The 57671-nt window shown below is 35.2% G+C and carries 39 protein-coding genes and 4 tRNA genes (2 of these 43 running past the window's edge); 39 read left to right on the top strand and 4 right to left on the bottom strand.

The window, feature by feature from the left end:
* Positions 1-828, top strand: partial view of a PepSY domain-containing protein gene (locus tag LJY17_RS08875; RefSeq protein WP_264543475.1) — the 3' portion only. Its footprint begins 741 nt before the window's first position; the window shows 828 of its 1569 coding nt (coding positions 742-1569); its start codon lies off the left edge, out of view; it ends in the stop codon at positions 826-828.
* A gap of 51 nt (positions 829-879) precedes the next feature.
* Here LJY17_RS08875 and lysS read toward each other — a convergent pair whose 3' ends face one another.
* Positions 880-2571: a lysine--tRNA ligase gene (gene lysS, locus LJY17_RS08870; RefSeq protein WP_264543474.1), complete on the bottom strand. Its 1692-nt coding sequence runs from the start codon at positions 2569-2571 to the stop codon at positions 880-882.
* Between the two features lie 152 nt (positions 2572-2723).
* Here lysS and LJY17_RS08865 point away from each other — a divergent pair, with 152 nt between their 5' ends.
* Together LJY17_RS08865 and lipB are read left to right on the top strand one after the other, a co-directional pair.
* On the top strand, positions 2724-3458 hold the full coding sequence (locus LJY17_RS08865) for a lipoprotein (RefSeq protein ID WP_264543473.1): 735 nt from the start codon (positions 2724-2726) through the stop codon (positions 3456-3458).
* Positions 3459-3631: 173 nt separating this feature from the next.
* Positions 3632-4324 carry a lipoyl(octanoyl) transferase LipB gene (lipB, locus tag LJY17_RS08860; RefSeq protein WP_264543472.1) on the top strand — a complete coding sequence of 231 codons (693 nt, stop codon included), beginning with the start codon at positions 3632-3634 and terminating at the stop codon, positions 4322-4324.
* A 33-nt stretch (positions 4325-4357) separates the two neighbouring features.
* On the opposite strand, the gene LJY17_RS08855 is transcribed toward lipB, so the two are convergent.
* A complete protein-coding gene (locus LJY17_RS08855; RefSeq protein ID WP_264543471.1) occupies positions 4358-5017 on the bottom strand; it encodes a ribonuclease HII in 660 nt (219 codons plus the stop codon).
* A 199-nt stretch (positions 5018-5216) separates the two neighbouring features.
* Here LJY17_RS08855 and LJY17_RS08850 point away from each other — a divergent pair, with 199 nt between their 5' ends.
* The 11 genes from LJY17_RS08850 (at position 5217) to LJY17_RS08800 (ending at position 19765) form a co-directional block, all read left to right on the top strand.
* On the top strand, positions 5217-8324 hold the full coding sequence (locus tag LJY17_RS08850) for a SusC/RagA family TonB-linked outer membrane protein (RefSeq protein WP_264543470.1): 3108 nt from the start codon (positions 5217-5219) through the stop codon (positions 8322-8324).
* A 7-nt stretch (positions 8325-8331) separates the two neighbouring features.
* Positions 8332-9873: a SusD/RagB family nutrient-binding outer membrane lipoprotein gene (locus LJY17_RS08845; protein WP_264543469.1), complete on the top strand. Its 1542-nt coding sequence runs from the start codon at positions 8332-8334 to the stop codon at positions 9871-9873.
* Positions 9874-9897: 24 nt separating this feature from the next.
* A complete protein-coding gene (locus LJY17_RS08840; RefSeq protein WP_264543468.1) occupies positions 9898-10707 on the top strand; it encodes a hypothetical protein in 810 nt (269 codons plus the stop codon).
* A gap of 6 nt (positions 10708-10713) precedes the next feature.
* On the top strand, positions 10714-11694 hold the full coding sequence (locus LJY17_RS08835) for a hypothetical protein (RefSeq protein WP_264543467.1): 981 nt from the start codon (positions 10714-10716) through the stop codon (positions 11692-11694).
* Between the two features lie 96 nt (positions 11695-11790).
* Positions 11791-13710, top strand: coding sequence for a putative porin (locus LJY17_RS08830; RefSeq protein ID WP_264543466.1), 1920 nt, complete (start codon positions 11791-11793; stop codon positions 13708-13710).
* Between the two features lie 136 nt (positions 13711-13846).
* Positions 13847-15208, top strand: coding sequence for a pyridoxal-phosphate dependent enzyme (locus LJY17_RS08825; protein ID WP_264543465.1), 1362 nt, complete (start codon positions 13847-13849; stop codon positions 15206-15208).
* 75 nt (positions 15209-15283) lie between these two features.
* Entirely contained in the window at positions 15284-16552 is a 1269-nt protein-coding gene (locus tag LJY17_RS08820; RefSeq protein WP_264543464.1) for a DUF2851 family protein, read from the top strand.
* A 38-nt stretch (positions 16553-16590) separates the two neighbouring features.
* Positions 16591-16818, top strand: a complete 228-nt coding sequence (locus LJY17_RS08815) for a PspC domain-containing protein (RefSeq protein WP_264543463.1) — start codon at positions 16591-16593, stop codon at positions 16816-16818.
* Between the two features lie 5 nt (positions 16819-16823).
* Positions 16824-17717, top strand: coding sequence for a ComEA family DNA-binding protein (locus LJY17_RS08810; RefSeq protein ID WP_264543462.1), 894 nt, complete (start codon positions 16824-16826; stop codon positions 17715-17717).
* A 29-nt stretch (positions 17718-17746) separates the two neighbouring features.
* A complete protein-coding gene (locus tag LJY17_RS08805) occupies positions 17747-18919 on the top strand; it encodes an acyl-CoA dehydrogenase family protein (protein ID WP_264543461.1) in 1173 nt (390 codons plus the stop codon).
* Positions 18920-19120: 201 nt separating this feature from the next.
* Positions 19121-19765 (top strand): hypothetical protein, encoded by a 645-nt coding sequence (locus LJY17_RS08800; RefSeq protein ID WP_264543460.1) that lies wholly within the window; start codon positions 19121-19123, stop codon positions 19763-19765.
* A 291-nt stretch (positions 19766-20056) separates the two neighbouring features.
* Here the strand turns inward: LJY17_RS08800 and LJY17_RS08795 are convergent, their stop codons facing one another.
* On the bottom strand, positions 20057-20725 hold the full coding sequence (locus LJY17_RS08795; RefSeq protein ID WP_264543459.1) for an FAD-binding oxidoreductase: 669 nt from the start codon (positions 20723-20725) through the stop codon (positions 20057-20059).
* 133 nt (positions 20726-20858) lie between these two features.
* Between LJY17_RS08795 and LJY17_RS08790 the strand changes: the two genes are divergently transcribed.
* The 18 genes from LJY17_RS08790 (at position 20859) to LJY17_RS08705 (ending at position 37224) form a co-directional block, all read left to right on the top strand.
* Positions 20859-21779 carry a hypothetical protein gene (locus LJY17_RS08790; protein ID WP_264543458.1) on the top strand — a complete coding sequence of 307 codons (921 nt, stop codon included), beginning with the start codon at positions 20859-20861 and terminating at the stop codon, positions 21777-21779.
* 62 nt (positions 21780-21841) lie between these two features.
* Positions 21842-22036: a 30S ribosomal protein S21 gene (rpsU, locus tag LJY17_RS08785; RefSeq protein ID WP_264543457.1), complete on the top strand. Its 195-nt coding sequence runs from the start codon at positions 21842-21844 to the stop codon at positions 22034-22036.
* A gap of 71 nt (positions 22037-22107) precedes the next feature.
* Complete coding sequence (locus LJY17_RS08780) at positions 22108-23004, top strand: tyrosine-type recombinase/integrase (RefSeq protein ID WP_264543456.1); 897 nt, start codon at positions 22108-22110, stop codon at positions 23002-23004.
* Positions 23005-23039: 35 nt separating this feature from the next.
* Positions 23040-23342 carry a ribosome hibernation-promoting factor, HPF/YfiA family gene (hpf, locus tag LJY17_RS08775; RefSeq protein WP_264543455.1) on the top strand — a complete coding sequence of 101 codons (303 nt, stop codon included), beginning with the start codon at positions 23040-23042 and terminating at the stop codon, positions 23340-23342.
* 88 nt (positions 23343-23430) lie between these two features.
* Positions 23431-23504 (top strand) — tRNA-Thr (locus LJY17_RS08770).
* Positions 23505-23568: 64 nt separating this feature from the next.
* Positions 23569-23649: transfer RNA gene (locus LJY17_RS08765), tRNA-Tyr, on the top strand.
* A gap of 177 nt (positions 23650-23826) precedes the next feature.
* Positions 23827-23898, top strand: a tRNA-Thr gene (locus tag LJY17_RS08760).
* 55 nt (positions 23899-23953) lie between these two features.
* A complete protein-coding gene (gene tuf, locus LJY17_RS08755; RefSeq protein WP_264543454.1) occupies positions 23954-25141 on the top strand; it encodes an elongation factor Tu in 1188 nt (395 codons plus the stop codon).
* 57 nt (positions 25142-25198) lie between these two features.
* Positions 25199-25269 (top strand) — tRNA-Trp (locus LJY17_RS08750).
* A gap of 15 nt (positions 25270-25284) precedes the next feature.
* Positions 25285-25482, top strand: a complete 198-nt coding sequence (gene secE, locus LJY17_RS08745) for a preprotein translocase subunit SecE (protein WP_264543453.1) — start codon at positions 25285-25287, stop codon at positions 25480-25482.
* A gap of 9 nt (positions 25483-25491) precedes the next feature.
* The gene (nusG, locus tag LJY17_RS08740; protein WP_073309954.1) at positions 25492-26043 is read left to right on the top strand and encodes a transcription termination/antitermination protein NusG; all 552 of its coding nucleotides are present in this window, start codon (positions 25492-25494) and stop codon (positions 26041-26043) included.
* A gap of 65 nt (positions 26044-26108) precedes the next feature.
* Positions 26109-26549 (top strand): 50S ribosomal protein L11, encoded by a 441-nt coding sequence (gene rplK / locus LJY17_RS08735; RefSeq protein ID WP_264543452.1) that lies wholly within the window; start codon positions 26109-26111, stop codon positions 26547-26549.
* A gap of 6 nt (positions 26550-26555) precedes the next feature.
* Positions 26556-27245 carry a 50S ribosomal protein L1 gene (rplA, locus tag LJY17_RS08730; protein ID WP_073309950.1) on the top strand — a complete coding sequence of 230 codons (690 nt, stop codon included), beginning with the start codon at positions 26556-26558 and terminating at the stop codon, positions 27243-27245.
* A gap of 22 nt (positions 27246-27267) precedes the next feature.
* Positions 27268-27768 (top strand): 50S ribosomal protein L10, encoded by a 501-nt coding sequence (rplJ, locus tag LJY17_RS08725; protein ID WP_264543451.1) that lies wholly within the window; start codon positions 27268-27270, stop codon positions 27766-27768.
* Positions 27769-27821: 53 nt separating this feature from the next.
* On the top strand, positions 27822-28190 hold the full coding sequence (rplL, locus tag LJY17_RS08720) for a 50S ribosomal protein L7/L12 (RefSeq protein WP_073309946.1): 369 nt from the start codon (positions 27822-27824) through the stop codon (positions 28188-28190).
* A 265-nt stretch (positions 28191-28455) separates the two neighbouring features.
* Positions 28456-32268, top strand: a complete 3813-nt coding sequence (rpoB, locus tag LJY17_RS08715; protein WP_264544894.1) for a DNA-directed RNA polymerase subunit beta — start codon at positions 28456-28458, stop codon at positions 32266-32268.
* Between the two features lie 226 nt (positions 32269-32494).
* A complete protein-coding gene (rpoC, locus tag LJY17_RS08710) occupies positions 32495-36796 on the top strand; it encodes a DNA-directed RNA polymerase subunit beta' (RefSeq protein WP_264544893.1) in 4302 nt (1433 codons plus the stop codon).
* 113 nt (positions 36797-36909) lie between these two features.
* The gene (locus tag LJY17_RS08705; RefSeq protein ID WP_264543450.1) at positions 36910-37224 is read left to right on the top strand and encodes a DUF3467 domain-containing protein; all 315 of its coding nucleotides are present in this window, start codon (positions 36910-36912) and stop codon (positions 37222-37224) included.
* Between the two features lie 90 nt (positions 37225-37314).
* Here LJY17_RS08705 and LJY17_RS08700 read toward each other — a convergent pair whose 3' ends face one another.
* The gene (locus LJY17_RS08700) at positions 37315-38904 is read right to left on the bottom strand and encodes a peptide chain release factor 3 (protein WP_264543449.1); all 1590 of its coding nucleotides are present in this window, start codon (positions 38902-38904) and stop codon (positions 37315-37317) included.
* Between the two features lie 589 nt (positions 38905-39493).
* Between LJY17_RS08700 and LJY17_RS08695 the strand changes: the two genes are divergently transcribed.
* The 7 genes from LJY17_RS08695 to LJY17_RS08665 all read left to right on the top strand — a co-directional run.
* On the top strand, positions 39494-40195 hold the full coding sequence (locus tag LJY17_RS08695) for a hypothetical protein (protein WP_264543448.1): 702 nt from the start codon (positions 39494-39496) through the stop codon (positions 40193-40195).
* Positions 40196-40206: 11 nt separating this feature from the next.
* On the top strand, positions 40207-51009 hold the full coding sequence (locus LJY17_RS08690) for a gliding motility-associated C-terminal domain-containing protein (RefSeq protein ID WP_264543447.1): 10803 nt from the start codon (positions 40207-40209) through the stop codon (positions 51007-51009).
* Between the two features lie 34 nt (positions 51010-51043).
* Complete coding sequence (locus tag LJY17_RS08685) at positions 51044-51961, top strand: PorP/SprF family type IX secretion system membrane protein (RefSeq protein ID WP_264543446.1); 918 nt, start codon at positions 51044-51046, stop codon at positions 51959-51961.
* Between the two features lie 11 nt (positions 51962-51972).
* Positions 51973-53910: an OmpA family protein gene (locus LJY17_RS08680; protein ID WP_264543445.1), complete on the top strand. Its 1938-nt coding sequence runs from the start codon at positions 51973-51975 to the stop codon at positions 53908-53910.
* Between the two features lie 166 nt (positions 53911-54076).
* Complete coding sequence (locus LJY17_RS08675) at positions 54077-56053, top strand: peptidylprolyl isomerase (RefSeq protein ID WP_264543444.1); 1977 nt, start codon at positions 54077-54079, stop codon at positions 56051-56053.
* Between the two features lie 20 nt (positions 56054-56073).
* Positions 56074-57432: a peptidylprolyl isomerase gene (locus tag LJY17_RS08670; RefSeq protein ID WP_264543443.1), complete on the top strand. Its 1359-nt coding sequence runs from the start codon at positions 56074-56076 to the stop codon at positions 57430-57432.
* A gap of 77 nt (positions 57433-57509) precedes the next feature.
* A protein-coding gene (locus tag LJY17_RS08665) for an AAA family ATPase (RefSeq protein WP_264543442.1) crosses the window boundary here: on the top strand, positions 57510-57671 show its 5' end (the start). It continues 792 nt past the right edge of the window; 162 of the gene's 954 nt are visible here — the first part of the coding sequence; the start codon lies at positions 57510-57512; its stop codon lies off the right edge, out of view.

Below are 57671 nucleotides of genomic sequence, written 5' to 3'. Positions count from 1 at the left end.
CAATTTAAAAAAATACAACCGAATCATACAAACAACAAAAGAATAAGTCACCGTAAATATGGCTTGGCTTTTTCAATCTTTTGTATTGGTTTTGCTTTTAGTGGAGTCTATCATTTAACCAAAAAATGGAATCCTGTACCGCTTCAGGAAATGGTCTATCAACCGGATTTAAAAATGGATAAAATTAAATTGTCCAATCAAAATATAGCGGTTGACCAAAAGAAACTCTTAAATATAAGTTTGATTCAATTTCAGGATTCCGTGTATTATCGATGTGAATTGAAGGCCGATGAAACAGAACATGCTCCTTTAGCAGAAGAGAAATGGAAAAAGAAAGTGGCTCCAGTTGCGGATGTTGTGTATATAAATGCTGCAACAAATGTTTTGGACAAAGAGATGGATTTTAAGTATGCCAAATTTTTAGCCAATTATTTTGATGGAGGTAATTCTACTGCTTCATGCTGTGAATCTGATTCATTTTCAGAAGAAAAAAAATGTAGTATCAAAGCAGCTCCATTGCTCGAAACAAAAGTATTGACTGAGTTTGATAATCGGGAATACGGTTTTGTCAATAAACGTTTACCGGTTGTTAAATTAGCGTATGATACTCCTGAAGAAACAACTTATTTTGTAGCGACAGATGCTTCACGAATTGCGGCTGTTGTGAAAAACTCAGATAGAGCAGAAGGGTATAGCTTTGCCTTTTTTCATAAATTTTTGTGGATGGATTGGGCAGGAAAAACCATTAGAGATTTAGTCATGACTTTAGCAGCTATCGGATTGTTTATATCCGCGATATTGGGTATGCGATTGTTATTTAAGAAATAAAAAAAGGAACTCGATAGAGTTCCTTTTTTTATATTATGATTTGAGGGATTGTTAATTCAAAACCACTGTTTTATTATCACCATCCACAACCACTTTTGTTAAGCCATGTTTGCTTAATCCTTTCATGGCTGCATCCCATTTTTTACCACTTAAAGCTGATTTTTCTTTTAGTGTAGCAAGGGATTGATTGTTCTCAGCTTTTAACAAATCGATAATAAATTTTTCATCTTCGGTTAATTCTGGTCCTTTTTTCTCCGGACGCATTTGCGGGAAGAATAATACTTCTTGAATAGAAGCATTGTTGGTTAAAAACATGATTAATCTGTCCATTCCAATTCCTAAACCTGAGGTTGGAGGCATACCATATTCTAAAGCACGTAAGAAATCTTCGTCAATAATTCCGTTAGCTTCGTCATCTCCTTTAGCTGCTAAAGCCATCTGTGCTTCAAAACGTTCTCTTTGATCTATTGGATCATTTAATTCTGAATAAGCATTGGCAATTTCTTTTCCACAAACCATCAATTCAAAACGTTCTGTTAATTCTGGGTTGTCACGGTGTGATTTACACAATGGAGACATTTCTTTTGGATAATCGGTAATGAAGGTTGGCTGGATGAAGTTTCCTTCACATTTCTCACCAAAAATTTCATCAATCAATTTTCCTTTACCCATGGTTTCGTTAACCTCAATTCCCATTGATTTTGCCGCTTCAAATAATTCTGCTTCGGTTTTTCCAGTAATATCAAAACCTGTGAATTGTTTGATAGCGTCAGTCATAGTTACACGAGCATATGGTGCTTTAAAGTCAACTTTGTGTTCTCCAAAAGTAGCTTCAGTAGTACCATTAACCTGTAATGCACAATATTCTAGTAAATTTTCGGTCATAGTCATCATCCAGTTGTAGTCTTTGTAGGCTACATAAATTTCCATAGCGGTAAATTCTGGATTGTGGGTTCTGTCCATTCCTTCGTTACGGAAATTTTTCGAAAATTCGTAAACTCCGTCAAAACCACCTACGATTAATCTTTTTAGATATAATTCGTTCGCGATTCTCATGTACAATGGAATGTCTAAGCTATTATGATGCGTGATAAACGGGCGAGCCGCTGCACCACCTGGAATCGATTGTAAAACCGGAGTTTCTACCTCCATATAACCTGCTTCGTTAAAAAACGTACGCATAGCGGTGAACAATTTGGTTCTCTTCATGAAAACTTCTTTCACCTGAGGATTTACCACTAAATCTACGTAACGCATACGGTAACGTAGCTCTGGATCCACGAAAGCATCAAATACTTTACCTTCTTCATCAGTTTTTGGTAAAGGTAATGGACGTAATGTTTTGCTTAAAAAAGTAAAATTTGATACACGTACACATTTTGCTCCTACTTGAGTAGTGAATAATTCGCCTTCAACACCTATGAAGTCCCCAAGGTCTGTTAGTTTTCTAAAAACCTGATTGTATAATGTTTTGTCATCGCCTGGACAGATAACATCTCTATTTAAGTATAACTGAATTCTTCCTTCACTATCTTGCAATTCGGCAAAACAAGCTTTCCCTTGATCGCGCATACTCATGATACGTCCAGCTACAACCACCTTCTTGCCTTCTTCGAAGTTTTCCTTCGCCTTTTTTGATGTATGGTCAACAGGATATAAGTTGGCAGGATAAGGGTTAATGCCCAGTTCACGCAAAGCGTTCAGCTTGTCTCTTCTAATGATTTCTTGTTCCGAAAGTTGCATAGCAATTATTTTTAAGGGTGCAAAGATAATTTATTTTGCTTCAAGTTCAAAAGTTTAGGTTTAACGTTATGGCTTAATCTTGTGAAATATTTAGATTTTGATTTTTGTGATTTGGGGTGCAGAATGCTTATCTTTGACAAAACTAAATTTACATGAAAAAAATACTCTTATTATTCTCCTTATTAATTGTTTTAACCAGTTGTACTTTTACTGAAGAAATAACTATAAATCCTGATGGAACCGGAAAATACAATCTTGATATGGATGGTTCAAGTATTATGGCTATGATGCCAAAAGATTCTTTGAAGCAAGAAAAGAATATAGATTCTGTGTTTTCATTTAAAGAAATATTTGCTGCTCAAAAAGATAGTATAGCAAAACTTCCCAAAGAAGAACAAGCTAAAATTAAAAGTCTTGAAAAGTTCAATATGCGCATGAAGATGAATTTTGATACAAAACAATTTTTGTTTGCCATGAATACCGATTTTAAATCGGTTGCAGAATTGCAGGAAGTAATGTCAAGTATGTCGGAACTTCAAAAAATGAATAAAGGTCAGGCAAAAGGAAACCCAATGGGGGATATGGGTGGATTTGGTTCCAGTGCGGCAAAAATAAATTATACTTACAACGGTAAAAAGTTTTCTCGTAAAGCGACTGTTGATAAAGAAGCTTTGAGAAAACTAGAAAACGATTCGGCTGCGGCTTCTTATAAAATGATTTATGAATCGTCTAAGTACATAATAAAGTATCATTTCCCTAAACCGGTAAAAAAAGTATCGAATACTTCAGCTATGTTTTCTGAAGATAGAAAAACTGTTACTATTGAATATCCTTTTAATGAATATATAAAAGAACCTGAGAAATTAAATTTAGAGGTTGTTTTTTAATAATAAATAAATTTGCAACCCGAATTGTCTCATTCGTAGTTGTTTTTAGTTGGTATTCGACTAATCTCATTCTTCGATTCGAGTGGAGCTCTTTTAAAATTGTTTACTTCGAGATCTTCAACGAACAATTTTAAAAAGCGGGAACGGAAGGCGGAAAAGTTGCCCAAAATAAAATGAATAAAAAAGTTAAACTTCAAGACTTAGGTCAAAAAGATTATAAAGATACTTGGGACTATCAAGAAGAATTATTTGCTGGGATTGTAAATCAGAAAATTCAAAAAAGAGAAAACCCGTCAGTTGAAACAGATAATTTTTTTCTATTTGTTGAGCATCCTCATGTGTATACATTAGGAAAAAGTGGTGATATGTCTAATTTATTGCTTTCGGAAAAACAATTGGAAGCAAAAGGAGCTACTTTCTACAAAATTAATAGAGGAGGAGATATAACGTATCACGGTCCTGGTCAAATTGTGGGTTATCCAATCTTGGATTTAGAAAATTTCTTTACTGATATTCATAAGTATTTGCGTTTATTAGAAGAGGCTATTATTTTGACTTTAGAAGAATACGGAATAGCATCTGAAAGAAGTGAAGGGGAGACTGGAGTTTGGTTGGGGGTTGGAACGCCTTTTGCACGAAAAATATGTGCGATGGGTGTCCGTGCTTCTCGTTGGGTAACCATGCATGGTTTTGCATTGAATGTAAATGCTGATTTGGGTTATTTTGATAATATTATTCCTTGTGGGATAAAAGGGAAAGCGGTTACATCACTTCATGTTGAATTGGGAAGAGAAGTCGATGAAAAGGAAGTGAAGCAAAAAATAGTAAAACATTTTGTAAGTTTGTTTGAAGCGCAAATGACATAAATTAAAAAGAGGTTCAATTTTGAACCTCTTTTTTTATAATTCTAATTTTAATTGTTCTGGTAATAATCTAAATGACATTCGATGGTATTTAGTTGTACCATATTTTGCGATTGCTTCACGATGGTCTTTTGTGGGATAGCCTTTGTTTTTATTCCAGCCATACATAGGAAACTCTTCGTGAATTTTGTTCATATACTCATCTCGGTATGTTTTTGCTAAAACTGATGCGGCAGCTATACTTAGGTATTTGCTGTCTCCTTTAATAATGCTTTGATTCGGGATTGACTTCAAATGCTCAATTTCTAAGTCGGTGAAATTATATCCAGATGTTGTTTTTATACCTAGTTTGTTAAAAATGGGTCTATTTCCGTCAACAATTATAAATTCAGGTTTAGAATTTAGTTTGATGATGCTTTCTTGCATGGCTTTCATCGAAGCGTTAAGGATGTTTATTTCGTCTATTTCTTTGTTGTGTATGTGTGTATAGGCGAAAGTTAGAGCCTTGTCTTCAATTATGGGTTTTAGTTGGTCTCTAATTTTTTCGGATAGTTGTTTTGAATCGTTAAGTTTTTCAATGTAAAAATCTTCGGGAAGTATTATGGCTGCTGCTGTCACAGGTCCTGCAAGGCAGCCACGACCAGCTTCATCTGTTCCGGCTTCAAAAATAACATCTGAAAAAGAGTTCTTTAACATAAATTTAGTTTTGTCAAAAATATAAATTTAAGCTAAAATAAATATATTATTTCTTACAAAGGATCGAAGTATTTGATGATTTTATTTTATTTCATGGTAAATTTTAACGTAAATAAAATCGTAATATTTCACTGTATTATTTGGTTATTTAAGAAATTATTATGAAGTTTGCGAAATAACTAACTCAAATAAAATTAATATGAGATCAAAGTTCAAATGGATTTTTACGCTATTAATGGCGTTAACAATGCAGTTTTCTTTTGCTCAAGAGAAAACTATTACTGGTACGGTTTCCGATGCTAGCGGTCCGCTTCCAGGGGTGAATGTTGTTGTACAAGGTACAACGCGTGGTGTTCAAACAAATTTTGATGGAAGCTATTCTATCAAAGCAAAAGAAGGAGAAAAATTAGTATACTCATTTATGGGAATGGGTACTGTTACTAAGGTTGTAGGTGCTTCTTCTGTTATGAATGCTACTATGCAAGATGATGCTGCTACACAATTAAAAGAAGTTGTTGTTACTGCTGTAGGTATTAAAAAACGTCAAGACGCGATTACATCAGAGAATCAGGTTGTAAAGGCGAAAGAGATTACTCAGGCGGCTAACCCTAACGTTGTTCAGTCGTTGACAGGTAAGGTTTCTGGATTACAAATTAACACTACTAGTTCTGGAGTTGCAGCTACTACAAAAGTGGTTTTAAGAGGAGCGCGCTCTATTTCAAGTAGTAATGAAGCTTTGGTTGTTATTGATGGTGCGATTTCTAATATTGCAACATTGCAACAAATTGCTCCAGAGTTAATTGATAACGTAAACGTATTAAAAGGAGCTCAAGGTGCTGCTTTATATGGATCTGATGGTGTTAATGGAGTTATTATTGTTAATACTAAAAAAGGAAGTAAAGGAGATAAATTATCTGTTAATGTAAATTCTGCTGTTGATTTTAGTTCAATTGCTTACATGCCTCAATCTCAGTTAAGATACGGTCAAGGTTGGGATGGTACTTTTTCAAGTTTTGAGAATGGGTCTTGGGGTCCGGAGTTTGATGGTTCAATGCAGCCAGTAGGTTTGCCTCAGCCAGATGGTACTTATTTTATGGCGCCTTATTCTCCAATCAAAGATCATATGAAGAATTTCTTTAAAAATGGAACTATTTATCAAAATGGTATTTCATTGTCTGGAGGAGATATCAATTCTGGGTATTTCAATTTTGGAGCTAATAGAACTCAAAATGATTTCGTTGTAGAGGGTGATGAGTTAAAGCAAAACTCTTTCTTGTTTAGAGCTGGAAAAAAAATTGGAAAGTGGTCACTTGAAGGTAATGTTAACTACATTACTCAAGATATTAAACAAGTTGGTCAAGGTACTATTAATGCTTCTTTATATGATGATTTGTTAAATACAGCTTCTAATATTCCTGTTGAATTGTTCTCTGCTGGTATCAATTCAAGTCACTGGAATGTGTACTACTTAAGTCCTTATTGGAGAATTAAAAATCAAAGAGAATTTAGAGAAACTAATAGATTCACTGCTGGTGTAACTTTAGGGTATGAAATCAATAAAAATATTGATGTAAGTTATTTAGCTAATCTTAGGTTAAATAATTTTGCAAACATGAATTATGATAATGGTTTTGTTGATACTTATTCTGCTACTTATGGGGCAAGAGGTAAAGGTTTTGTTTCTCAATATTTTAAAGGAAATCAGTCTGATAGAATTTATTATGGTGATTTATTAGTTAACTTCAATTATAACTTGACTGATAATATTTCTTTAAAAGCCAATCTTGGTAACAATTTACAAGATACTAGACAAGAATTTGTAAACCAAGGGGGGACTAATTTAGAAGTTCCTGGTATTTACAATATGAGTAATGTTTTGAATCCGGCTCAACCATCTACTTTAGATAATAGAACTGTTCAAAAGAGAAAAATAGGTGTTTTTGCTAACATTGATTTAGGTTACAAAGATTATTTATTCTTAAACCTTACAGGTAGAAATGATTGGTCTTCGGTTTTTGCTAAAAATAATAACAGTTATTTTTATCCAAGTGCTGGTGTTTCTTTTGTTCCTACAAAAGCTTTTGGTTTAGAAGATAGTTTCCTTAACTATGCTAAAGTAACGGCTAACTATACTAGAGTTGGAAATGATAATGGTGTTCAGCCATATGATATTAATAAAGTAGTAGCTTTAGGTGATGGTTTCCCATTTGCTAACAACTCTTATGTTTTAGATAGAACTCTTACAAATCCTGGGATTACTCCTGAGTTTGTAACTACAAAAGAAGTATCGGCTAAATTAGGATTCTTAAAAGATAGAATTACTTTAAGTGGTTCGTATTATGTTACTGATACTGATGATTTGATAACTGATGTTTCAACTTCTTCTACTACAGGAGCTTTTTCATTGTTGGATAATGTTGGAAGTATGCAAACAAAAGGTAATGAAATTGAGTTAGGTGTAACTCCTTTTAGAAGTGAAGAACCAAGAGGGTTTACTTGGGACGCTAGATTAAGTTATACGCACTATAAATCAATAATTACAAAAGTTTCTGCAGATGCTAATGCTGTAGAATTAAGAAACGCTGGTATTGTTGGTATTTTTGCTGAAGTTGGCGAAGAATATCCTTTAATTAAAGGTACTTCTTATTTGAGAGATGATTATGGAAGAGTTATTGTTGATGATAATGGTTTGCCAACAATTGATAACAATTTCAAAAAATTAGGTTCTGCTACTCCAGATTATATTTTAGGATTTAACTCGGCTATTTCTTACAAAGGTTTTAGATTATCTACTACTATTGATTACAGAACTGGTCACAAATTCTATTCAAATACTAAGTCTACTATGGCTTTCAATGGTAAGTTAATTGAAACTGCTGAAAACAGAACAGGATTTATTATGCCTAACTCATCTTATGATTATAATGGAGATGGATCGATAGGTGCTGATGAGGCAAATGGTTCAATAGTTACTGCTGCTGGTGGTACGCCAAGTTATATTAACTATGTTAACAATTTCTATACAGGTGCTGCGGAGAATTTTGTTTTAGATGCATCTGCTCTTAAAATTAGAGAATTGTCTTTGGGTTATACTTTAGATCCTAAATTTACAAGCAAATTAGGATTAGAGGCGTTAAGTTTTTCTGTTAATGCTCGTAATTTCTATACTTGGTTACCTAAACAAAATAAAGGATACAATGACCCAGAAACTGCTGAAGGAACAGGAAACCTTACATCAGGTTTAGCGTTCAATAACAGATATCCTAATCAGAAAACTATAGGTTTTGCGTTAAACTTAAAATTCTAAAATGACGATGAAAAATAAATTTTTTAAAATGATGGCTGTGGTGGCAATTTTTACCACAGTTTCATGTGAGAGTTGGTTAGATGTGAACGACAGTCCTAACAGTGTTGTTAGTGAAAAAGTTCCACCAAAATTATTATTAGCAGCAGCTCAAGCTCAAACATATAAGGCTATAAGTGGAGATACTGAAAATAGTTCTGTTGATATTTCTACTTCAAATATGAACCAGTTAGGTAATATTTGGATGGGAACTTGGGCTGGTAACTCAAATAATACAACAGGAGCTAATGCAAATGAATATGGTGTTATTTTAAATGCTACTTTCTATAACAACATTTGGGATTATACTTACATGAATATTGCTAACTTACATAATATAGCAACATATAATAGTAATGATTGGGACAATCATAAAGCAATCGCTATGATTCTTAAGAGTTACTACATGCAGTATATTGTTGACTTGTATGGTGACTGTCCTTATTCTGAAGCTTTTTTAGGAACAGGGAATGCTTATCCAAAATATGATGATGATAAAGCAATTTACAGAGCTTTGGTAGATCAAATTGATGCTGCCATTGCCATGATCGATCCTAATGATAATCCAGTTCTAGATGAGGATATCATGTTTAAGGGTGATATGACTCAATGGAAAAAATTTGGATATACTGTTAAGTTAAGATTGTTAATGAGACAATCAGGTTTAACGGATGCAGATACTCAAAATTATATAGATGATGAGTTAGATCAAATGGAAGCTGATGGTGCTACTTTTTTAACTACTGACGCTACTTTAAACCCTGGATATGATAACAGTGTTCAAGATCACCAGAATCCTTTCTACGCATCATACGGTTATAATATCGCCGGTTCTGCAACTACTTTAAGAAGTTATGTTACTGCTACTAAATTTGCTGCAGACGCTTTAAATGGAGCAGTTACTGGTGTTGTTGATCCAAGAAGAAACAGATTGTTTACATTGTCTGGAGGTCAAGTTGTAGGTATCGTTCAAGGAGAAGATGCTGCATCAGCACCAGATAATCCATCTTTTATAGGTCCTGCAATCGTTCCTACTAATACTGTAGTTGGATCAGCATTAGATAGCTATGTTATTACATTAAGTGAGACTAAATTCTTATTGGCTGAAGCTGCTTATAGATTTCCAGCTCACGCTGCTTTATTCCCTGATGGTGCTCAAACTTATTTTGAAGCTGGTATTACCGCTTCTTTCGATAGATTGGGTGCTGGTTCATCAGCTGGTTACATTGGTGCTATTGATAGTGTTGCTGGGTATGGATGGACTGGAAGTTCTGATAAAGTTCAAGCTATCATGACTCAAAAATGGATTGCTTTAATGCACGTAAATGGTATTGAAAGTTGGATTGATAGAGTACGTACAGGTTTCCCTTCAGTTCCACTACCTTTAACAAATACTACTGGTTTGCCAAAACGTTTAATGTATCCAACTTCTGAATATACGTCTAATTCTGCAAACGTACCTGCTCAAACTGCGGCTAATTGTTTCGCAACAGGACCATTCTGGAAGTCGTAATTTTAACCTTTTAAATTGAAAATTATGAAAAAAATTGTATTATTATTCTTATCAGCACTTGCCTTTGTTGCATGTGATGAAGGGGATTTATTAGAAAATGATAGAGTAGCAGAAGGGCCGAAAATTGTTGGTTTTCAGTCTACACTACAGAATGTTTCTTACTTTGTTGATGAAGGAACTGTTGAGCGCAGTTTTCCTGTGAAATTAGTAGGATATGGGGATGGACAATTGCCAACATCGGATATCAATTTAGAGTATGAGGTTGATCTTGTGAACTCGACTGCTACTGAGGGTACAGAATTTGATTTCCCTTCTAGCAAAACAGTAACTATTCCTGCAGGATCAGATTTTGGTAACTTGAATTTAGACGTTCATACGGGTCAATTAAATCCAACTCAAAAAACTCAATTAATACTTAAGTTAAAACCTGCTTCAGGTGTTGCAGTGAGTGAGAGCCAAAAAACAATTACAATTGTATTTGTTGGGTGTAGTTCACAAATTTTAACTGGGAATTATACTTATACGAGTGTAGGAGGTACAAGTACTAGCTCTGGAACTACTCTTATGTCTGAAATTGAGCCGAATACTTTTTCAGTTGCTTCGGGTCTTTCTGCTGGTGGTACACCACTTTATATGCAGTTTACAGATATTTGTGGTGAGTTAACTCTTGTTGGTTGGGACTATAGCGCAACATACTTAATTGATTGTAGTTCTGTGACTTTTAATCCTACTACTAATAAAGTTATTTTTACAAATTTAGTGGTGCATAACGGATTAAGTGCTACTAGTCCTGCATTGTTTAATTTTGGAACTAGAACTTATACAAAAATATAATCTACTATGAAAAAAACAAATATATTAATGCTTGCTTTATTGGCATCTGCATCTACTTTTTTCTACTCTTGTGATGATGACCAATTAGAGGATAAAAGAAATCCTAAGCCAACATTATCTGTCGACAAAAAATCAGTACTAGCTACAGAAGGTGATGTAATTACTTTTACGGTTACTATTGACAAACCTTTGGCAAAAGATGTTGATTTTAAAATCGAACTAGAAAGTGGAAGTGGAAACTTCCGTGACTTTACTTGTTCAGGTGAAGAAACTACAATTGATGAAGGTGGTTTTGGACAAGGTAAAATTGGCTATAAATTAGTTTTGCCTGCTTTAGAAACATCTGCAACTTTTACAATAACTCCTAATAAAGATTTATTTGTTGAAGGTTCTGAAACTTTAAAGCTTAAGTTAAAATCTTCTGGAAACATGCTAGCGATGGTTTCTCCAGATTCAGAATTTATTGACATAGGAGTTAATGATTTTGTTAGCAACAATGTTGGAGTTGACCTTGTTTGGGGTAAAGTTACTAATTCGCATGGTACAATTTCTGATTTAGAATTTGAGGACGGTGATGGAAATAATGCATCAACACACGATACTGATTTTGATTTATTTATCTTAAACAGTGCAGGTACAGCAATCAACAACACTGGTGCAACTTCAGCTAATCCTGAGTTCACTCAGTTACTTGCTACTGCACCTAATGGGGTTTACTATGTTTATGCTGAATTGTATGACTTTGGTAGTACACCTCCTGTTAAGCCACTTTCTTATGATTTAACTTTCCAGATTTCTAAATATGGAACTTGGGCTACTACAGTTAAAGTTCCTACAACATCTGATGAAAGTTTCGCAGATGTAGTAGCTGTAATTATAAAAACAGGTAACAACTATGTAGTTGAAGATATAGATGGTAATACTCTTGCTTCAGGTAAATACAAAAGTATAGTTGAGAATTTTAAAAAATCAAAAAGAAGTAAATAATCTTTTTAAATTTAGGCCCCGCTTTTTGCGGGGCTTTTTTTTTGTTTAATAGAAATAATAATTTCAAATGTGTATTTTTGCAATTCACTATTGTATATGAAATACTTTTTAATAACATTATTTCTTTTCGTATTTTCTATTAGTTATTCGCAAGATGATGAATTAGTAAAACAAGATTCTACAAAAAGAAAATCACTTCGTGAAGGGCCTAAGGAAGCTCCAAAGGCAAAATATGATCAGTACAAAATCATTTCCTTGTTAAAGGATACAGTCTTTGTCGATACCTCTTTAACAATAAAAAAAGAATACGCTTTTAATTATCTTAGAAGAGATAATTTTGGCTTATTACCTTTTGCCAATGATGGTCATACCTATAATGTTTTAGATTATGGACTTATTTCTTCTTCAAGTCCATTGCCTGGATTTGGTTTTAAAGGAAAACATTTTAATTATTTGGGTGTTAATGATATTAAATATTATTCGGTTGCAACTCCTCTAACTGAATTGTATTTCAAAACAGTTTTGGAACAAGGGCAAAGCTTAGATGCTTTTGTTACTCTAAATACTTCTCCTAATCTTAATTTTTCAATAGCCTATAAAGGATTACGTTCTTTAGGGAAGTACATTAATAATCTTTCTAGTAACGGTAATTTTAGATTTACAACTAGTTATTTCACTAAAAATAGGCGTTATGTTGCCAATTTGCATTATGCAGGGCAAGATTTAATGAACAAAGAAAATGATGGAATTGCAGACATAGATAATTTCGAATCTGGAAATTCTGAATTTACGGATCGTTCAAGATTAGAAGTGAATTTGGCAGATGCTTCAACAATGCTTAAAGGTAAAAGGTACTTTATTGATCATACTTTTAGAATCAATAAAAATGATAATACCAACAACATATTAATAGATCATCAGTTTAGTTACGAAACAAAATATTTTGAATTTAAAATGCCAACTAAAACTGAACGTTTTGGTACAAGTTATGTGAATTCAAATTATAATGATTTAACTAAGAATAATGTAATGTACAATAGGCTTGGTGGTACATTCAGTAATTCACTAGTTGGGAAGTTTAATTTCTTTGTTGAGAATTTCAAGTACAATTACTTTTATGATCGTTACGTGGTTACAGGAAGTCAAATATCAATTCCTAACACAAATAACAATAATCTAAATGCTGTAGGAGGAAAGTATTTTTATAATAAAAATAAAATTAATGGATATGTTTTGTTTTCTAAAGCTATTTCAAAACAGACATTTTCTACTTTAGATATTTCTTTGAAGTATAAATTCAATGAAAAGAATCATTTTTCAGCTCAATATTTGAATTTGAGTAAGGTTCCAGATATGAATTATACTTTGTATCAAAGCGACTTTGTTAATTACAACTGGAAAAATAGTTTCGACAACGAAAAAATAAACACTTTAAAAGTTGATGCTACAACACAATGGGGTTCTGCTCAAGCACAGATATCAACTTTGACTGATCATTTATATTTTAGTGATGATTCTAACACTTCAGGTGTAATTTTGCTTTCGCCAAAACAATATAATGGTACAATTGGTTACTTATCGATTAGAGTAGGAAAGGAATTTAAAGTGGGCAAATTTGCTTTAGACAACACAGTTTTGTATCAACAAGTAAGTCAAGATGATCCTATTTTAAATGTACCAAAAATTACAACTCGTAATAGTTTATATTATTCTGATTTTTTGTTTAAAAAAGCAATGTTTTTGCAAACAGGTTTTACATTCCAATATTTTACAGAATATTATGCAAACGCATACAATCCTTTAATTGCCGAATTTTATACACAAAATACAACTAAAATTGGGGATTATCCTCTCATTGATTTCTTTGTAAATGCACGCGTTCAGCAATGTCGTATTTTCTTAAAAGCTGAGCATTTTAATGCAAGCTTTACAGGACGTGATTATTATGCAGCACCAAACAATCCTTATAAGGATTTTGTTATTCGCTTTGGATTAGTGTGGAATTTCTTTCAATAATTATGGCGTGACCCTGCCTGTGGCACGGTCGGGCTGTTCGCAGTACATGGTACTTGCTGCCATCCCTCACGCAATCATCTAGATTTCAAAAATCAATTACATTTTTTTACCTTTGTAACAACAAAAAACAATTATAATGCAATACGCAAAAAACATATTAGAAACTATTGGAAACACTCCTTTAGTTAAGTTAAATAAAGTTACAGCTGAAGTTGATGCTTTAGTATTGGCTAAAGTTGAAACCTTTAACCCAGGTAATTCAGTAAAAGACAGAATGGCTGTAAAAATGATTGAAGACGCAGAAGCCGATGGAAGATTAAAACCAGGAGGAACCATTATCGAAGGGACATCTGGTAACACCGGAATGGGATTAGCGCTTGGTGCTATTGTAAAAGGGTACAAATTAATTTGTGTAATCTCTGATAAACAATCAAAAGAAAAATGTGATATTCTTAGAGCAGTAGGAGCTAAGGTTGTTGTTTGTCCTACAGACGTTGAACCAACAGATCCTCGTTCGTACTATTCAGTTTCAAAACGATTATCAGAAGAGACTCCAAACTCTTGGTATGTGAATCAGTACGATAATCCAAGTAATGCTATAGCGCATTACGAACAAACAGGTCCAGAAATCTGGGAGCAAACAGAAGGGAAAATTACGCACTTTGTAGTGGGTGTTGGTACTGGAGGAACTATTTCAGGTGTAGCGAAATATTTAAAAGAGAAAAATCCAAACATTAAAATATGGGGAATTGATACGTATGGTTCAGTATTCAAAAAATATCACGAAACTGGAATTTTTGACGAGAATGAAATTTATACCTATATCACAGAAGGTATTGGTGAAGATATTTTACCTAAAAACGTTGATTTCTCATTGATTGATGGATTCACTAAAGTAACTGATAAAGATGCTGCAGTTTATACTCGTAAAATTGCTTTAGAAGAAGGGATTTTTGTTGGAAACTCTGCAGGAGCTGCTGTAAAAGGTTTACTTCAATTGAAAGAACATTTTACAAAAGACGACGTGGTAGTGGTTTTATTCCACGATTCCGGAAGTCGTTACGTAGGAAAAATGTTCAATGACGATTGGATGCGTGAACGAGGATTTTTAGAAGAAGAAGTTACAAAAGCGGAAGATCTTATCAAAGAACATATCGATAAACCATTAGTAACTGTAAGAACAGAAGAGTTGGTATCTCATGCAATCGAAAGAATGCGTAAATATAAAATTTCACAAATTCCAGTTGTAGATGTAAATGGTTTTGTAGGTTCTGTTGATGAATCAGATTTGTTCCAAAGCTATATCACTGATAAAAATGTTGCTGACAAACCAATCAGAGAAGTTATGGGCAATCCATTTCCAGTGGTTTCTTTAGGAACAGCAGTAGAAGAAGTCTCTAAATTAATAAATAAAGACAATCAGGCTGTTTTAGTCGATTTAGGAAAAGGTAAGTTTCATATTATTACAAAACATGATATTATTAATTCGATAAAGTAAAGCTTTAAGATATTTAATTTTAAATCCTACAAAATTTTGTAGGATTTTTTTTATATTTACATTTCGTTATACGCCATGCAAGAAGAATTTTTACACCACATTTGGCAATTCCAAAGACTGGATATTTGCTCTCTCAGGACTACTCAAGGTGATGAACTTCAGATTGTAAAACCTGGTTCGTACTTAAAATCGAGTGGTCCTGATTTTTTTAATGCTCAACTCATTATTGGTAATCAAAAATGGGCAGGAAATATTGAGGTGCATACCAAATCTTCAGATTGGTATTTGCACAATCATCAAGAAGATGACAATTACAATAATGTTATCCTACATGTAGTTTGGGAAAATGATGTTGATGTTTTTAGAAAAGATAATTCAATAATCCCTGTTTTAGAGCTTTCACAGTTTATCTCAAAAGAATTATTGTTCAAGTATAGTAAGCTAAAGCAACAAAAATCATGGATTAGTTGTGAGAATGATATCCAAAACATTTCTGAGTTTGTTTTAAAGAACTGGCAAGAGAGATTGTATTTTGAACGATTAGAGAAAAAGTCAGAAGGAATCCAGCAAATGTTAGAGTTTGCTAAAAACGATTGGGAAGCTGTTTTCTTTTGTTTTCTAGCAAAAAATTTTGGATTGAATATAAATGGCGATGTGTTTTTTCAAATGGCAAAATCAATTCCTTTTGAAATCATTAGAAAAGAAGGTTTTAATTCAGAAAATTTGGAAGCTCTGTTTTATGGTTCGCTAAATATGCTGACTTCAAATCATGAAGACACTTATTGTAAAGATTTATATTTTCATTGGGAATACATAAAACAAAAGTATAATTTAGAAATAGCTATTCATAGACAAGTTGAATTTTTTAAACTCCGCCCTGATAATTTTCCTACCATAAGGTTGGCTCAGTTGGCTAGACTTTATTCTTTGTATCAAAACTTATTTTCAAAAGTAATAGAAGCTTCTACAATTGACGAATTGTATGGTCTGTTTGCTGTTTCGGTTAATAATTATTGGGAATATCATTATCAGTTTGATAAACTAAGTCCAAAGAAAAAAAAGACGCTTTCTAAATCTTTTATTGATCTTATAATAATAAACACAATTGTGCCATTTAAATTTTTATATGATAGAACTCTAGGTAAAGATACTTTTGAAGATTGTATTGAAATTATCGAAGAAATCAAACCAGAAAAAAATGTAGTAATCGAAAAGTTTAAAGCTGTTGGAGTAAAATCTGAAAATGCTTTTCAAACGCAGTCTTTACTGCATTTAAAGAAAGTGTATTGTAATTTAGGAAAATGTTTAAACTGCTCTATAGGAATTGAACTTTTGAAGAATTAGAAAATAATTGTAAGTTTACTTCATAAAAATCAAACAAAGTGTCATTTGTACTTAAACTGAAATATTTTTTTGAAAAGCAAGGGTTTCACATTGCATCTCGACTAGCTGATAGATTAGGAATGCGTGCCAATAGTGTCCGATTGTTTTTTATTTATATTTCTTTCGTTACAGCAGGTTTGTGGTTTGGAGTCTATCTTACATTGGGTTTTATTATTAAACTAAAGGATTTAGTGAGAACCAAAAGAACATCTGTATTCGATTTATAAATGATATGATTTTTAAAAAATTTCTACTTTTTAATAAAGAGCAACGTATTGGTTTAGCTCTTTTAGTTTTTATAATAGTTTTACTTCAAGCTTTTTATTTCTTTATCAGTTTTTCTTCAGTAAAAAATGAGGAAATTACTGAAGAAGAAAAACAATGGCTGGCAATGCAAGTCGAAATTGATTCTCTTAAAAATAATACTGATAAAGATGAAGGCTATAAAATGTATCCGTTTAACCCAAACTTTATAACCGATTTTAAAGGATATAAGTTAGGAATGAGCGTAGCTGAAATTGATCGGTTACTTCAATTTCGTAAAACTGGGAAATTTGTAAACTCCGCCGAAGATTTTCAACAAGTTACCAAAATTTCCGATTCATTATTGGCTAAAATTTCTCCCTATTTTAAATTTCCAGAATGGGTAAAAAATAAAAATAATGCCTATACGACCTATTCAAAACTCAATTATAAACCTTTTGAGAAAACGGTAAAAAAGACCGTTGTACAAGATATTAATATGGCCACAAAAGAAGATTTGATGAAAATTTTCGGAATTGGGGATGCTATTTCTGAGCGAATAATCAAAGAAAGAACTATATTGGGTGGTTTTGTTTCTATGGAACAATTGCAAGGTGTTTGGGGAGTTTCGCCAGAAGTGATTTATGAATTGAATAAAAATTTTAAAATAGGGACAGTGCCTGTCATTGCTAAAATTGACATCAATAACGCTTCCACTAAAGAATTGATGAAATTGCCTTATTTTAGATATCCCTTAGCTCGTGAAATTGTAACGTATCGCAGTATGAATGGCGGGATAAGATCAATTGAGGATTTAACAAAAATTAAGGGCTTTCCTGTTGAAAAAGTTAAAATTATTGCTCTATATTTGGACTTTAAATAAAAAACTAAAAAAGAGTACAATACAACCTTATGAATTCAATTTATTTTACTGAAGATCATCAATTATTTAGAGAGAGTTTTCGCGATTTTTTACAAAAAGAAGTAGCGCCTCACATTGAAAAATGGGAAAAAACAGGTCAGATAGAACGCTTCATTTGGAAGAAATTTGGAGAGATGGGCTTTTTTGGAGTAAATTATCCTGAAGCGTACGGAGGTTCAAATTTGGATTTATTTTATACGGTTATATTTTTAGAAGAATTACAAAAAGTAAAATCTTCTGGTTTTGCAGCTGCAATGTGGGCACATGCTTATTTAGCAATGACACATTTAAATGCAGAAGGTGATGAACGTATTAAACAAGAGTATTTAGCTACTAGTATTGCTGGTGAAAAAATTGGTGCTCTTTGTATAACAGAACCTTTTGGAGGTAGTGATGTGGCAGGAATGAGAACCACAGCTGAAAAGAAAGGTGATAAATACATCCTAAACGGTTCAAAAACTTTTATTACTAATGGTGTTTATGCGGACTACTATGTGGTTGCAGCGAAAACAAATCCAGAGTTGGGTAATAAAGGAATTACAATGTTTTTAGTTGATGCTAATTTAAAAGGTGTTTCAGCTACAAAACTGGATAAATTAGGCTGGAGAGCTTCAGATACTGCAGAGATTGCATTTGATAATGTTGAAATACCTGCTGAAAACTTAATGGGAGAGGAAGGAAAAGGTTTCCCTTATATAATGCAACATTTTGCATTAGAGCGATTGATTATGGCTATCAATGCACATGCTAGAGCTGAATATGCAATAGATTATACTCTTGAATATATGTCACAACGCGAGGCGTTCGGGACAAAAATTAATAAATTCCAAGCGTTACGTCACACTATGGTTGAGCATGCAACTGAGGTTGAGCACTGTAAAGTGTTTAACTATGCTGCTGTAGCAAGATTAAATGCAGGAGAATATGTGGTAAAAGAGGCTACTATGGCCAAATTAAAATCAACTAAAGTGGCAGACCAAGCCATTTATGATTGCTTACAAATGTTAGGAGGTTATGGTTACATGGAAGAATACCCATTGGCACGTTTGTTCCGTGATAGCCGTTTAGGCCCAATTGGTGGAGGAACTTCAGAAATTTTAAAAGAGATTTTATCTAAAATGATAATTGACAATAAAGATTATCAACCAGCAGTTAAGAAATAATAATTTTTTTTATAACACATAATTAGTTTAAAATTAACAAGTTAAAGCCAAGAAAAATCTTAGCTTTTTTGTTTTTACGGTTTTTCCGTAATAAAAGTTAAAATTTAAGTTTTTACGTATTAATTAGTTTTTTTTTTTGTTTTGCAATGATTTCAAAATGGCCATAAGAGATTAAAATAAATAATTTAAAAAATTAATAAAATGAGAAAAATTAATCCAGTTTATTTGGCATCTCTCTTTTTGGTATCTGCTATAATGTTTATTGCATGTGAGAAAGATGAAAATAGCAAAAATGAAAATAAATCTTTGAATGTTAGTAAAATTGGGGATAAACAAACTATTCAAAAATTGCAAAATTATATCGATGCAAAATCGATTGATAATAACGAAAATAAAGTATCAAATGATCAGTATGATTTTGAAAATGCTGAAATTGTATTAAATGAAGAAACTGGTTTAGGGCTGATTGTGGTAAAATCAATTTCTCCAGTATTAAGCGCAGATAGTGAGTCTCTTATGGTTGGTTTTGATGGGGATTTGATTTATGGAGAGCCGTTGCTATTAGAAATTAATAACGAAACTAATAGCTCTTTAGTTAAAGTTTTTGATATTGATAAAGAATTAATATCTACCTTTAGTTTTGATTATCTAAATAATAGTGTTGTTTCTACACCTAATACTGCTTACAGTAGAAATAAGCCGTGCGATCAAGCAACAATGGACTGTATATCAGATGCTTATTCAAATCATGGTTGGACTTCAGTAGGTCTTGGAATGGTTTCTGCGTTTATTCCAGAGACTTTTGGTGTCATGGCTATTGCATGTTACGATAGGGTTTGTAGGTAATTTATAAATAAAGAATCATGAAAAATTTATTGATATTTTATACTATTATTTTATTGCCTTTGCCAGTATTAGCTTGGTTAGCAATAAATGATTTAAGTTTGTACTTTGTCATAGGGGCAATTTTGTATATAATATATAGGAATTTTACAGATGGTTATAGATTGTATCTCTTAGGTTTAATTTCTAAGAATGATATACTTAAATTTAAGCCCATCTTTTTAAGAGCGAAATATTTTCCAAAATTATATTTTGGAAAATAAATAAAAAAGCCAGTTGTTAAACTGGCTTTTTTTATTCTTCAATTACTAAAGCATCAGAAGTTACACCAAGTTCAATTAAATGTCCAGTAATGCTCTTTACGAAATCTTTTGGTCCACATACATAAAAATGTTGCCCAAAATCGGCAATGTTTTCAATTAGAAAGTTACGGTCGATGCGTTTGCCAGTAAATCCAATTACGTGCTCTCTGGTATATACTTTCAAGTAATCGTTTTTTAATAGCTTTTTTAGTTCGGCATCCATGATAACATCGTCAGATGTTTTGTTTGTATAAATGAGCTTATTGCCGTAAAGTTTGTTTTGTTTGTACAAATCTCTAAAAATGGATAAAAAAGGAGTGATGCCAGTTCCTGCAGCTATAAAGATTCCGGGTTTTTTAAATTGAATTCCGCCAAAAGGTTCTTGAATAATTAATTCGGATCCTGCATTGGTTTTGCCAAGCATATTTGTAACTCCATTATGATCTCTATAAATTTTGATCATAAATTCTAAATAACGCTGTTCTCTTAAATTCGTAAATGTAAAAGGACGAGGTTTGTCTTTCCATTCGGGTAGATTAATGCAAACATTGGTGGCCTGTCCGGGGATAAAATCGTAGTTTTCTGGTTTTTCTACAATAAAACATTTTACATCATGAGTGATATAATAAGACTGAAGAATTTTTACAGTGTGGTCTGACATGATTCTTTTTTATGATTTGCTTATACAAATTTAGGTATTTATGTTGTATGAAATATTTTTCTTAATGTGCATTTTTTTCTGCAATAATGAGGTTGTGATTTCGTTAATAAGATAAATAGTAATAAAAAAACAAATGAAATTATTTAAATTGTCCATTTTGATTGTAGGATTTGTATTCATGCTACAATCTTGTAATAATGATTCTGATGTCGATGAAAACCAAAATGAGGTTACACCTTCATTTTCTAGTTACAAAACCATTTCTTCTTCTAACTATACTGATTCTAATAGTTCGTTGCATAATACCTATGAATCGGTTATGACTACTAATATTGTAAATAATAAATTGTCTTCTTCAATGAATGAGGTTTTTGTGAATGGAATAAGTCAAGGAATAACTACTTTCGATTATTTTACGTACAATAATGGATTGGTTATTTCCGATTCAGATGGAGTTAACTCTAAAGATTTTTTTTACAACGCCACAAATGACTTAATTGGTCTTAATTGGAATAGAGTCGGAAATGGAAGTGTTGATGTTATGCATTATAGATATGTGTATGTTTCAACTTCGATAGTTTACTTGGAGAGAATTGATTTGCCATATGATAACCCACAGGCTGTGATATTGAAAAGAAGTATTCTTAAATTTGATGAAAACGATAATGTTGTTGAAGCAGGTGTTGATTTTGATTTAAACGGACAAATGGATTCAGTTAATCAGTTTACATATTTGAATGGTAATATGGTAGCTATTCATAAAGGCAACGGACAGGTTTTAAACTTTCAATTCTCTAATGTTATTGATAATTTATTGTTTTTAAAAGACAATTCTTATGGAAAAAAAATGCATCGATTAATAAATGCAGAATGTTTTTCTGTCGTAGCTAATGATTCCTATTTTTCAAAAAATCTGTTGCAGCAAAATGTTAATGAGGAAGTTTATGAAGTTTTGTCCAATGGTTTTTATAAAAAGAAAACTAAGACAATCACTTTTTCTGATCCTGTTTATACAGCTAATAATACTACAACTACAGAATTCTTTTTTAATTAATTTTTTTAATTCATAATAAAGTTATAAGTTTGCACCCGTAAATGAGAGGAGGTGTCTAAATTATGTTAATTATACCAATTAAAGACGGAGAAAACATCGATAGAGCGTTAAAACGTTACAAAAGAAAATTCGATAAAACTGGAGTTGTAAGACAATTGCGTGCACGTCAGCAATTCACGAAGCCTTCTGTTACAAGAAGAGCGCAAATCCAAAAAGCTCAATATATCCAAGGATTAAGAGATAGTATCGAAAATTAATACGTTAATTTTCTGATAATATAAAATCGTTAGTTGTAGAAGTTTTGTACTTTTATACTAACGATTTTTTTATGCATTCAAATCAACAAAAATTCCTAGATTACCTACTGAAAGAGAAAAATTACTCAAAGCATACGGCACTTGCCTATGGAAACGACTTGAGTTATTTTGAAATATTCCTTAAAGAAAATTATGAGGAAGTTTCTTTAGAGGAAGTTTCGTATACTTTAATTCGTAGTTGGATTGTTTCTATGGTTGATGATGCCATTGAGAATGTTTCTATTAATAGAAAAATAGCTTCCCTAAAAGCATTCTATAAATTCTTACTAAAAACAAAGCAGATTGAATTAAATCCTTTGGCAAAGCACAAGGCTTTAAAAACGCCAAAAAAAATTCAGGTTCCTTTTTCCGAAGAAGAGTTGAACAAAGTGTTGTTCGAGATTAAGTATCAAGATGGTTTTGAAGGGGTTCGTGATAAGCTAATTATTGATTTGTTCTATACAACTGGTATTAGACGTTCGGAATTGATTGGTTTGCAGTTAAGTAATTTGGACTTATCGAATGCGACAATTAAGGTTTTAGGAAAAAGAAACAAGGAGCGTATAATTCCATTGCTTTCACTAATGATTGAGCAAGTTAAAGTGTATTTGGTTGAAAGAAAATCACTAAAACAAATCGTTGATAACAATTATTTATTTTTATTAAACAACGGAAATAAATTGAATGAAACGTTTGTTTATAGGTTAATAAATTGTTACTTTAGTAATGTCTCTGAAAAAGTAAAAAAAAGTCCGCACATGCTTCGACACACTTTTGCGACTCATATGCTTAATCATGGGGCAGATTTAAATTCAATTAAGGAATTGTTGGGACATTCAAGTCTTGCGTCAACCCAAGTTTATACACAGTCAAGTTTAACCGAGTTGAAAAACGTATATAGTAATGCGCATCCAAGAAGCCAAAAATAATTCTTTATAATTGTTTAACTTAAAATTTTAAAATTATGAAGGTAAATGTTCATGCAGTTAACTTTAATGTTGACAAAAAGTTAGTAGATTTCATAGATGTAAGAGTTAACAAATTAGAAAAATACTTTGATAAGATTGTTTCTTCAGATGTTTTTTTAAAAGTGGAAAGGACGAGTGACAAAGAAAATAAAATTGTAGAAGCAAAAATTATCGTTCCAGGGGATGAGTTTATCGTAAAAAAGCAATGTAAATCTTTTGAAGAAGGTGTCGAATTGGCTTCAGAAGCAATGGAAAGATTGTTATTAAAACGTAAAGAAAAGATTAGAGCTCATGTCTAAATAAAATTTTAAGCAAAAAAGTTTTGATTAATAAAAATAATACATACATTTGCAGTCCGTTAGAAATAGCGGACTTTTTTATTGAGTCGCCGGTGTAGCTCAGCTGGCTAGAGCAGCTGATTTGTAATCAGCAGGTCGTGGGTTCGAGTCCCTCCATCGGCTCAATTTTCTCGTTTTGAATTAGTTAAAATTTAAAATGAGTGTTTGAAATACTGTTTTAAGGTTGGGGGAGATACTCAAGCGGCCAACGAGGACGGACTGTAAATCCGTTGGGAAACCTTCGCAGGTTCGAATCCTGCTCTCCCCACTAAGTTTTTGAATTTTTTTTACAAAGTTTGCTTTAGTGAAAATTTAGATTCAAAAACTTTGAGTAAGGCTCTGCCTTACAGGGTTGACAAAGCTTGGCTAGTTAATCCTAAAAGAATTTAGAATGTGAATTTAGGCTTTTCTAAATTCTTGATTTCTAACTTCTGAACTCACAAAAGCCGGTGTAGCTCAGGGGTAGAGTGCTTCCTTGGTAAGGAAGAGGTCACGGGTTCAAATCCCGTCATTGGCTCAAGTATTGAATTTTTTGAACACTAATATATAACTAAGATTAAAAATTAAGTAAAATGGCAAAAGAAAGTTTTAACCGTTCGAAACCACACTTAAATATTGGTACTATCGGACACGTAGATCACGGAAAAACTACTTTGACTGCTGCTATCACTAAAGTATTATCTGATGCAGGTTACTGTCAAGCAAAATCGTTTGATCAAATCGATAACGCTCCTGAGGAGAAAGAAAGAGGTATTACAATTAATACATCTCACGTAGAGTATGAAACAGCTAACCGTCACTACGCTCACGTTGACTGTCCAGGTCACGCGGATTACGTTAAGAACATGGTTACTGGTGCTGCTCAGATGGATGGTGCTATCTTGGTAGTTGCTGCTACAGATGGTCCAATGCCACAAACTCGTGAGCACATCCTTTTAGGACGTCAGGTAGGTATTCCTCGTATCGTTGTATTCATGAATAAAGTGGATATGGTTGACGATGCTGAGTTATTAGAATTAGTAGAGATGGAAATCAGAGATTTATTATCTTTCTATGAATATGATGGAGATAATGGTCCTGTTGTTCAGGGTTCTGCTTTAGGAGGATTAAATAATGATCCAAACTGGGTTCCTAAAATCATCGAATTAATGGAGGCTGTTGATAACTGGATTGAAGAGCCAGTTCGTGACAACGAAAAACCATTCTTGATGCCGGTTGAGGACGTATTCACAATTACAGGTCGTGGTACAGTTGCTACAGGTCGTATCGAAACAGGTGTTGCTAATACTGGAGATCCAGTTGAAATCATCGGTATGGGTGCTGATAAATTAACTTCTACTATTACTGGGGTTGAGATGTTCCGTAAAATCTTAGATAGAGGTGAAGCTGGAGATAACGTAGGTTTGTTATTAAGAGGTATTGACAAAGCTGATATCCGTCGTGGTATGGTTATTTGTAAGCCAGGATCTGTTAAGCCACACGCTAAATTCAAAGCTGAGGTTTATATCTTGAAAAAAGAAGAAGGTGGACGTCATACTCCATTCCATAATAACTACCGTCCACAGTTCTACGTACGTACAACTGACGTAACAGGTACAATTTCTTTACCTGCGGGTGTAGAGATGGTAATGCCAGGTGATAACTTAACTATCGATGTTACTTTATTAAACCCAATTGCATTAAATGTAGGTTTACGTTTCGCTATCCGTGAAGGTGGTAGAACAGTTGGTGCTGGTCAGGTTACTGAAATTGTAGAATAATTTACAATAAATTATATAAATCCAGTGTTGTTGCACGATAACACTGGGTTTTAACAAACGGGCGTAGTTCAAGGGTAGAATAGCGGTCTCCAAAACCGTTGATGGGGGTTCGAATCCCTCCGCCCGTGCAAAAATAAAATAGGATGAATAAAGTTACTAATTATATATCAGAAGCTTTCGAAGAGTTAAAGTCAAATGTAACTTGGCCAGCATGGGAAGAAGTGCAAAAATTAACTATAATTGTTGCGATTTTTTCTGTGATTTTTGCATTAACAACCTGGGGTGTAGATACTCTTTTTGGAAAAGCAATTGCTGGATTTTTTAATTTGATTAAAGGATAATTTTTTGTCATGGCAGAAACTAGTGTGAAAAAGTGGTATGTTGTAAGAGCTGTTAGCGGACAAGAAAATAAAGTTAAAGCTTACATTGAGCAGGAGATTAATCGTGTTGGTATGGCTGATTATATTTCTCAGGTATTAGTGCCTACTGAAAAAGTGGTTACAGTGCGTGATGGAAAAAAAATTAGTAAAGACAAGGTGTACTTTCCTGGTTATGTAATGATTGAAGCTAATTTAACAGGTGAGATTCCTCACATCATCAAATCTATTACAGGGGTAATTGGATTTTTAGGTGAAGTGAAAGGAGGGGATCCTGTGCCTTTGCGTTTGTCTGAAGTGAATAGAATGCTAGGTAAAGTGGATGAATTAGCAGTTACTGTAGATCACGGTGCAATTCCATTTACATTAGGTGAAACAGTAAAAGTAACTGATGGTCCTTTCAATGGTTTCAATGGTACTGTTGAGAAGATTAATGAAGAAAAGCGTAAGCTTGAAGTAATGGTGAAAATTTTCGGAAGAAAAACTCCATTAGAATTAAGCTTTATGCAAGTTGAAAAAGTATAAATTTTTGTTACATAATAACTCACATCAATCGCTTCCAATTGATAGATGTGCTAAATTTTTAAACAATGGCTAAAGAAGTTAGTAAAGTAGTTAAACTACAAGTAAAGGGAGGTGCTGCGAACCCATCGCCACCGGTTGGACCTGCTTTGGGAGCTGCTGGGGTTAATATCATGGAGTTCTGTAAGCAATTCAATGCTAGAACACAAGATAAACCTGGCAAAGTATTACCAGTACAAATTACTGTGTATAAAGACAAATCGTTTGATTTTGTTGTTAAAACTCCACCTGCTGCTATTCAATTATTAGAAGCTGCAAAATTAAAATCAGGATCAGGAGAGCCTAATCGTAAAAAAGTTGCAAGTGTATCTTGGGACCAGATTAAGACTATTGCTGAAGATAAAATGCCTGACTTAAATGCGTTCACAATTGAAAAAGCAATGAGCATGATTGCTGGAACAGCTAGATCTATGGGTATAACTGTAACTGGAGATTCTCCTTTAAATTAAGAGAAAATGGCAAAATTGACAAAAAAGCAAAAAGTTGCAGCTTCAAAAATTGAGAAGAATAAATTATATTCTTTAAAAGATGCTTCTGCATTAATCAAAGAAGTTGCTTCTGCAAAATTTGATGAATCTGTTGATATCGCTGTTAAATTAGGAGTTGACCCTCGTAAAGCGAATCAAATGGTTAGAGGTGTGGTTTCATTACCGCACGGAACAGGTAAAGACATGAGAGTATTAGCATTAGTTACGCCAGATAAAGAGGCTGAGGCTAAAGCTGCTGGTGCTGATCACGTAGGTCTTGATGATTATTTACAAAAAATTAAAGACGGTTGGACAGATGTTGACGTTATCGTTACTATGCCTGCAGTTATGGGTAAATTAGGTCCATTAGGTCGTATTTTAGGACCTCGTGGTTTAATGCCAAACCCTAAAACTGGTACTGTTACTATGGAAATTGGTAAAGCAGTAGAGGAGGTAAAATCTGGAAAGATTGACTTTAAAGTTGATAAAACTGGTATCGTTCACGCTGGAATTGGTAGAATTTCTTTTGATGCTAACAAAATCCAAGAGAACGCGCACGAAATTATACAAACATTAATTAAATTAAAACCAACAGCTGCTAAAGGTACTTATATTAAGTCTATCCACTTATCTAGTACAATGAGTCCAGCAATTGCTTTAGATCCTAAAGCAGTATAATTGGTAGTTAAAAATTTTTGATATGACAAGAGAAGAAAAATCAATCGCTATTGGAGATTTAACTGCACAATTAGCTGGAGCTAATATCATCTACCTTGCTGATATTTCTGGTTTAAATGCAGATACTACTTCAAATTTAAGAAGAGCTTGTTTCAAGGCAGGTATCAAATTAGAAGTTGTTAAAAACACGTTGCTTGAAAAAGCAATGGAAGCTTCTGATAAAGAGTTTGGTGAATTACCAACTACTTTAAAAGGGAACACTTCAATTATGATTGCTGACATTGCAAATGCTCCTGCAAAAATTATTAAAGAATTCCGTAAAAAAGGTGAAAAACCTCTTTTTAAAGGTGCTTACATTAACGAAGAAATTTACATTGGAGACAATTTATTGGAATCGTTAGCGTCGCTTAAATCTAAAGAAGAAGTTATCGGAGAAATCATCGGATTACTTCAATCGCCAGCTCAACGTATTATTTCTGCATTATTAAACAATGCTGAAACCAAAGGTGAAGCTGCTGAATAAATTGCGCACAAATAAATTAATATAATTACAAATCATTTTAAAAGATAGAAAAAATGGCAGATTTGAAACAATTCGCAGAACAATTAGTTAACTTAACAGTTAAAGAAGTTAACGATTTAGCTACAATATTAAAAGACGAGTATGGTATCGAGCCAGCTGCTGCTGCTGTAGTAGTTGCTGCAGGTGGTGGTGAAGCTGCTGCTGCTGAGCAAACTGAGTTCACAGTAGTATTAAAAGATGCTGGTGCTTCTAAATTAGGAGTTGTTAAAGCGGTTAAAGAATTAACTGGTTTAGGTCTTAAAGAAGCTAAAGATTTAGTTGATGCTGCTCCAACAAACGTTAAAGAGGCAGTTTCTAAAGATGAGGCTGAAGGTCTTAAGAAAGCTTTAGAAGAGGCTGGAGCTGTTGTTGAGCTTAAATAAGCTTACATAGTTTAGAATACAGGTTTAGGCTTTTGAGTACTCTACTCAAAGCCTAAACCATTTTTCGTTTAATTAAATTATTAAAATTTTATATTCATATAATTTTTAAAAATCGAAAGTTTTTAAATCAACACGAAGACAAAAATAAAGCTTTACTTCATTTTATTTTTTAGAGATGTGTTGGTTATAAAAAGAAGTAAATTGTCTTATTAATTAATGTGTTTAACACAAAAATTACTTTTTTTTAATCAAAATTTTGTCCATGATGATATTAAATCAGACTGAAAGATTGAATTTTGCCTCTACAAAAAATATTCCTAACTATCCAGATTTCTTGGATGTTCAGGTCAAGTCGTTTAAAGATTTCTTCCAATTGGAAACTAAATCTGACGAAAGAGGTAATGAAGGTTTATACAACACCTTCATGGAAAATTTCCCAATCACCGACACTCGTAATCAATTCGTTTTAGAATTCCTTGATTACTTTGTTGACCCACCTCGTTACACAATCGAAGAATGTATTGATAGAGGTCTTACGTATAGTGTGCCTTTAAAAGCACGTTTAAAATTATACTGTACAGATCCAGAGCACGAAGATTTCGAAACAATTGTGCAAGATGTATACTTAGGTACAATACCATACATGACGCCTAGCGGTACTTTCGTTATCAATGGAGCTGAGCGTGTTGTAGTATCTCAGTTACACCGTTCACCGGGGGTATTCTTTGGACAGTCATTCCACGCAAATGGAACTAAATTATATTCTGCCCGTGTAATTCCTTTCAAAGGTTCATGGATTGAATTTGCTACCGATATCAACAGTGTAATGTATGCTTATATCGATAGAAAGAAAAAGTTACCAGTAACAACACTTTTCCGTGCTATTGGTTTCGAAAGAGATAAAGATATTTTAGAAATCTTTGACTTGGCTGAAGAAATTAAAGTTTCTAAATCAGGTTTAAAGAAATATGTAGGAAGAAAATTAGCGGCACGTGTTTTAAATACGTGGCATGAAGATTTCGTAGATGAGGATACTGGAGAAGTAGTATCTATCGAGCGTAACGAAATCATCTTAGATCGTGATACAATCTTAGATAAAGATAATGTTGAAGAAATTGTAGAATCAAATGTAAAATCAATCTTATTACACAAAGAGGATTTGAATGCAGCTGATTACTCAATCATCCACAATACATTACAAAAAGACCCTACTAACTCTGAAAAAGAAGCAGTAGAACACATTTACCGTCAGTTACGTAATGCTGAACCACCTGATGAAGAGACAGCTCGTGGAATTATCGATAAGTTATTCTTCTCAGATCAACGTTACAACTTAGGTGATGTAGGTCGTTACAGAATGAACAAAAAGTTAGGTCTTGATATTTCTATGGATAAGCAGGTGCTTACTAAAGAGGATATCATTACTATCGTTAAATATTTAATCGAGTTAATTAACTCTAAAGCTGAAATTGATGATATTGACCACTTATCTAACCGTCGTGTTAGAACTGTAGGTGAACAATTATCAGCTCAGTTTGGTGTTGGTTTAGCTCGTATGGCTCGTACTATTCGTGAGCGTATGAACGTTCGTGATAACGAGGTATTTACACCAATTGATTTGATTAATGCTAAGACTTTGTCTTCTGTAATCAACTCATTCTTTGGTACAAACCAGTTATCTCAGTTCATGGATCAAACCAATCCATTAGCAGAGATTACTCACAAACGTCGTTTGTCAGCTTTAGGACCTGGAGGTTTATCTAGAGAAAGAGCAGGATTCGAGGTTCGTGACGTTCACTATACACACTATGGTCGTTTATGTCCTATTGAAACGCCAGAGGGTCCAAACATTGGTCTTATCTCTTCTTTAGGGGTATATGCTAAAGTAAACGGAATGGGATTCATTGAGACTCCTTACCGTAAAGTGACTAACGGTCAAGTTGATTTAGTTTCTGAGCCAATTTACTTAAGTGCAGAAGAGGAAGAAGGAAAAATGATTGCTCAAGCAAACATTGAAATGGATGAAACTGGTAAAATTACTGCTGATAAAGTAATTGCTCGTGAGGAAGGTGACTTCCCAGTTGTTGATCCTACTGTGGTTCACTATACTGATGTTGCACCTAACCAGATTGCTTCTATTTCTGCTTCATTGATTCCTTTCTTAGAGCATGATGATGCGAACCGTGCGTTGATGGGGTCAAACATGATGCGTCAGGCCGTACCATTATTACGTCCTGAGTCTCCAATTGTTGGTACTGGTTTAGAGCGTCAAGTTGCTTCAGATTCTCGTGTATTAATTAATGCAGAAGGAAATGGAGTAGTCGAATATGTTGATGCAAACGAAATCACAATCAAGTATGAAAGAACTGATGCAGAAAGAGCTGTAAGCTTTGACGCTGATGAGAAAACATATCAATTAATCAAATTCCGTAAAACGAATCAAAGTACTTCGATCAACTTAAAACCAATTGTAAGAAAAGGTGATAAAGTTGTTAAAGGACAAGTACTTTGTGAAGGATATGCAACGCAAAACGGAGAGTTAGCTTTAGGTAGAAACCTACAGGTAGCATTCATGCCTTGGAAAGGATACAACTTCGAGGATGCGATTGTAATTTCTGAGAAAGTAGTTCGTGACGATATTTTCACATCAATTCACATAGATGATTATTCATTAGAAGTTCGTGATACTAAATTAGGTAACGAAGAATTAACTAATGATATCCCTAACGTTTCTGAAGAAGCTACTAAAGATTTAGATGAAAACGGTATGATTAGAATTGGTGCCGAGGTTAAACCTGGTGACATTCTAATTGGAAAAATTACACCAAAAGGAGAATCAGATCCTACTCCAGAAGAGAAGTTGTTAAGAGCTATCTTCGGAGATAAAGCAGGTGATGTAAAAGATGCTTCATTAAAAGCTTCTCCATCATTACATGGTGTGGTTTTAGATAAAAAATTATTCTCAAGAGCTGTAAAAGACAAGCGTAAACGTTCACAAGACAAAGACGAATTGGCTGCGCTTGAAATGGAATTCGAAACTAAATTTGTTGAATTAAAAGACAAATTAATCGATAAGTTATTTGTAATCGTTGACGGAAAAACTTCTCAAGGAGTAATGAATGATTTAGGGGAAGAAGTATTGCCAAAAGGTAAGAAATACTCTAAAAAGATGTTACAAGCTGTTGAAGATTTCGCTCACTTGACTAAAGGTCAATGGGTAGCTGATGACGAAACTAATGCTATGGTTAATGATTTAATTCACAACTATAAAATTAAATTAAACGACCTTCAAGGAGCGTTACGTCGTGAGAAATTCACAATCACAGTGGGTGACGAGTTACCATCAGGTATCTTGAAACTAGCCAAAGTTTACATCGCTAAGAAACGTAAATTGAAAGTGGGTGATAAAATGGCGGGACGTCACGGTAACAAAGGTATTGTTGCTCGTATCGTTCGTCAAGAAGATATGCCATTCTTAGAGGATGGAACACCAGTAGATATTGTATTGAATCCACTAGGGGTACCTTCTCGTATGAACATCGGTCAGATTTATGAAACAGTTCTTGGATGGGCAGGTAAAAAATTAGGAAGAAAGTATGCAACGCCAATTTTTGATGGAGCGTCTTTAGACCAAATTAATGCCTTAACTGACGAAGCTGGAGTGCCAAGATTCGGTCACACGTATCTTTATGATGGTGGTACTGGAGAGCGTTTCCACCAACCAGCAACTGTGGGTGTAATTTACATGTTGAAATTAGGACACATGGTTGATGATAAAATGCACGCTCGTTCTATTGGTCCTTACTCGTTAATTACGCAACAACCATTAGGAGGTAAAGCACAATTCGGAGGTCAGCGTTTCGGAGAGATGGAGGTTTGGGCATTAGAGGCTTATGGAGCATCTAGTACGCTACGTGAAATCTTAACAGTGAAATCGGACGACGTAATTGGTAGAGCTAAAACTTACGAAGCAATCGTTAAGGGTGAAACAATGCCAGAGCCAGGATTACCTGAATCATTCAATGTATTAATGCATGAATTGAAAGGTCTTGGTTTAGACATTCGTTTAGAAGAATAAATATATTTTCAGCAATCGGTTCCGATTTTTTCGGAACTAATTGCTTATTAATTCGAGTTTTTAGGATTTAGCCCCGTAAACCGTTCCGATTTTTTATAAACCAAGAGTTTGTAACTAGCACTTCTAAAGAGATTTAGAAGTTTTGAGAAGTAATTCGAGGGAGTTGGCAAGTTGTATTGCCACTATTAAATCAATTTTAATTGCAAATAAATCAATAGTAGAAACTATGATGAATAGAAACAAAGACAAGAATACCATTAAACGATTCGATAAAATTTCGATAGGTTTAGCTTCACCAGAATCCATTTTGGCAGAATCTCGTGGAGAGGTATTAAAACCAGAAACGATCAACTATAGAACGCACAAACCTGAGCGTGATGGTCTTTTCTGTGAAAGAATTTTCGGTCCAGTAAAAGATTTCGAATGTGCTTGTGGTAAATACAAAAGAATCCGCTATAAAGGAATCGTTTGTGATCGTTGTGGGGTTGAAGTTACTGAGAAAAAAGTACGTCGTGACCGTGTAGGACATATCAATTTAGTCGTGCCTATTGCACACATTTGGTATTTCCGTTCGTTACCAAATAAAATTGGTTATATCTTAGGCTTACCGTCTAAAAAGTTAGATATGATCATTTACTACGAGCGTTATGTAGTTATCCAAGCGGGTATTGCAAAAAATGCTGAAGGTGAATCATTGCAAAAATTAGATTTCTTAACAGAAGAAGAATACTTGAACATTCAAGACTCTCTTCCTATGGAAAATCAATATCTAGATGATACAGATCCAAATAAATTCATCGCTAAAATGGGTGCTGAATGTATTATGGACTTATTAGCTCGTGTAGACTTAGATGCATTATCTTATGAATTACGTCACGCAGCAAATAACGAAACATCTAAACAAAGAAAAACTGAAGCATTAAAACGTCTTCAGGTTGTAGAATCTTTCCGTGAGGCTAACTTAAATCGTGAGAACCTTCCAGAGTGGATGATTCTTAAAGTGGTTCCAGTTATCCCGCCAGAATTACGTCCGTTAGTGCCACTTGATGGAGGTCGTTTTGCAACTTCAGATTTAAATGATTTATACCGTCGTGTAATTATCCGTAACAATCGTTTAAAACGATTAATGGAAATTAAAGCACCAGAAGTAATTTTACGTAACGAAAAGCGTATGTTACAGGAATCTGTAGACTCGTTATTCGATAATACAAGAAAAGCTTCTGCGGTTAAAACAGAATCTAACAGACCATTAAAATCATTATCAGATTCATTAAAAGGTAAACAAGGGCGTTTCCGTCAAAACTTATTAGGTAAGCGTGTTGATTATTCAGCTCGTTCGGTAATTGTTGTTGGACCTGAATTGAAAATGTACGAATGTGGTCTTCCAAAAGATATGGCTGCTGAGCTTTATAAACCATTCGTTATTCGTAAGCTAATCGAAAGGGGAATTGTAAAAACAGTTAAGTCAGCTAAGAAAATCATCGATAAAAAAGAGCCTGTAGTTTGGGATATCTTAGAAAATGTAATCAAAGGTCACCCAGTATTACTTAACCGTGCTCCAACTCTTCACAGACTTGGTATTCAGGCATTCCAACCTAAGTTAATTGAAGGAAAAGCAATCCAATTACACCCGTTAACATGTACGGCATTCAACGCCGATTTCGACGGTGACCAGATGGCGGTTCACTTACCATTAGGACCAGAGGCTATTCTTGAAGCTCAATTATTGATGTTAGCATCTCACAATATCTTGAACCCTGCGAATGGTGCACCTATCACGGTTCCATCTCAGGACATGGTTCTTGGATTGTATTATATGACAAAAGAGCGTTTAACAACTCCAGAACTTAAGATTTTAGGTGAAGGTTTAACATTCTATTCTGCTGAAGAAGTACATATTGCTTTGAACGAAGGTAGATTAGAATTGAATGCTCGTGTTAAAATTAGAGCAAAAGACTTCAATGAAAATGGAGAATTAGTATATAAAATAATCCAAACTACTGCTGGTCGTGTATTATTCAACGAAGTAGTGCCTGAAGCAGCTGGTTACATCAATGAGGTATTAACAAAAAAATCGCTTCGTGATATCATTGGAAAAATCCTTGCAGTAACAGATGTTCCTACAACGGCAGCTTTCCTTGATAACATGAAAGATATGGGATATAAGTTCGCTTTCAAAGGTGGATTGTCATTCTCATTAGGTGATATTAAAATTCCAGATCAAAAACAATCATTAATTGCTGAGGCTAGAGAGCAAGTAGAGGTTATCTCTATGAACTATAACATGGGTCTTATCACTAATAATGAGCGTTACAATCAGGTTATTGATATTTGGACTTCTGCAAATGCTCAATTAACAGAGTTAGCAATGAAAAATATCCGTGAGGATCAACAAGGTTTCAACTCGGTATATATGATGCTTGATTCTGGAGCCCGTGGATCTAAAGAACAGATTCGTCAGTTAACCGGTATGCGTGGTTTGATGGCTAAACCTAAAAAATCAACTGCTGGTGGTGGTGAAATTATCGAAAACCCGATCTTATCGAACTTTAAAGAAGGTCTTTCGATTTTAGAATACTTCATTTCTACGCACGGTGCTCGTAAGGGTCTTGCGGATACGGCATTAAAAACGGCGGATGCGGGTTATTTAACTCGTCGTTTACATGATGTTGCTCAAGATGTTATCGTTAATCAAGTGGATTGTGGTACATTAAGAGGTGTTGAAGTTACAGCTTTAAAGAAAAACGAAGAAATCGTAGAATCTTTAGGAGAAAGAATTTTAGGACGTGTTGCATTACAAGATGTTATTAATCCTTTAACTTCTGATGTAATTGTAGCTGCTGGTGAGCAAATCACTGAGGCTATCGTTAGAGAAATCGAAGCTTCTCCACTTGAAAGAGTTGAAGTGCGTTCTCCACTTACTTGTGAGGCAGAAAAAGGTATCTGTGCTAAATGTTACGGACGTAACCTTGCAACAGGTAAAATGACTCAAAAAGGTGAAGCGGTTGGAGTAATTGCAGCACAGTCAATTGGTGAACCTGGTACACAGTTAACACTTCGTACGTTCCACGTTGGAGGGGTTGCTGGAGGTCTTTCTGAAGAGTCTAGTATCATCGCTAAATTCCCTGGACGTTTAGAAATCGAAGATTTAAAAACAGTTAAAGGTGAAGATAACGAAGGTAATATTGTAGATATCGTTATTTCTCGTTCAACAGAATTAAAATTAGTTGATGAGAAAACAGGAATCTTATTAAGTACACACAATATCCCTTACGGTTCTAGTATTTTTGTTGCTGATGGTCAATCAGTAGGAAAAGGAGATGTAATCTGTAAATGGGATCCTTATAATGGAGTTATTATTTCTGAATTTACTGGAAAAGTAGCTTATGAAGATTTAGAGCAAGGACAATCGTTCATGGTTGAAATCGATGAGCAAACAGGATTCCAAGAAAAAGTAATCTCTGAAGGAAGAAACAAAAAATTAATTCCTACTTTATTAATTTATGGTAAAGATGGTGAATTAATCCGTTCATACAACTTACCAGTAGGTGCACACCTTATGGTAGAAGATGGAGAGAAAATTAAAGCTGGTAAAATTTTAGTAAAAATCCCACGTCGTTCTTCTAAAGCAGGCGATATCACGGGAGGTTTACCAAGAATTACTGAGTTATTAGAAGCTCGTAATCCATCTAACCCAGCTGTTGTTTCTGAAATTGACGGTGTAGTTTCTTTCGGTAAAATTAAGAGAGGTAACCGTGAAATCGTTATCGAGTCTAAATTTGGTGAAATCAAGAAATATTTGGTGAAGTTATCAAACCAAATCTTAGTTCAGGAGAATGACTTCGTAAGAGCGGGTATGCCACTTTCTGATGGAGCTATTACTCCAGAAGACATCTTAAGAATTCAAGGGCCAGCGGCTGTTCAACAGTACTTAGTAAATGAAATTCAAGAGGTTTACCGTTTACAAGGGGTAAAAATTAATGATAAACACTTCGAGGTAGTTATTCGTCAAATGATGCGTAAAGTACAAGTACAGGATCCAGGAGATACTTTATTCCTTGAAGAGCAATTAATTCATACTAAAGACTTTATTTCTGAAAATGATAAGTTATACGGAATGAAAGTAATTGAAGACGCGGGTGATTCAGTTAACCTTAAACCAGGTCAAATTGTAACTGCACGTGATCTACGTGATGAAAACTCATTATTAAAACGTGAGGATAAAAACTTAGTAGTAGCTCGTGATGTAATTACTGCTACAGCGACTCCAATACTTCAAGGTATTACTAGAGCGTCGTTACAAACTAAGTCATTCATTTCTGCGGCATCGTTCCAAGAAACAACTAAAGTATTAAACGAAGCTGCCGTAGCAGGTAAAGTTGATAAATTAGAAGGTCTTAAAGAAAATGTAATTGTTGGTCACAGAATCCCTGCTGGTACAGGTATGAGAGACTACGATAATACAATTGTAGGTTCTAAAGAAGAGTATGATGAATTAATGATTACTAAAGAAGAATATAATTATTAATAATTAATTTTTCTGACTATATTTATAAATCCTAACAGTGTATACTGTTAGGATTTTTTTAATCAATTATTGTCACCTCGAGCGCAGTCGAGAGGTTTTATAAAATAGAAAACATGAGCAATCAAAACCCACAACAAGAAGGACAAATAAATATCGAATTAGATGAAGCAACTGCAGATGGAATCTATTCTAATCTTGCTATCATCAATCATTCTAATACCGAATTTGTTATAGATTATATTAATATTATGCCTGGTGTTCCTAAGGCAAAAGTAAAATCAAGAATTATTTTAACACCACAACATGCCAAACGTTTAGTCAAAGCTTTGGCTGAAAATATAAATCGTTTTGAAAGCGCCCATGGTGAAATCAAAGAAATAGAACAATCTCCAATTCCATTGAATTTTGGGCCAACTGGACAGGCATAATTACTTAAAAAGTAGTAGTGTAATGAATAAAAAAAGCGACCATTTTTGGTCGCTTTTTGTTTTTTATATGTATACTGAACTTGTCGAAGCCTATTCAAACTCCGATGTAAAGAACAGCTTCACACTTGGATATTTGCTTTGCGTCATTTGAATTGAAAAATCAGAATCTGCTAAGAAAACAAGTTGTCCATATTTATCTTTAGCCAAAAACTTTTGCTTAATACGTTTAAATTCAGCAAATTCTTCGTTTTTAGGATCTTCCGGTTTTACCCAGCAAGCTTTGTAAGCAGGGAAATTTTCATAAGTACATTTAGCTCCGTACTCATGTTCTAAACGATACTGAATTACTTCATATTGAAGTGCTCCTACAGTTCCAATTACTTTACGATTATTCATCTCTAATGTAAATAGCTGAGCAACACCCTCATCCATTAACTGATCAACTCCTTTTTCTAATTGTTTCGCTTTTAAAGGATCTGCATTGTTAATATAACGGAAATGTTCTGGAGAGAAACTTGGAATTCCTTTAAAACTCATCTGCTCACCTTCAGTCAAAGTATCTCCAATCTTGAAGTTTCCTGTATCGTGTAAGCCTACAATATCACCAGGGTAAGAAATGTCAACAATTTCTTTCTTCTCTGCAAAAAAGGCATTAGGGCTCGAGAATTTTAAATTCTTTCCGTGACGTACATGAAGGTAAGGCTTGTTTCTTTCAAATGTTCCAGAAACAATTTTCACGAAAGCCAGTCGATCACGATGTTTAGGATCCATATTTGCATGAATTTTAAATACAAATCCAGAGAATTTATTTTCATCTGGCTTTACTTCTCGTGTGTCTGAATCTTTAGGTCGGGGAGAAGGTGCAATTTCAATAAAGCAATCTAATAACTCCCTAACCCCAAAGTTATTTAATGCAGAGCCGAAGAAAACTGGTTGCAAATCACCTTTTAAATAGGCTTCTCTGTCAAAAGAGGGATATACTTCAGAAATTAGCTCTAATTCTTCTCTTAATTTGTTTGCTGGTTTTTCACCAATAATCTTTTCTAGTTCAGTATTGTTAACATCTTCAAAAGCAATAGTTTCTTCTATGTTTTTACGACTATCTCCTTCAAAAAGGTTGATATTTTTCTCCCAAATATTATATATACCTTGAAAGTCATATCCCATTCCTATAGGGAAACTCAATGGAGTAACATGCAATCCAAGCTTTTTTTCAACTTCATCCATTAAGTCAAAGGCATCTTTACCTTCACGGTCTAATTTGTTGATGAAAACGATGATAGGAATATGACGCATACGACAAACTTCCACTAGTTTTTCAGTTTGCTCTTCAACACCTTTAGCGACGTCAACAACTACAATTACGCTGTCAACAGCCGTTAATGTTCTAAAAGTATCTTCTGCGAAATCCTTGTGACCAGGTGTATCAAGAATATTTATTTTTTTGTCTTTATAATTAAAAGCCAATACCGAAGTAGCAACCGATATACCTCTTTGACGCTCAATTTCCATAAAATCGGAAGTCGCACCTTTCTTGATTTTATTACTTTTCACTGCACCAGCTTCTTGTATAGCACCTCCAAATAAAAGTAATTTCTCAGTTAAAGTAGTTTTACCTGCATCGGGATGCGATATAATACCGAAAGTTCTTCTGCGTTGTATTTCTTTAATAAAACTCATTTTTAAATTTTTTTTGCAAAGATACACTTATATTGAAAGTATACACTTTTTTTGAATTTTTGTATAAGTTATTGATTTTTAGTTGATTAAATTATTTCATTTTTGTAGCTAAAAGCTTAATAAATTTTTATTAAAACTGCATTTCATCGATTTTTTCTAGCATTTCATCAATAAAATAGGGGTTACGGTTTTTCCGTAATTCCATTTTCTACTATATTTGCTTAATAATTTACTTAATTCCCGCTTATGGTAAAAAACTACTCTTTAAAAATTAATTTAGAAAAGGTATTCTCTTTTCATCTTACTCACATTTTAAAATACAATTAAACTCCTGTTTAATTAATTATCATTTAGTGATAGTTAATTAAAGTTGAATACTTTGTTATGTTTCAATAAATCGGCTACAACCCATTCATATATAACAAGTTATTATAATAGTTTTTTGTAGTACTCTTTCAATGGAATTTTTTAGGCATTGATTAGAGTAGTATGAAATGCTACAGCATTAAGTTTTGCCTCTCTTTAAAAACAGAGGTATTAAAACATGCATGAGTTTTTTTAGGATAATTGATAAAAAAAAAGTTTAAAAATGAAAATAAACCACAACTTACTTATTAATCTAAAACCTAATCTTTCAAGTACTAAAACAATACTTGAATGTTTTTTGTTTTTTGTATTGACTATTACTTCTTTTTGCGCAGGAGCCCAAAATAAAGAATTCTATAAAGAAATTTCTTTTGATGAAAAGATAAACTTTGGAAATGTTGACTCTTCAACAAAATGGACAATAAGTAATTCCGAAGCAAAAGTTTTTGCGTCTTTGAGCGGAAAACAAATTAATGATTATGTGTTCAGCCAAACTGGAGAATATGAAATTCAGTTTCAGGAAACAAAAAAACACTCTGACGAATGTAGTCATCCAGCATTTGCAGATAAAATGATCATAAAAGTGAATTCAGTAAAGATGATTTTTAATTTTTCACAAATTGCATTTTCGGATAAAATCCACAGAGGGAGGAATTATGAAGATTTAATAATTTCTGTACCGGTTACAATCTCTATTAAAGATAATACTATAGAGAAACTTTCAGCACCTGGCTTATTAATTGCTGGAATTGGTGTTTCTATGACTGCCAAACCAATCAATGAAAACATTGAAATAAAAAATGGTGTTCAAATACTAAAATATAAAGTTTCTGGTCTTGTGAATACAGAATCTTATCTCATGTTTGATTTTATAGATTTTAATGGACAAGTTCAAACGTATAATCTTCCACAGATAATAAACTAATAAAGTTAGTTATGATAAAAAATTACTTAGCGGCTACAAAAAAAATAGACTTTAAACACTTTTTGTGTGTGTTGTTAATTACATTGTCATTTAGCAATAAATCTAATTCTCAATGTGCGACTCCACCAGTAGGATGTCCTACTACAGATTTGACCAATTTTGGTGTAGATTCTAATAACAATGCTTCAACAATCGAATACGATAACTATATCTCAAGTTTTCACTCAACTGTTGTAAGAACTGCTAATGGTACTCTTCAAACATGGGGTGAAGACATGGGGAATGATGGTTTGGTAGATCTTTTATCTCCAATAACGATTAATGCAACTAATTATCCTGCTTTAGGGAGTGCTATTCCTCTAAAAGCGATGCTTGGAAGTAATTCTGCTAATAATGTACAAGGAATACTTTTAGCAACAGATGGATTGTATGCTTGGTCAAAAGAAGGGATAGTTTTGGACGCATCAATTACATCAAGTTCTACCTTTCAAAAGTTAACAATTAATGGCAACACAAACGGACTACCTACTGGGGTAACTCCTGCTGATGTTAAAATGATGTTTGCTACTTATCAGACATTAGCAATTACAACTTGTAGTGGTGATGTCTGGGTAATTTCTCAAACAGCTAATGTTAGAGGTAATGGTGCTACGGGTAATGCTACAACATGGTATCAGGTAACGACTTCTGCTACTGGAAATCCTTTTCTGACAAATATTGTTGCTTGTAGAGGTAATCATAATGGATTAATGGCTTTAAAGTCCGATGGTACTGTCTATGTTTGGGGTAATAATGTATTGTTAGGTAATAATACAGCAATTATTGCTGCTCAAACGAGAGCAGCTCAGATGACTTTGCCAGCAGGAATAACTCCCAAAATGATTGGCTCTTCAGGTAATAATACAGCGAGGTCTTATTATGTTCTTGCAACAGATGGGAATCTATATGGAGTTGGGTCAAACGCGACACGTCAATTAGGAGATTGGACAACAACTGATAGATTAGCTTGGGTACAACCAAGATATACTTCTGCCGCTGGTCCAGTCATGAATAATATTAAATGGTTCAGCCAACAGGAGCATGACAGTCAATATGCTTCAGTGAATGTGATTAATGCCAGCAAAAATATTTATGCTTTTGGAAATAACGATACTTCTTTAATTGGAGCGACAGCAAATCCTTCAAATCCAGTTGTGCCAAATGGATTAACTACTGCAGATATTATTCTTACTGTTGAGACTGGTGGACATACTTCAATGGTGGTCAGAAATTGTGATCCCAATTTCGGATACGCAGGACATAGAATTAGAGGTAGTATGGGAGATGGATCTGGAACTACTACTACAGAAGCAAGTTATAACTTCTCAACTGCTCCAGTACAAATTTGTGGTGCAGAATCGATTCCTATTATACAGCCTATTTATGCTGGAAACGGACCATCATCTGGTTATTGTGCTGGTTCTTCTGTTTTATTAGAGCCTTCTCCTGCAGGTGGGACCTTAATCGTATTAAGTGGACCAGGATTTTTAATAGGTAATACTCTTAACTTTACAGGTCTTGGAACTGTTGTTGTTCAGTATACATTACCAACAGCTTGTGGTGGTTCTTCTGTAGTTACAAGAAATTTTGTTACCGAATATTGTTCAGAAGATCTTCAGGTAGTCAAAACAGTAAACAATCCAACTCCAAGTGTGGGCAGTAATGTAACTTTTACCATTATTGCGACCAATAACGGTCCTAATAATACTTATGGTGTATCTGTTAATGATGTACTGCCAGCAGGTTACACTTTTGTGAGTGCAACGCCATCAACAGGAACATGGAGCGCACCAAACTGGACTATCGGTAACTTCGCTAATGGAGCCAATGCTACCTTAACGATAGTGGCTACGGTAAACGCATCAGGCCCTTATGCTAATACAGCGACAATTAGTGGTCTTGAACCTGATTCGAATAGTGCAAATAATACTTCTACTGTTACACCAATTGTTCAAACGAATTTGGCGGTAACTAAAACAGTGAGCAACCCAACACCGAATGTAGGCAGCAACGTGACCTTTACCATTACGGCAAGTAATGCAGGACCGAGCAATGCAACAGGAGTAACGGTAAACGATGTACTGCCAGCAGGTTATACTTTTGTGAGTGCAACACCATCGACAGGAACATGGAGCGCACCAAACTGGACTATCGGTAACTTAGCCAATGGAGCCAATGCTACCTTAACGATAGTGGCTACAGTAAATGCATCAGGCCCTTATGCCAATACAGCGACAATTACAGGAAGCGAAACAGACCCAACCCCTGGAAACAATACATCAACATCGACTCCAGTACCAGTTGCGCAGACGAACTTAGCGGTAACTAAAACAGTGAGCAACCCAACACCGAATGTAGGCAGCAACGTGACCTTTACCATTACGGCAAGTAATGCAGGACCGAGCAATGCAACAGGAGTAACGGTAAACGATGTACTGCCAGCAGGTTACACTTTTGTGAGTGCAACGCCATCAACAGGAACATGGAGCGCACCAAACTGGACTATCGGTAACTTCGCTAATGGAGCCAATGCTACCTTAACGATAGTGGCTACGGTAAACGCATCAGGCCCTTATGCTAATACAGCGACAATTAGTGGTCTTGAACCTGATTCGAATAGTGCAAATAATACTTCTACTGTTACACCAATTGTTCAAACGAATTTGGCGGTAACTAAAACAGTGAGCAACCCAACACCGAATGTAGGCAGCAACGTGACCTTTACCATTACGGCAAGTAATGCAGGACCGAGCAATGCAACAGGAGTAACGGTAAACGATGTACTGCCAGCAGGTTATACTTTTGTGAGTGCAACACCATCGACAGGAACATGGAGCGCACCAAACTGGACTATCGGTAACTTAGCCAATGGAGCCAATGCTACCTTAACGATAGTGGCTACAGTAAATGCATCAGGCCCTTATGCCAATACAGCGACAATTACAGGAAGCGAAACAGACCCAACCCCTGGAAACAATACATCAACATCGACTCCAGTACCAGTTGCGCAGACGAACTTAGCGGTAACTAAAACAGTGAGCAACCCAACACCGAATGTAGGCAGCAACGTGACCTTTACCATTACGGCAAGTAATGCAGGACCGAGCAATGCAACAGGAGTAACGGTAAACGATGTACTGCCAGCAGGTTATACTTTTGTGAGTGCAACACCATCGACAGGAACATGGAGTGCACCAAACTGGACTATCGGTAACTTAGCCAATGGAGCCAATGCTACCTTAACGATAGTGGCTACAGTAAATGCATCAGGCCCTTATGCCAATACAGCGACAATTACAGGAAGCGAGACAGATCCAACTCCTGGAAACAATACATCAACATCGACTCCAGTACCAGTTGCGCAGACGAACTTAGCGGTAACTAAAACAGTGAGCAACCCAACACCGAATGTAGGCAGCAACGTGACCTTTACCATTACGGCAAGTAATGCAGGTCCGAGCAATGCAACAGGAGTAACGGTAAACGATGTACTGCCAGCAGGTTATACTTTTGTGAGTGCAACACCATCGACAGGAACATGGAGTGCACCAAACTGGACTATCGGTAACTTAGCCAATGGAGCCAATGCTACCTTAACGATAGTGGCTACAGTAAATGCATCAGGCCCTTATGCCAATACAGCGACAATTACAGGAAGCGAAACAGACCCAACCCCTGGAAACAATACATCAACATCGACTCCAGTACCAGTTGCGCAGACGAACTTAGCGGTAACTAAAACAGTGAGCAACCCAACACCGAATGTAGGCAGCAACGTGACCTTTACCATTACGGCAAGTAATGCAGGTCCGAGCAATGCAACAGGAGTAACGGTAAACGATGTACTGCCAGCAGGTTATACTTTTGTGAGTGCAACACCATCGACAGGAACATGGAGCGCACCAAACTGGACTATCGGTAACTTAGCCAATGGAGCCAATGCTACCTTAACGATAGTGGCTACAGTAAATGCATCAGGCCCTTATGCCAATACAGCGACAATTACAGGAAGCGAAACAGACCCAACCCCTGGAAACAATACATCAACATCGACTCCAGTACCAGTTGCGCAGACGAACTTAGCGGTAACTAAAACAGTGAGCAACCCAACACCGAATGTAGGCAGCAACGTGACCTTTACCATTACGGCAAGTAATGCAGGACCGAGCAATGCAACAGGAGTAACGGTAAACGATGTACTGCCAGCAGGTTATACTTTTGTGAGTGCAACACCATCGACAGGAACATGGAGTGCACCAAACTGGACTATCGGTAACTTAGCCAATGGAGCCAATGCTACCTTAACGATAGTGGCTACAGTAAATGCATCAGGCCCTTATGCCAATACAGCGACAATTACAGGAAGCGAGACAGATCCAACTCCTGGAAACAATACATCAACATCGACTCCAGTACCAGTTGCGCAGACGAACTTAGCGGTAACTAAAACAGTGAGCAACCCAACACCGAATGTAGGCAGCAACGTGACCTTTACCATTACGGCAAGTAATGCAGGTCCGAGCAATGCAACAGGAGTAACGGTAAACGATGTACTGCCAGCAGGTTATACTTTTGTGAGTGCAACACCATCGACAGGAACATGGAGTGCACCAAACTGGACTATCGGTAACTTAGCCAATGGAGCCAATGCTACCTTAACGATAGTGGCTACAGTAAATGCATCAGGCCCTTATGCCAATACAGCGACAATTACAGGAAGCGAAACAGACCCAACCCCTGGAAACAATACATCAACATCGACTCCAGTACCAGTTGCGCAGACGAATTTGGCGGTAACTAAAACGGTGAGTAATCCAACACCGAATGTAGGCAGCAACGTGACCTTTACCATTACGGCAAGTAATGCAGGTCCGAGTAATGCAACAGGAGTCACGGTAAACGATGTTCTACCGGCAGGTTATACTTTTGTGAGTGCAACGCCATCGACAGGAACATGGAGTGCACCAAACTGGACTATCGGTAACTTAGCCAATGGAGCCAATGCTACCTTAACGATAGTGGCTACAGTAAATGCTTCGGGTCCATATGCCAATACAGCGACAATTACAGGAAGCGAGACCGATCCAACCCCTGGAAACAATACATCAACATCAACTCCAGTACCAGTTGCGCAGACGAATTTGGCGGTAACTAAAACGGTGAGTAATCCAACACCGAATGTAGGCAGCAACGTGACCTTTACCATTACAGCAAGTAATGCAGGTCCGAGCAATGCAACAGGAGTCACGGTAAACGATGTTCTACCGGCAGGTTATACTTTTGTGAGTGCAACACCATCGACAGGAACATGGAGTGCACCAAACTGGACTATCGGTAACTTAGCCAATGGAGCCAATGCTACCTTAACGATAGTGGCTACAGTAAATGCTTCGGGTCCATATGCCAATACAGCGACAATTACAGGAAGCGAGACCGATCCAACCCCTGGAAACAATACATCAACATCAACTCCAGTACCAGTTGCGCAGACGAATTTGGCGGTAACTAAAACGGTGAGTAATCCAACACCGAATGTAGGCAGCAACGTGACCTTTACCATTACGGCAAGTAATGCAGGTCCGAGTAATGCAACAGGAGTCACGGTAAACGATGTTCTACCGGCAGGTTATACTTTTGTGAGTGCAACGCCATCGACAGGAACATGGAGTGCACCAAACTGGACTATCGGTAACTTAGCCAATGGAGCCAATGCTACCTTAACGATAGTGGCTACAGTAAATGCTTCGGGTCCATATGCCAATACAGCGACAATTACAGGAAGCGAGACCGATCCAACCCCTGGAAACAATACATCAACATCAACTCCAGTACCAGTTGCGCAGACGAATTTGGCGGTAACTAAAACGGTGAGTAATCCAACACCGAATGTAGGCAGCAACGTAACCTTTACCATTACGGCAAGTAATGCAGGTCCGAGTAATGCAACAGGAGTCACGGTAAACGATGTTCTACCGGCAGGTTATACTTTTGTGAGTGCAACGCCATCGACAGGAACATGGAGTGCACCAAACTGGACTATCGGTAACTTAGCCAATGGAGCCAATGCTACCTTAACGATAGTGGCTACAGTAAATGCTTCGGGTCCATATGCCAATACAGCGACAATTACAGGAAGCGAGACCGATCCAACCCCTGGAAACAATACATCAACATCAACTCCAGTACCAGTTGCGCAGACGAATTTGGCGGTAACTAAAACAGTGAGCAACCCAACACCGAATGTAGGCAGCAACGTAACCTTTACCATTACGGCAAGTAATGCAGGTCCGAGCAATGCAACAGGAGTCACGGTAAACGATGTTCTACCGGCAGGTTACACTTTTGTGAGTGCAACACCATCGACAGGAACATGGAGTGCACCAAACTGGACTATCGGTAACTTAGCCAATGGAGCCAATGCTACCTTAACGATAGTGGCTACAGTAAATGCTTCGGGTCCATATGCCAATACAGCGACAATTACAGGAAGCGAGACCGATCCAACCCCTGGAAACAATACATCAACATCAACTCCAGTACCAGTTGCGCAGACGAATTTGGCGGTAACTAAAACGGTGAGTAATCCAACACCGAATGTAGGCAGCAACGTGACCTTTACCATTACGGCAAGTAATGCAGGTCCGAGTAATGCAACAGGAGTCACGGTAAACGATGTTCTACCGGCAGGTTATACTTTTGTGAGTGCAACGCCATCGACAGGAACATGGAGTGCACCAAACTGGACTATCGGTAACTTAGCCAATGGAGCCAATGCTACCTTAACGATAGTGGCTACAGTAAATGCTTCGGGTCCATATGCCAATACAGCGACAATTACAGGAAGCGAGACCGATCCAACCCCTGGAAACAATACATCAACATCAACTCCAGTACCAGTTGCGCAGACGAATTTGGCGGTAACTAAAACAGTGAGCAACCCAACACCGAATGTAGGCAGCAACGTAACCTTTACCATTACGGCAAGTAATGCAGGTCCGAGCAATGCAACAGGAGTCACGGTAAACGATGTTCTACCGGCAGGTTACACTTTTGTGAGTGCAACACCATCGACAGGAACATGGAGTGCACCAAACTGGACTATCGGTAACTTAGCCAATGGAGCCAATGCTACCTTAACGATAGTGGCTACAGTAAATGCTTCGGGTCCATATGCCAATACAGCGACAATTACAGGAAGCGAGACCGATCCAACCCCTGGAAACAATACATCAACATCAACTCCAGTACCAGTTGCGCAGACGAATTTGGCGGTAACTAAAACGGTGAGTAATCCAACACCGAATGTAGGCAGCAACGTGACCTTTACCATTACGGCAAGTAATGCAGGTCCGAGTAATGCAACAGGAGTCACGGTAAACGATGTTCTACCGGCAGGTTATACTTTTGTGAGTGCAACGCCATCGACAGGAACATGGAGTGCGCCAAACTGGACTATCGGTAACTTAGTCAATGGAGCTAATGCTACCTTAACGATAGTGGCTACAGTAAATGCTTCGGGTCCATATGCCAATACAGCAACAATTACAGGAAGCGAGACAGATCCAACCCCTGGAAACAATACATCAACATCAACTCCAGTACCAGTTGCGCAGACGAATTTGGCGGTAACTAAAACGGTGAGTAATCCAACACCGAATGTAGGCAGCAACGTGACCTTTACCATTACAGCAAGTAATGCAGGTCCGAGTAATGCAACAGGAGTCACGGTAAACGATGTTCTACCGGCAGGTTATACTTTTGTGAGTGCAACGCCATCGACAGGAACATGGAGTGCGCCAAACTGGACTATCGGTAACTTAGTCAATGGAGCCAATGCTACCTTAACGATAGTGGCTACAGTAAATGCTTCGGGTCCATATGCCAATACAGCAACAATTACAGGAAGCGAGACAGATCCAACCCCTGGAAACAATACATCAACATCAACTCCAGTACCAGTTGCGCAGACGAATTTGGCGGTAACTAAAACGGTGAGTAATCCAACACCGAATGTAGGCAGCAACGTGACCTTTACCATTACGGCAAGTAATGCAGGTCCGAGTAATGCAACAGGAGTCACGGTAAACGATGTTCTACCGGCAGGTTATACTTTTGTGAGTGCAACGCCATCGACAGGAACATGGAGTGCGCCAAACTGGACTATCGGTAACTTAGTCAATGGAGCCAATGCTACCTTAACGATAGTGGCTACAGTAAATGCTTCGGGTCCATATGCCAATACAGCAACAATTACAGGAAGCGAGACCGATCCAACCCCTGGAAACAATACATCAACATCAACTCCAGTACCAGTTGCGCAGACGAATTTGGCGGTAACTAAAACGGTGAGTAATCCAACACCGAATGTAGGCAGCAACGTGACCTTTACCATTACAGCAAGTAATGCAGGTCCGAGCAATGCAACAGGAGTCACGGTAAACGATGTTCTACCGGCAGGTTACACTTTTGTGAGTGCAACACCATCGACAGGAACATGGAGTGCACCAAACTGGACTATCGGTAACTTAGCCAATGGAGCCAATGCTACCTTAACGATAGTGGCTACAGTAAATGCTTCGGGTCCATATGCCAATACAGCGACAATTACAGGAAGCGAGACAGATCCAACCCCTGGAAACAATACATCAACGGCTACAACTTCACCTGTAAGTATTATCGATGCAGTAACAGAGACGTACGGACCAATCAACAGTACTACAGGCGGGACAACGCCAACAGTAGTAACCAACGATACTTTAAATGGTACACCAGTTGTTATTGGAACAAACCCAGGTCAAGTAACTCTTACAGGCGTTAGCGTTCCAACAGGATTGACACTAAACCCTAATGGTACAGTAACAGTAGCATCAAATACGCCAGCAGGTTCATACAATGTGGAATATACAATCTGTGAGGTGACCAACCCATCAAACTGTGATACGGTAATTAGTGTTGTAACAGTTGCCGCTTCGGTAATCGATGCAGTGACAGAGACGTACGGACCAATCAACAGTACTACAGGCGGGACAACGCCAACAGTAGTAACCAACGATACTTTAAATGGTACACCAGTTGTTATTGGAACAAACCCAGGTCAAGTAACTCTTACAGGCGTTAGCGTTCCAACAGGATTGACACTAAACCCTAATGGTACAGTAACAGTAGCACCAAATACTCCAGCAGGTTCATACAATGTAGAATATACAATTTGTGAGGTGACCAACCCATCAAACTGTGATACGGTAATTAGTGTTGTAACAGTAGCCGCTTCGGTAATCGATGCAGTGACAGAGACGTACGGACCAATCAACGGTACTACAGGTGGAACAACGCCAACAGTAGTAACCAACGATACTTTAAATGGTACTCCGGTTCTCATTGGAACAAACCCTGGACAAGTAACTCTTACAGGCGTTAGCGTTCCAACAGGATTGACACTAAACCCTAATGGTACAGTAACAGTAGCACCAAATACTCCAGCAGGTTCATACAATGTAGAATATACAATTTGTGAGGTGACCAACCCATCAAACTGTGATACAGTGATCAGTGTGGTTACAGTTGCCGCTTCGGTAATCGATGCAGTAACAGAGACGTACGGACCAATCAACGGTACTACAGGCGGAACAACGCCAACAGTAGTAACCAACGATACTTTAAACGGTACTCCGGTTGTCATTGGAACAAACCCAGGTCAAGTAACTCTTACAGGCGTTAGCGTTCCAACAGGATTGACACTAAACCCTAATGGTACAGTAACAGTAGCACCAAATACTCCAGCAGGTTCATACAATGTAGAATATACAATTTGTGAGGTGACCAACCCATCAAACTGTGATACGGTAATTAGTGTTGTAACAGTAGCCGCTTCGGTAATCGATGCAGTGACAGAGACGTACGGACCAATCAACAGTACTACAGGCGGGACAACGCCAACAGTAGTAACCAACGATACTTTAAATGGTACACCAGTTGTTATTGGAACAAACCCAGGTCAAGTAACTCTTACAGGCGTTAGCGTTCCAACAGGATTGACACTAAACCCTAATGGTACAGTAACAGTAGCACCAAATACTCCAGCAGGTTCATACAATGTAGAATATACAATTTGTGAGGTGACCAACCCATCAAACTGTGATACGGTAATTAGTGTTGTAACAGTAGCCGCTTCGGTAATCGATGCAAACGATGATTCGCATACAATGGAATCAGGATCAAATGGCGGAACTGCTGTTATTGATGTATTTGCGAATGATACATTAAATGGAAGTTCTACAGGATTGAATCAAGTTACATTGACTATTGATCTTCCAGATCCTACGGGTCATATTGTGTTGAATCCTGATGGTACAGTTAATGTACATCTAGGAACACCAGCAGGAACATACCAAATAACTTATACAATTTGTGAGAAGTTAAATCCAGGAAATTGTTCGACAGCTGTTGTCACAGTTATTGTTAATACTATTGAAGAGATAGATATTTACACGCATATGACTCCAAATGATGATGGAAATAATGATGTATTTTATATTGATGGGATAACCAAATATCCTAATAATACTGTTGAAATTTATAACAGATGGGGTGTTTTAGTTTATCAAGCTAAAAAGTATAATAATACAGATGTGTCTTTTGATGGAAAATCAAGAGGGAGAACAACAATAAATAGAGATGATAATTTGCCTGAAGGGACATATTATTATATTGTTAGGTATACAAAAGACAATGGAGAAACAAAAGAAAAAGCAGGATATTTATATATAAATAGATAATTTTTGATATTTCAAGAATTTAAAAAAAATGATTATGAAATTAAGATTAATTATATTAGGATTATTACTGAGTAGTTTTTTTGTTAGTGCACAACAAGAAGCTCAGTATACGCAGTATATGTATAATACTGCAAACATTAATCCTGCTTATGCTGGTTCAAGAGGTTCTTTAAGCGCTTTAATAATGCATAGAACACAATGGGTTGGATTGGAAGGTGCTCCAGTAACTAATGTTGCAACTATAAGTTCACCTTTAGGGATTTCACAAAGATTTGGATTAGGTGTGAGTTTTGTAAATGATAAATTAGGGCCATCTGACAATAATGTTATTTCTGTTGATTTAAGCTATTATGTTCCTACATCTGAAAATTTCAAATTAGCTTTTGGTGTTAAGGGAACGGCTGATATGTTTAATGTCGATTTTAATAAAGTTAAATTGTTTAACCCAAATGATAACTTAAATAGAGAAAATATTGATAATAGATTCTCTGCTAATGTTGGAGCTGGTTTATATTGGTATTCTGATAAGACTTATCTAGGAGTTTCAGTGCCATATATTTTGGAGAATAATTATTATGACAATGATATTCAATATGTTGCTAGTGAAAAAATGCATTTTCATGTGTTGGCAGGTCATGTTTTTAACTTAAGTAAAGAACTTAAATTTAAACCTTCAGTTTTAACTAAAGTGGTTCAGGGCTCTCCTTTACAAGTGGATTTATCAGCTAACTTTCTATTCTTCGATAAACTTACACTTGGAGCAGCATATCGATGGAGCGCAGCAGTAAGTGCAATGGCAGGTTTTCAATTATCAGATTCTTGGTTGATTGGCTATTCTTATGATAAAGAGACAACAAGATTAGGGAACTTTAATTCAGGATCTCATGAAATTTTTCTTAGATATGAATTATTTAGAAAATTTGATAAAGTAGTTTCTCCAAGATTCTTTTAAAAAAATATTGTATGAAAAAAATCTATATAATATGCGCTTTGGTATTTGGATTGCAAATTCAGGCTCAACAAATAAAAATTATAAAAGGAGATATTCAGTTTAAGGATTTGGCTTACATTGATGCGACTGAAACTTATTTGAAAGTTGCTAAAAAAGGATATAAATCTGTGGAGCTGTTTCAGAAATTGGGAGATTCCTACTACTTTAATGCAAATTTGAAAGAAGCTAATAAATGGTATGAAGAGCTATTTGCATTGAATCAACCTGTACAAGGTGAATATTATTACCGTTATTCACAGACTTTGAAAGCCACAGAAGATTATAAAAAAGCTGATGAGTTTTTAGATAAATTTTATAAATTATCTACAAACGACATACGTGCTAATTTATACAATAAACAAAGAGATTATAAAAAAGCAATCGATAAAAATTCTGGACGTTATGAGGTAAAAAGCACAAGTGTGAATACTCGTAAGTCAGATTACGGGACCGCTTTCTTTGGAGATAAAGTTGTATTTTCGACTTCTAGAGATACTACAGGTTTCTCACGTGTTCAAACCAGATGGACAAATCAGTCATTTACTAATTTTTATGTATCGAAAAAAACTGAAGAAAGCGATTTGATAAATCCTGAACGTTTCTCAAAAACAATCAATTCTAAATTTCATGAAGATACTCCAGTTTTTACAAAAGATTTAAAAACGGTTTACTTTACTCGTAATAATTATACTGAAGGGAAAATTGGAAGAGATGATAAGCAGATAATAAATTTAAAACTTTATAAAGCCGTTCTGAATACTGATGGAAAATGGGAGAATGTTATCGAATTACCTTTCAATAGTAATTCATATAGTGTTGCCCATCCTGCTCTAAGTCCTGACGAAAAAACATTGTATTTTGCTTCTAATATGCCAGGTACTAACGGTCAATCAGATATTTTTAAAGTAGCAATTTTAGGAGACAATAAATATGGTACACCTGTGAAACTTTCAAACGATATTAATACAGAAGCTAGAGAGACATTTCCGTTTGTTACGCAAGATAATGAATTGTATTTTTCTTCAGATGGTCATCAAGGATTGGGAGGACTAGATGTTTTTGTAACTAAAATTAATCCAGATGGATCTATTGGTAAAATCATCAATCTAGGGACGCCTATTAATGGACCAATGGATGATTTTGCTTTTATAATTGATAATTCCACTCGTAAAGGTTATTTTTCTTCAAATAGGACTGGAGGAAAAGGACTAGACGATATTTATAGTTTTACAGAAAAGGAACCTTTGGTTTTTGATTGTAAAAGCGAATTGACAGGAATTGTTACCGACAAAGAAAATGGAGCAATTTTAGCAGGATCAGATGTTTCTTTGTTTGATGATAAATTCAATTTACTTTCTAAAGTTACTACTGATGAAAAAGCGGCTTATCAATTTGAAGTTAAATGTGGGCAAAAATATTACATAAGAGTTGAAAGACCAGATTATGAAACAAAAGAAACAAATCTTACAATTCCTGAATCTGCAGGTAAAGAAGATCTTCCAATTGCAATAAGTAAAAATCTTAAAGAAATTAAACCAGGAACTGATTTAGCAAAAACATTTAATATCAAAATAATTTATTTCGATTTAGATAAATCAAATATTCGACCTGATGCTCAAGTAGATTTAGCAAAAATTGCAGAAGTAATGAATCAATTTCCAACCCTGAAAGTTGATGTTAGATCACATACTGATAGCCGTCAAACAGCATCATATAATGAAAAGTTATCTAATGCAAGAGCTAAATCAACAATTGATTGGTTAGTTAAAAATGGAATAGCTAAAGAAAGATTAACAGGGAAAGGATATGGTGAAAGTCAGTTGATTAATCATTGTGAAGATGGAGTAAACTGTTCTGAAGATGAACATCAAATGAATCGTAGAAGTGAATTTATTATTCTAGAAATGTAAATCAATTTTTAATAAAATTTTAAAGGCATCAATAAAATGATGCCTTTTTCGTTTGACTAAAATATTGTTAATAGATTGTAATTTACTTGTATAATGTAACCGAATTGTTATTTTTGTTCGTTATTTAAAAAATCAAACCAAAACCACTGTAAATAATTTCAAAAGAATGAAAATTAATAAGTTGATTTTAGGGGCTGCCATGTTAATTAATGTAATGGCTTTTGCGCAGCAAACAAAAAAAGAAGTTCTTTTTTCTATAGACGATACACCTTATTATACTGATGAATTTTCAAGAGTATATAATAAGAACATTGATTTAGTTAAAGACGAATCACAAAAGGACTTAGATAAATACTTGGATTTATTTATTGGATATAAATTAAAGATTAATAAGGCAAACAAATTAGGTTTACAACACAATTCGAAATATATAAGCGAGCTTAATTCATACCGCACACAACTTTCAAAAAACTACACTTCAGATACGAAAGTTACTAAAGCACTTATTGATGAAGGATATGCACGATTATTGAAAGAAGTAAGAGCTTCACATATTTTAATTACAGTAGATGAGAATGCTGCTCCAGCAGATACTTTAAAAGCTTATAATCAAGCGTTGGATGTTAGAAAAAAAATTATTGCTGGTGAGAACTTTGAAGAAGCAGCACAAAAATACTCTCAAGATCCATCTGCAAAGGAAAATAAAGGTGATTTAGGATATTTTACAGCATTTAGAATGGTATATCCTTTTGAATCAGCTGCATACAAAACTAAAGTGGGCGAAGTTTCAATGCCTGTAAGAACCAAGTTTGGTTTTCACTTAATAAAAGTTAATGATATTCGTGATAATAAAGGTGAGGTAACAGTTGCTCACATTATGATTTTAAAACCTACAGTTACAACAGATAGTCCTTCTGAAATTGAAAAACCAAAGAAAACAATTGACGAAATCTATGCTAAATTAAAACAAGGTGAAAACTTTGAAGCTTTAGCAAATCAATTTTCTCAAGACAAAAATTCAGCGCCAAGAGGTGGTGTACTTCCTAGATTTGCGGCTGGACAATTAAGCTCTGAAGAATTTGAAAAAATTTCTTTTGATTTGTCAAATATTGGAGATTATTCTCAGCCATTCGAAAGTCAATTTGGTTGGCATATTGTTAAGTTAATTGAAAAGCATCCAATAAAAAGTCAGTCTGAAATGGAGCGTGAGTTAGATACTAAAATCCGTAAAGACGATCGTTCTAGATTAATAACAAATTCACTTACTGAGAAATTACGTAAGAAGTATAAAATTGTAACAGATGCTAAGACTTTGGCTAAAGTGAAGGGTATTGTGAATAATACTTATTATGAAGAAAAATGGGCTTTGCCAACAAACTTAAAAGATTTTAATATTGAATTGCTTAAAATTGAAAATAAATCAATAAAAGCAGAACCATTTTTGAGAGAGCTTGAGACACAACAAAAAAACAAGTATCAAATCAAACCAATTGGAAAATTAGTTGATCAATTATATACAAAATTTGTTGATAGTCAATTGAATCTATACTATAACGAAAATTTAGAAAATGAGTTTCCAGATTTTGCTAACGTGGTTGAAGAATATAGAGATGGTTTGTTATTGTTTGATTTAATGGAAAAAGAAATTTGGAACAAGGCAAAACAAGACACAATTGGACTTAAAAACTATTATGATGCTAATAAAGAAAAGTATCAATGGAAGAAAAGAGGTGATGTTTTAGTTGCTTCTTCAGCTAAAGAAGATGTTGTAAAACAAGCTCGTAAAATGATCAAGAGTGGTGTTGCTTCCGAAGCAATAAAAGAGAAACTTAATAAAAATGGTGTTGTTGACATCATGATTAAGCAAGAGTTTTTTGAAGAAGGAAGTGAAAATTTTCCTAAAGGTCTAGAATTGAAAGAAGGTTTGTCTGATGTGTATAAAGATAAAGATCATTATTTTGTAAATAAAGTACTTAAAGTCTTACCTGCGGGATATAAAACATTAGATGAAACCAGAGGCAAGGTAATCAATGATTATCAACAGTTTTTAGAGGATAATTGGGTTTCAGAACTTAAAAAAGAGTTCAAAATTTCAGTTAATCAAGATGTTTTTGCAAGATTAAAAACAGAAATGAAAAAATAAGAGAGAAATAAATAATTAGAATGGAGATTTTAAAAAGTAAAATAAGCGTAATCATTGCGGTTTTAATAACTTCTTTTTTTGGGCATGCCCAAGACAAAAAAGTTAAAGTTGATGGTGTTATAGGAGTTGTTGGTGATTATGTGATTTTAGATTCAGATATAGATAAAACATATTTAGAATTAAAAACTCAAGGTGTTGATACCAAGGAAATTTCGAGATGCAAAATGTTTGAAAAACTTTTAGATGAAAAGTTGTTTGCACATCAAGCTATTCAAGATAGTATTGTAGTAACAGATGCCGAAGTAAATTCAAAACTTGAAGAACAAGTAAGTTACATGGTTGAGCAGCTTGGTTCAATGGAAAAGGTGGTTGAATACTTTAAAAAAACTAGCGAGCAGGACTTTAGAACAGAACTTTTTGAAATTATCAAAACCAATAAATTAACTGCTGAAATGCAGAAAAAAGTAGTTGATCAGGTTACAATTACTCCAGAAGAAGTTCGTGATTTCTTTAAGAAGATTCCTAAAGAAGATTTACCAGTTTTTGGTGCTGAAATGGAATTGGCTCAGATTGTTGTAAAACCACAAGTGTCTAAGGAAGCTGAACAAAAAGTAATTGATCAATTAAAAGGATTTAAGAAGGATGTCTTAGAGAATGGAGCAAGTTTCTTTAGTAAGGCTGTATTGTATTCTGAGGATCCTGGATCTCGTTCAAGTGGAGGTTTCTATAAAATGAACCGAAAAACTCAATTTGTGAAAGAGTTTAAAGATGTAGCTTTTAGTTTGCAGGAAGGTGAGATTTCAGAGCCTTTTAAAACAGAATTTGGTTATCATATTATTTATTTAGAAAAAATTCGCGGACAAGAAGTTGATTTAAGACATATCTTGATTTCTCCAAAAGTTTCGGAAGAAGCTATGAAGGCGGCTAAAGAAAAAATCGAATTAATCAGAAAAAGAATTGTAGACAAAGAAATTACGTTTGAAGAAGCTGCGCGTACAATGTCTGATCAAAAAGAAACTAAAAACGATGGAGGGGTTTTAACAAATCCTAAAACGCAAGATAAACGTTTCGAATTAACAAAAATGGATCCAAGTTTGTACAGTTTGGTTGCAAATTTGAAAGATGGTGAGGTTTCATATCCAACTGTAGATGAAGAGCCAACAGGGAAATTCTACAAAATTATGACTGTTAAAAATAAATTTGAAGAACATACTGCAGACTACTCTAAAGATTATACTCGCTTAAAAGAGTTTGCATTGAAAGAAAAGCAGTTAAAGGAAATTGCTAAATGGACTACCGAAAAAATCAAAGAAACTCACATTAAAATTAATGGAGAATATCGTGATTGTGAGTTTTCTAATAATTGGTTGAAGAAATAATTATTTTATTAATTCAGAGAAAAGAGTTAGTTTTATCAAAGATAAGCTAACTCTTTTTAATTTAAATATATTCCAAGATGTCTGATGTTGCTGCTATTCAAAATTTAGTTCAAAAACAAAAAGAGCTTAAAAAGGAAATTTCAAAAATTATTGTTGGTCAGGAAGAAGTTGTCAATCAAATTGTATTGAGTATTTTCTCTGGCGGACATGCTTTATTAGTTGGTGTGCCTGGATTAGCA

This window comes from Flavobacterium hankyongi, assembly GCF_036840915.1.
Classification (GTDB): domain Bacteria; phylum Bacteroidota; class Bacteroidia; order Flavobacteriales; family Flavobacteriaceae; genus Flavobacterium; species Flavobacterium hankyongi.
This window is presented reverse-complemented; position numbering and strand designations above follow the sequence as displayed.

Coding starts and splice junctions, on each gene's coding strand:
- lysS (WP_264543474.1), bottom strand. CDS start 2,571: ATGCAACTTTCGGAACAAGAAATCATTAGAAGAGACAAGCTGAACGCT.
- LJY17_RS08865 (WP_264543473.1), top strand. CDS start 2,724: ATGAAAAAAATACTCTTATTATTCTCCTTATTAATTGTTTTAACCAGT.
- lipB (WP_264543472.1), top strand. CDS start 3,632: ATGAATAAAAAAGTTAAACTTCAAGACTTAGGTCAAAAAGATTATAAA.
- LJY17_RS08855 (WP_264543471.1), bottom strand. CDS start 5,017: ATGTTAAAGAACTCTTTTTCAGATGTTATTTTTGAAGCCGGAACAGAT.
- LJY17_RS08850 (WP_264543470.1), top strand. CDS start 5,217: ATGAGATCAAAGTTCAAATGGATTTTTACGCTATTAATGGCGTTAACA.
- LJY17_RS08845 (WP_264543469.1), top strand. CDS start 8,332: ATGAAAAATAAATTTTTTAAAATGATGGCTGTGGTGGCAATTTTTACC.
- LJY17_RS08840 (WP_264543468.1), top strand. CDS start 9,898: ATGAAAAAAATTGTATTATTATTCTTATCAGCACTTGCCTTTGTTGCA.
- LJY17_RS08835 (WP_264543467.1), top strand. CDS start 10,714: ATGAAAAAAACAAATATATTAATGCTTGCTTTATTGGCATCTGCATCT.
- LJY17_RS08830 (WP_264543466.1), top strand. CDS start 11,791: ATGAAATACTTTTTAATAACATTATTTCTTTTCGTATTTTCTATTAGT.
- LJY17_RS08825 (WP_264543465.1), top strand. CDS start 13,847: ATGCAATACGCAAAAAACATATTAGAAACTATTGGAAACACTCCTTTA.
- LJY17_RS08820 (WP_264543464.1), top strand. CDS start 15,284: ATGCAAGAAGAATTTTTACACCACATTTGGCAATTCCAAAGACTGGAT.
- LJY17_RS08810 (WP_264543462.1), top strand. CDS start 16,824: ATGATTTTTAAAAAATTTCTACTTTTTAATAAAGAGCAACGTATTGGT.
- LJY17_RS08805 (WP_264543461.1), top strand. CDS start 17,747: ATGAATTCAATTTATTTTACTGAAGATCATCAATTATTTAGAGAGAGT.
- LJY17_RS08800 (WP_264543460.1), top strand. CDS start 19,121: ATGAGAAAAATTAATCCAGTTTATTTGGCATCTCTCTTTTTGGTATCT.
- LJY17_RS08795 (WP_264543459.1), bottom strand. CDS start 20,725: ATGTCAGACCACACTGTAAAAATTCTTCAGTCTTATTATATCACTCAT.
- LJY17_RS08790 (WP_264543458.1), top strand. CDS start 20,859: ATGAAATTATTTAAATTGTCCATTTTGATTGTAGGATTTGTATTCATG.
- rpsU (WP_264543457.1), top strand. CDS start 21,842: ATGTTAATTATACCAATTAAAGACGGAGAAAACATCGATAGAGCGTTA.
- LJY17_RS08780 (WP_264543456.1), top strand. CDS start 22,108: ATGCATTCAAATCAACAAAAATTCCTAGATTACCTACTGAAAGAGAAA.
- hpf (WP_264543455.1), top strand. CDS start 23,040: ATGAAGGTAAATGTTCATGCAGTTAACTTTAATGTTGACAAAAAGTTA.
- tuf (WP_264543454.1), top strand. CDS start 23,954: ATGGCAAAAGAAAGTTTTAACCGTTCGAAACCACACTTAAATATTGGT.
- secE (WP_264543453.1), top strand. CDS start 25,285: ATGAATAAAGTTACTAATTATATATCAGAAGCTTTCGAAGAGTTAAAG.
- nusG (WP_073309954.1), top strand. CDS start 25,492: ATGGCAGAAACTAGTGTGAAAAAGTGGTATGTTGTAAGAGCTGTTAGC.
- rplK (WP_264543452.1), top strand. CDS start 26,109: ATGGCTAAAGAAGTTAGTAAAGTAGTTAAACTACAAGTAAAGGGAGGT.
- rplA (WP_073309950.1), top strand. CDS start 26,556: ATGGCAAAATTGACAAAAAAGCAAAAAGTTGCAGCTTCAAAAATTGAG.
- rplJ (WP_264543451.1), top strand. CDS start 27,268: ATGACAAGAGAAGAAAAATCAATCGCTATTGGAGATTTAACTGCACAA.
- rplL (WP_073309946.1), top strand. CDS start 27,822: ATGGCAGATTTGAAACAATTCGCAGAACAATTAGTTAACTTAACAGTT.
- rpoB (WP_264544894.1), top strand. CDS start 28,456: ATGATATTAAATCAGACTGAAAGATTGAATTTTGCCTCTACAAAAAAT.
- rpoC (WP_264544893.1), top strand. CDS start 32,495: ATGATGAATAGAAACAAAGACAAGAATACCATTAAACGATTCGATAAA.
- LJY17_RS08705 (WP_264543450.1), top strand. CDS start 36,910: ATGAGCAATCAAAACCCACAACAAGAAGGACAAATAAATATCGAATTA.
- LJY17_RS08700 (WP_264543449.1), bottom strand. CDS start 38,904: ATGAGTTTTATTAAAGAAATACAACGCAGAAGAACTTTCGGTATTATA.
- LJY17_RS08695 (WP_264543448.1), top strand. CDS start 39,494: ATGAAAATAAACCACAACTTACTTATTAATCTAAAACCTAATCTTTCA.
- LJY17_RS08690 (WP_264543447.1), top strand. CDS start 40,207: ATGATAAAAAATTACTTAGCGGCTACAAAAAAAATAGACTTTAAACAC.
- LJY17_RS08685 (WP_264543446.1), top strand. CDS start 51,044: ATGAAATTAAGATTAATTATATTAGGATTATTACTGAGTAGTTTTTTT.
- LJY17_RS08680 (WP_264543445.1), top strand. CDS start 51,973: ATGAAAAAAATCTATATAATATGCGCTTTGGTATTTGGATTGCAAATT.
- LJY17_RS08675 (WP_264543444.1), top strand. CDS start 54,077: ATGAAAATTAATAAGTTGATTTTAGGGGCTGCCATGTTAATTAATGTA.
- LJY17_RS08670 (WP_264543443.1), top strand. CDS start 56,074: ATGGAGATTTTAAAAAGTAAAATAAGCGTAATCATTGCGGTTTTAATA.